59 protein-coding genes and 1 pseudogene are annotated in these 57,671 nt (G+C 28.9%); 38 read left to right on the top strand and 22 right to left on the bottom strand.

What is annotated here, in order from left to right; genetic code table 11:
- Positions 1-97: 97 nt before the first annotated feature.
- Complete coding sequence (gene dnaK / locus QM495_RS04760) at positions 98-2,011, bottom strand: molecular chaperone DnaK (protein WP_408670967.1); 1,914 nt, start codon at positions 2,009-2,011, stop codon at positions 98-100.
- A gap of 236 nt (positions 2,012-2,247) precedes the next feature.
- Here dnaK and QM495_RS04755 point away from each other — a divergent pair.
- The 3 genes and pseudogenes from QM495_RS04755 to QM495_RS04745 all read left to right on the top strand — a co-directional run bounded on the left by QM495_RS04755 (position 2,248) and on the right by QM495_RS04745 (position 3,124).
- Positions 2,248-2,435 (top strand): annotated as a pseudogene (locus tag QM495_RS04755) (serine dehydratase beta chain).
- A 49-nt stretch (positions 2,436-2,484) separates the two neighbouring features.
- Positions 2,485-2,709, top strand: coding sequence for a hypothetical protein (locus QM495_RS04750; protein WP_408670966.1), 225 nt, complete (start codon positions 2,485-2,487; stop codon positions 2,707-2,709).
- Between the two features lie 79 nt (positions 2,710-2,788).
- Positions 2,789-3,124, top strand: coding sequence for a DUF2853 family protein (locus QM495_RS04745; protein ID WP_408670965.1), 336 nt, complete (start codon positions 2,789-2,791; stop codon positions 3,122-3,124).
- Between the two features lie 81 nt (positions 3,125-3,205).
- Here QM495_RS04745 and yaaA read toward each other — a convergent pair whose 3' ends face one another.
- The 4 genes from yaaA to QM495_RS04725 all read right to left on the bottom strand — a co-directional run bounded on the left by yaaA (position 3,206) and on the right by QM495_RS04725 (position 6,302).
- Positions 3,206-3,964, bottom strand: a complete 759-nt coding sequence (gene yaaA / locus QM495_RS04740) for a peroxide stress protein YaaA (protein WP_408670964.1) — start codon at positions 3,962-3,964, stop codon at positions 3,206-3,208.
- A gap of 94 nt (positions 3,965-4,058) precedes the next feature.
- Positions 4,059-4,691, bottom strand: a complete 633-nt coding sequence (locus QM495_RS04735; protein WP_408670963.1) for a CatA-like O-acetyltransferase — start codon at positions 4,689-4,691, stop codon at positions 4,059-4,061.
- Between the two features lie 4 nt (positions 4,692-4,695).
- Positions 4,696-5,712: an RluA family pseudouridine synthase gene (locus QM495_RS04730; RefSeq protein ID WP_408670962.1), complete on the bottom strand. Its 1,017-nt coding sequence runs from the start codon at positions 5,710-5,712 to the stop codon at positions 4,696-4,698.
- Entirely contained in the window at positions 5,709-6,302 is a 594-nt protein-coding gene (locus tag QM495_RS04725; protein WP_408670961.1) for a PASTA domain-containing protein, read from the bottom strand. The genes QM495_RS04730 and QM495_RS04725 overlap by 4 nt, the downstream gene beginning before the upstream one ends.
- Before the next feature lie 163 nt (positions 6,303-6,465).
- On the opposite strand from QM495_RS04725, the gene QM495_RS04720 reads away from it, so the two are divergent.
- From QM495_RS04720 to QM495_RS04705, 4 genes are read left to right on the top strand one after another with little or no spacing between them, the layout of a single operon-like run.
- Complete coding sequence (locus QM495_RS04720) at positions 6,466-7,446, top strand: D-alanine--D-alanine ligase (RefSeq protein WP_408670960.1); 981 nt, start codon at positions 6,466-6,468, stop codon at positions 7,444-7,446.
- Entirely contained in the window at positions 7,446-7,901 is a 456-nt protein-coding gene (gene coaD / locus QM495_RS04715) for a pantetheine-phosphate adenylyltransferase (RefSeq protein WP_408670959.1), read from the top strand. Before QM495_RS04720 ends, coaD begins: the two co-directional genes overlap by 1 nt.
- 9 nt (positions 7,902-7,910) lie before the next feature.
- A complete protein-coding gene (locus QM495_RS04710) occupies positions 7,911-9,659 on the top strand; it encodes a M14 family metallopeptidase (RefSeq protein WP_408670958.1) in 1,749 nt (582 codons plus the stop codon).
- A 34-nt stretch (positions 9,660-9,693) separates the two neighbouring features.
- Complete coding sequence (locus QM495_RS04705) at positions 9,694-10,509, top strand: DUF1853 family protein (RefSeq protein ID WP_408670957.1); 816 nt, start codon at positions 9,694-9,696, stop codon at positions 10,507-10,509.
- 25 nt (positions 10,510-10,534) lie between these two features.
- Here QM495_RS04705 and QM495_RS04700 read toward each other — a convergent pair whose 3' ends face one another.
- A complete protein-coding gene (locus QM495_RS04700; protein WP_408670956.1) occupies positions 10,535-11,428 on the bottom strand; it encodes a LysR family transcriptional regulator in 894 nt (297 codons plus the stop codon).
- 82 nt (positions 11,429-11,510) lie between these two features.
- Here QM495_RS04700 and hutH point away from each other — a divergent pair, with 82 nt between their 5' ends.
- Complete coding sequence (hutH, locus tag QM495_RS04695) at positions 11,511-13,004, top strand: histidine ammonia-lyase (RefSeq protein ID WP_408670955.1); 1,494 nt, start codon at positions 11,511-11,513, stop codon at positions 13,002-13,004.
- A gap of 10 nt (positions 13,005-13,014) precedes the next feature.
- Positions 13,015-15,012 carry a urocanate hydratase gene (locus tag QM495_RS04690; RefSeq protein ID WP_408670954.1) on the top strand — a complete coding sequence of 666 codons (1,998 nt, stop codon included), beginning with the start codon at positions 13,015-13,017 and terminating at the stop codon, positions 15,010-15,012.
- A gap of 80 nt (positions 15,013-15,092) precedes the next feature.
- On the opposite strand, the gene QM495_RS04685 is transcribed toward QM495_RS04690, so the two are convergent.
- The 3 genes from QM495_RS04685 to lpxD all read right to left on the bottom strand — a co-directional run bounded on the left by QM495_RS04685 (position 15,093) and on the right by lpxD (position 17,024).
- Positions 15,093-15,440, bottom strand: coding sequence for a VOC family protein (locus QM495_RS04685; protein WP_408670953.1), 348 nt, complete (start codon positions 15,438-15,440; stop codon positions 15,093-15,095).
- Between the two features lie 18 nt (positions 15,441-15,458).
- Entirely contained in the window at positions 15,459-15,929 is a 471-nt protein-coding gene (locus tag QM495_RS04680) for a hypothetical protein (protein ID WP_408670952.1), read from the bottom strand.
- 102 nt (positions 15,930-16,031) lie between these two features.
- Positions 16,032-17,024 carry a UDP-3-O-(3-hydroxymyristoyl)glucosamine N-acyltransferase gene (gene lpxD, locus QM495_RS04675; RefSeq protein ID WP_408670951.1) on the bottom strand — a complete coding sequence of 331 codons (993 nt, stop codon included), beginning with the start codon at positions 17,022-17,024 and terminating at the stop codon, positions 16,032-16,034.
- Between the two features lie 246 nt (positions 17,025-17,270).
- Between lpxD and QM495_RS04670 the strand changes: the two genes are divergently transcribed.
- The 6 genes from QM495_RS04670 (at position 17,271) to QM495_RS04645 (ending at position 24,285) form a co-directional block, all read left to right on the top strand.
- Positions 17,271-19,571, top strand: coding sequence for a DNA topoisomerase 3 (locus QM495_RS04670; RefSeq protein ID WP_408670950.1), 2,301 nt, complete (start codon positions 17,271-17,273; stop codon positions 19,569-19,571).
- Positions 19,558-20,151, top strand: coding sequence for a pseudouridine synthase (locus QM495_RS04665; protein WP_408670949.1), 594 nt, complete (start codon positions 19,558-19,560; stop codon positions 20,149-20,151). The genes QM495_RS04670 and QM495_RS04665 overlap by 14 nt, the downstream gene beginning before the upstream one ends.
- 93 nt (positions 20,152-20,244) lie before the next feature.
- Complete coding sequence (locus QM495_RS04660) at positions 20,245-20,703, top strand: (2Fe-2S)-binding protein (RefSeq protein ID WP_408670948.1); 459 nt, start codon at positions 20,245-20,247, stop codon at positions 20,701-20,703.
- Between the two features lie 2 nt (positions 20,704-20,705).
- Positions 20,706-22,895: a molybdopterin cofactor-binding domain-containing protein gene (locus tag QM495_RS04655; RefSeq protein WP_408670947.1), complete on the top strand. Its 2,190-nt coding sequence runs from the start codon at positions 20,706-20,708 to the stop codon at positions 22,893-22,895.
- 6 nt (positions 22,896-22,901) lie between these two features.
- On the top strand, positions 22,902-23,663 hold the full coding sequence (gene xdhC / locus QM495_RS04650; RefSeq protein ID WP_408670946.1) for a xanthine dehydrogenase accessory protein XdhC: 762 nt from the start codon (positions 22,902-22,904) through the stop codon (positions 23,661-23,663).
- On the top strand, positions 23,653-24,285 hold the full coding sequence (locus QM495_RS04645) for an NTP transferase domain-containing protein (protein ID WP_408670945.1): 633 nt from the start codon (positions 23,653-23,655) through the stop codon (positions 24,283-24,285). The genes xdhC and QM495_RS04645 overlap by 11 nt, the downstream gene beginning before the upstream one ends.
- On the opposite strand, the gene QM495_RS04640 is transcribed toward QM495_RS04645, so the two are convergent.
- Together QM495_RS04640 and QM495_RS04635 are read right to left on the bottom strand one after the other, a co-directional pair.
- Positions 24,278-25,882, bottom strand: coding sequence for a SulP family inorganic anion transporter (locus QM495_RS04640; RefSeq protein WP_408670944.1), 1,605 nt, complete (start codon positions 25,880-25,882; stop codon positions 24,278-24,280). The two genes, QM495_RS04645 and QM495_RS04640, sit on opposite strands and share 8 nt — an antisense overlap.
- Positions 25,883-25,955: 73 nt before the next feature.
- A complete protein-coding gene (locus tag QM495_RS04635; RefSeq protein WP_408670943.1) occupies positions 25,956-26,537 on the bottom strand; it encodes an NUDIX hydrolase in 582 nt (193 codons plus the stop codon).
- A 7-nt stretch (positions 26,538-26,544) separates the two neighbouring features.
- On the opposite strand from QM495_RS04635, the gene pyrE reads away from it, so the two are divergent.
- Together pyrE and QM495_RS04625 are read left to right on the top strand one after the other, a co-directional pair.
- A complete protein-coding gene (pyrE, locus tag QM495_RS04630) occupies positions 26,545-27,189 on the top strand; it encodes an orotate phosphoribosyltransferase (RefSeq protein WP_408670942.1) in 645 nt (214 codons plus the stop codon).
- Between the two features lie 10 nt (positions 27,190-27,199).
- Positions 27,200-27,589, top strand: coding sequence for an SRPBCC family protein (locus QM495_RS04625; protein ID WP_408670941.1), 390 nt, complete (start codon positions 27,200-27,202; stop codon positions 27,587-27,589).
- Between the two features lie 9 nt (positions 27,590-27,598).
- Here the strand turns inward: QM495_RS04625 and QM495_RS04620 are convergent, their stop codons facing one another.
- Complete coding sequence (locus tag QM495_RS04620) at positions 27,599-28,342, bottom strand: biotin--[acetyl-CoA-carboxylase] ligase (protein ID WP_408670940.1); 744 nt, start codon at positions 28,340-28,342, stop codon at positions 27,599-27,601.
- 77 nt (positions 28,343-28,419) lie between these two features.
- Between QM495_RS04620 and rsfS the strand changes: the two genes are divergently transcribed.
- From rsfS to QM495_RS04585, 7 genes are read left to right on the top strand one after another with little or no spacing between them, the layout of a single operon-like run.
- On the top strand, positions 28,420-28,782 hold the full coding sequence (rsfS, locus tag QM495_RS04615; RefSeq protein ID WP_408670939.1) for a ribosome silencing factor: 363 nt from the start codon (positions 28,420-28,422) through the stop codon (positions 28,780-28,782).
- 42 nt (positions 28,783-28,824) lie between these two features.
- Positions 28,825-30,822 (top strand): ATP-dependent zinc metalloprotease FtsH, encoded by a 1,998-nt coding sequence (gene ftsH, locus QM495_RS04610; RefSeq protein WP_408670938.1) that lies wholly within the window; start codon positions 28,825-28,827, stop codon positions 30,820-30,822.
- A 43-nt stretch (positions 30,823-30,865) separates the two neighbouring features.
- Entirely contained in the window at positions 30,866-31,453 is a 588-nt protein-coding gene (locus QM495_RS04605; protein ID WP_408670937.1) for a hypothetical protein, read from the top strand.
- Positions 31,454-31,456: 3 nt separating this feature from the next.
- Positions 31,457-32,275: a phosphatidate cytidylyltransferase gene (locus QM495_RS04600; RefSeq protein WP_408670936.1), complete on the top strand. Its 819-nt coding sequence runs from the start codon at positions 31,457-31,459 to the stop codon at positions 32,273-32,275.
- A gap of 2 nt (positions 32,276-32,277) precedes the next feature.
- Complete coding sequence (locus tag QM495_RS04595) at positions 32,278-32,928, top strand: phosphatidylserine decarboxylase family protein (protein WP_408670935.1); 651 nt, start codon at positions 32,278-32,280, stop codon at positions 32,926-32,928.
- A 20-nt stretch (positions 32,929-32,948) separates the two neighbouring features.
- Complete coding sequence (locus tag QM495_RS04590) at positions 32,949-33,209, top strand: acyl-CoA-binding protein (protein WP_408670934.1); 261 nt, start codon at positions 32,949-32,951, stop codon at positions 33,207-33,209.
- 8 nt (positions 33,210-33,217) lie between these two features.
- Positions 33,218-33,832 (top strand): YceI family protein, encoded by a 615-nt coding sequence (locus QM495_RS04585; RefSeq protein ID WP_408670933.1) that lies wholly within the window; start codon positions 33,218-33,220, stop codon positions 33,830-33,832.
- Between the two features lie 30 nt (positions 33,833-33,862).
- Here the strand turns inward: QM495_RS04585 and QM495_RS04580 are convergent, their stop codons facing one another.
- From QM495_RS04580 to QM495_RS04560, 5 genes are all read right to left on the bottom strand, one after another.
- Complete coding sequence (locus QM495_RS04580) at positions 33,863-35,896, bottom strand: DUF349 domain-containing protein (protein ID WP_408670932.1); 2,034 nt, start codon at positions 35,894-35,896, stop codon at positions 33,863-33,865.
- A 123-nt stretch (positions 35,897-36,019) separates the two neighbouring features.
- On the bottom strand, positions 36,020-36,766 hold the full coding sequence (locus QM495_RS04575) for a shikimate dehydrogenase family protein (protein WP_408670931.1): 747 nt from the start codon (positions 36,764-36,766) through the stop codon (positions 36,020-36,022).
- Positions 36,759-37,781, bottom strand: a complete 1,023-nt coding sequence (locus QM495_RS04570; protein ID WP_408670930.1) for a DUF368 domain-containing protein — start codon at positions 37,779-37,781, stop codon at positions 36,759-36,761. The genes QM495_RS04575 and QM495_RS04570 overlap by 8 nt, the downstream gene beginning before the upstream one ends.
- Positions 37,782-37,791: 10 nt before the next feature.
- Complete coding sequence (locus tag QM495_RS04565) at positions 37,792-38,718, bottom strand: DUF368 domain-containing protein (RefSeq protein WP_408670929.1); 927 nt, start codon at positions 38,716-38,718, stop codon at positions 37,792-37,794.
- 40 nt (positions 38,719-38,758) lie between these two features.
- Positions 38,759-40,102, bottom strand: coding sequence for a tetratricopeptide repeat protein (locus QM495_RS04560; protein ID WP_408670928.1), 1,344 nt, complete (start codon positions 40,100-40,102; stop codon positions 38,759-38,761).
- Positions 40,103-40,289: 187 nt separating this feature from the next.
- Here QM495_RS04560 and pyrR point away from each other — a divergent pair, with 187 nt between their 5' ends.
- The 7 genes from pyrR (at position 40,290) to QM495_RS04525 (ending at position 45,037) form a co-directional block, all read left to right on the top strand.
- The gene (gene pyrR / locus QM495_RS04555) at positions 40,290-40,829 is read left to right on the top strand and encodes a bifunctional pyr operon transcriptional regulator/uracil phosphoribosyltransferase PyrR (RefSeq protein ID WP_408671046.1); all 540 of its coding nucleotides are present in this window, start codon (positions 40,290-40,292) and stop codon (positions 40,827-40,829) included.
- Between the two features lie 4 nt (positions 40,830-40,833).
- A complete protein-coding gene (locus tag QM495_RS04550; RefSeq protein WP_408670927.1) occupies positions 40,834-41,763 on the top strand; it encodes an aspartate carbamoyltransferase catalytic subunit in 930 nt (309 codons plus the stop codon).
- Positions 41,764-41,767: 4 nt separating this feature from the next.
- A complete protein-coding gene (locus tag QM495_RS04545; RefSeq protein WP_408670926.1) occupies positions 41,768-42,100 on the top strand; it encodes a hypothetical protein in 333 nt (110 codons plus the stop codon).
- A gap of 18 nt (positions 42,101-42,118) precedes the next feature.
- Positions 42,119-42,478 (top strand): T9SS type A sorting domain-containing protein, encoded by a 360-nt coding sequence (locus QM495_RS04540; protein WP_408670925.1) that lies wholly within the window; start codon positions 42,119-42,121, stop codon positions 42,476-42,478.
- Positions 42,475-43,392: a ribonuclease Z gene (locus tag QM495_RS04535; protein ID WP_408670924.1), complete on the top strand. Its 918-nt coding sequence runs from the start codon at positions 42,475-42,477 to the stop codon at positions 43,390-43,392. Before QM495_RS04540 ends, QM495_RS04535 begins: the two co-directional genes overlap by 4 nt.
- A 5-nt stretch (positions 43,393-43,397) precedes the next feature.
- A complete protein-coding gene (locus QM495_RS04530; protein WP_408670923.1) occupies positions 43,398-44,018 on the top strand; it encodes a class I SAM-dependent methyltransferase in 621 nt (206 codons plus the stop codon).
- Between the two features lie 62 nt (positions 44,019-44,080).
- The gene (locus QM495_RS04525; RefSeq protein WP_408670922.1) at positions 44,081-45,037 is read left to right on the top strand and encodes a tRNA-dihydrouridine synthase family protein; all 957 of its coding nucleotides are present in this window, start codon (positions 44,081-44,083) and stop codon (positions 45,035-45,037) included.
- Positions 45,038-45,262: 225 nt separating this feature from the next.
- Here the strand turns inward: QM495_RS04525 and QM495_RS04520 are convergent, their stop codons facing one another.
- The gene (locus tag QM495_RS04520) at positions 45,263-46,999 is read right to left on the bottom strand and encodes an ABC transporter ATP-binding protein (protein WP_408670921.1); all 1,737 of its coding nucleotides are present in this window, start codon (positions 46,997-46,999) and stop codon (positions 45,263-45,265) included.
- Positions 47,000-47,194: 195 nt separating this feature from the next.
- Between QM495_RS04520 and QM495_RS04515 the strand changes: the two genes are divergently transcribed.
- Together QM495_RS04515 and QM495_RS04510 are read left to right on the top strand one after the other, a co-directional pair.
- Positions 47,195-48,088 carry a DnaJ C-terminal domain-containing protein gene (locus QM495_RS04515; RefSeq protein ID WP_408670920.1) on the top strand — a complete coding sequence of 298 codons (894 nt, stop codon included), beginning with the start codon at positions 47,195-47,197 and terminating at the stop codon, positions 48,086-48,088.
- Entirely contained in the window at positions 48,085-48,366 is a 282-nt protein-coding gene (locus tag QM495_RS04510) for a chaperone modulator CbpM (RefSeq protein ID WP_408670919.1), read from the top strand. The genes QM495_RS04515 and QM495_RS04510 overlap by 4 nt, the downstream gene beginning before the upstream one ends.
- Positions 48,367-48,393: 27 nt before the next feature.
- On the opposite strand, the gene QM495_RS04505 is transcribed toward QM495_RS04510, so the two are convergent.
- Entirely contained in the window at positions 48,394-48,756 is a 363-nt protein-coding gene (locus QM495_RS04505; RefSeq protein WP_408670918.1) for a CoA-binding protein, read from the bottom strand.
- Positions 48,757-48,854: 98 nt separating this feature from the next.
- Between QM495_RS04505 and QM495_RS04500 the strand changes: the two genes are divergently transcribed.
- On the top strand, positions 48,855-48,983 hold the full coding sequence (locus QM495_RS04500) for a hypothetical protein (protein WP_408670917.1): 129 nt from the start codon (positions 48,855-48,857) through the stop codon (positions 48,981-48,983).
- 33 nt (positions 48,984-49,016) lie between these two features.
- Positions 49,017-51,398, top strand: a complete 2,382-nt coding sequence (locus QM495_RS04495; protein ID WP_408670916.1) for a TonB-dependent receptor domain-containing protein — start codon at positions 49,017-49,019, stop codon at positions 51,396-51,398.
- Positions 51,399-51,581: 183 nt separating this feature from the next.
- On the opposite strand, the gene QM495_RS04490 is transcribed toward QM495_RS04495, so the two are convergent.
- Complete coding sequence (locus QM495_RS04490; RefSeq protein WP_408670915.1) at positions 51,582-52,589, bottom strand: 3-oxoacyl-ACP synthase III family protein; 1,008 nt, start codon at positions 52,587-52,589, stop codon at positions 51,582-51,584.
- Between the two features lie 295 nt (positions 52,590-52,884).
- Positions 52,885-53,574 (bottom strand): nitroreductase family protein, encoded by a 690-nt coding sequence (locus QM495_RS04485; RefSeq protein WP_408670914.1) that lies wholly within the window; start codon positions 53,572-53,574, stop codon positions 52,885-52,887.
- A gap of 122 nt (positions 53,575-53,696) precedes the next feature.
- On the opposite strand from QM495_RS04485, the gene htpG reads away from it, so the two are divergent.
- The 3 genes from htpG to QM495_RS04470 all read left to right on the top strand — a co-directional run bounded on the left by htpG (position 53,697) and on the right by QM495_RS04470 (position 56,796).
- Entirely contained in the window at positions 53,697-55,580 is a 1,884-nt protein-coding gene (htpG, locus tag QM495_RS04480; RefSeq protein ID WP_408670913.1) for a molecular chaperone HtpG, read from the top strand.
- Positions 55,581-55,723: 143 nt separating this feature from the next.
- Positions 55,724-56,404, top strand: coding sequence for a hypothetical protein (locus tag QM495_RS04475; RefSeq protein ID WP_408670912.1), 681 nt, complete (start codon positions 55,724-55,726; stop codon positions 56,402-56,404).
- 8 nt (positions 56,405-56,412) lie between these two features.
- The gene (locus QM495_RS04470) at positions 56,413-56,796 is read left to right on the top strand and encodes an NUDIX hydrolase (RefSeq protein ID WP_408670911.1); all 384 of its coding nucleotides are present in this window, start codon (positions 56,413-56,415) and stop codon (positions 56,794-56,796) included.
- 214 nt (positions 56,797-57,010) lie between these two features.
- On the opposite strand, the gene QM495_RS04465 is transcribed toward QM495_RS04470, so the two are convergent.
- Positions 57,011-57,671: hypothetical protein (locus QM495_RS04465; RefSeq protein WP_408670910.1), on the bottom strand; the 661-nt coding region annotated here is incomplete at its 5' end.

Genomic DNA, 57,671 nt, shown 5'->3' with positions numbered 1-57,671 from the left:
TTCAAATATACTAAATATTATGCGTGCATAACAATTTGATTTTAACAAAAAAAACACTTCCATTAAGGAAGTGCTTTTTAAAATATTTCAACCAATATTATTTATCTTCTTTTACCTCTTCAAAGTCAACATCTTCAACATTATCATTTTCATCTTTAGGTTGTTCATTTCCAGCATCACCAGTTGGTGCACCTTGCCCTTCAGTCTCTTGTTGTGCTTTATACATTTCTTCACTTGCTACTTTCCAAGCTTCATTTATCTTTTCCATTGCGGCATCAATTTGTACAATATCTTTAGATTCGTGTGCTTTTTTTAATTCTGTAAGTGCAGCTTCAATTGGATCTTTTTTATCTGCTGATAATTTATCTCCAAACTCTTTTAATTGCTTTTCTGTTTGAAAAATCATAGAATCAGCTCCATTAATTTTTTCAGCAACTTCTTTTGCATTTTTATCAGCATCAGCATTTGCTTCAGCATCAGCTTTCATTTTTTGGATTTCTTCATCCGTTAAACCAGAAGAAGCTTCAATTCTAACATCTTGTGTTTTATTAGTAGCTTTATCTGTAGCTGCTACGTGAATAATACCGTTCGCATCAATATCAAAAGTTACTTCAATTTGTGGAGTTCCTCTTTGTGCTGGTGGGATACCTTCTAAATGAAAACGACCAATTGTTTTATTATCTGCTGCCATTGCACGTTCACCTTGCAGTACATGAATTTCCACAGATGGCTGATTATCCGCAGCTGTTGAAAATACTTGCGATTTTTTTGTTGGAATGGTTGTATTAGCATCAATTAATTTAGTCATTACATTTCCCATAGTTTCAATACCTAAAGAAAGTGGCGTAACATCTAATAATAATACATCTTTCACATCTCCTGTTAAAACCCCTCCTTGAATTGCTGCACCTACTGCAACAACCTCATCTGGATTTACACCTTTTGAAGGTGCTTTTCCGAAGAATTTTTCAACTGCTTCAACAACCGCAGGAATACGAGTTGAGCCACCAACTAAAATAATTTCATCTATATCACCTGTTGATAATCCTGCTGCATTTAACGCTGTTTTACAAGGTTTAATAGTTCTTTTTACTAAATCATCAATTAATTGTTCAAATTTAGCTTTTGTTAAACTACGTACCAAGTGTTTTGGGCCGCTTGCAGTTGCAGTAACATACGGTAAATTTATTTCAGTAGTTGCAGAAGATGATAATTCAATCTTTGCTTTTTCAGCGGCTTCTTTTAAACGCTGTAAAGCCATAGGATCTTTTCTTAGATCTATATTTTCTTCAGCTTTAAACTCTTCAGCTAACCAATCTATAATTTTTTGATCAACATCATCACCACCTAAATGTGTATCACCATCAGTAGCTAATACTTCAAAGACACCATCTCCTAATTCTAATATGGAAACATCATGTGTTCCTCCACCAAAATCAAATACTGCAATTTTTTTATCTTCATTTTTCTTGTCTAAACCATAAGCTAGTGCTGCAGCTGTAGGTTCATTAATAATACGACTTACTTTTAAACCTGCAATTTCACCTGCTTCTTTAGTTGCTTGGCGTTGCGCATCGTTAAAATATGCTGGTACTGTTACAATTGCTTCAACAACTTCAGTTCCTAAATAATCTTCTGCTGTTTTCTTCATTTTTTGAAGAATCATTGCAGAAATTTCTTGTGGTGTATACAATCTTCCATCAATATCAACACGTGGTGTGTCATTATCTCCTTTAACCACTTTATAAGGTACGCGTTCTGCTTCCATTTTAGATTCAGAATACTTATTACCCATAAAACGTTTAATTGAATAAATTGTTTTTAAAGGGTTTGTTACCGCTTGTCTTTTTGCAGGATCTCCTACTTTTCTTTCACCACCTTCAATAAATGCAACAATAGAAGGTGTTGTTCTTTTTCCTTCTGCATTTGGAATTACAACAGGCTCATTTCCTTCCATTACAGAAACGCAAGAGTTGGTAGTTCCTAAATCTATTCCTATAATTTTACTCATAACTATATATTTAATTTTTTGTTTTTAATTTTTTTTAAACTCACATCAACAAATAGTCAATGATTATGCCATTAGAAAAAATATGTCAAGTTGTCACAATTAATATAAAACATTTGTTTATTTGTCACTGAAATAGCGCAAAAGTAAAATAGCTTCTATTATTGACATTATATTTTACAAAAGCATATATTTAAGCACTAAAAATGGAGTGTATTTTAATATTTGATATGCTTTAAATAGGTGTTGAACCTTCAAGTTCACATACTTTAGGACCTTGGCGCGCAGCTGGAAGATGGATAAATCACTTAAAAAAATTAAAGTTGATTTATATGGTTCACTATCATTAACCAGTAAAGGTCACGCTACAGATTTAGCCATTCTTTTAGGCTTAGAATGTAAAGATCCAGAATATGTTTCTAGTTAATGTGCACTTCTTATTGATAATATTAAAAAGTTAAACTCTATTAATTTTGGTGGACATAATTATAATCGATTTTAATCCTTCAACCGATATTATTTTCAATAGAGAGTTTTTACCATTTCACTCAAATGGTATAAAATTTATAGGACTTAATAAAACTACTAAAATTTACAATACTTTTCCATTCCCAATTCAAAAGGTAAAAAATATGAACTCCAAATACAAAGAAATTTTAGAAGGAGATTTCGCAGTAAGTATAAATATAGCAGATTGTTAGCATAAAATTACTTCATGCAAATAATATTTTTTATATTTGATTATAAGAACTTTATTATTAATAAAAAAATTTGTTATTCATGAGTAAATTTGATGAAAAAATAGCACTTTATCAAGGTGCAATGAAAGATTTAGGGATTAGCTTTGATGCTGATTTATTTGCAAAAGTTACTAAAGGTTTAGGACCTTCAATCTACAAAAAAGATGCTGAAACTGTATCTGGGTCAGATGCTAAAGAACTTGCAACTGTAAAAAACAACTTTTTAATAAAAAAGTTAGGACTTTCAGATGATGCTAAATTAGATAATGCTATCGCCACTGTTATGGGGAAAATGGGGAAATCTAACCGTAATAAATATAGAGCAATTGTTTATTATTTATTAGTAAAAGAATTAGATCAAGAATCTAAATACTAAATATTACCATTCTTACTAAAATAAAAGCCCGCTAAAAGCGGGCTTTTATTTTATATTAATTGAATTAGAATTTTCATAAAATTATCGAGTAAATACTAATTCACTTTCAGAAGATAAATTGGCGTCGAAAGCATAACCTTCATAATTAAAACCTTTTAAATTTTCTGTATTTTCAATATTATTATTAATAATATAACGCACCATTAACCCTCTTGCCTTTTTTGCGAAAAAACTAATTATTTTAAGTTTCCCATCTTTATAATCTTTAAAAACAGGCGTAATTACAGGCACTTTTAAAAGATTCGGTTTAACTACTTTAAAATATTCGTTACTTGCTAAATTTACAAAAACTTCATTTTCTACTAATTCTTCATTGATAGCTTTGGTGACTGATTCTCCCCAAAACTGATACAAATTATTTTTTCTACTAACTTTTAGTTTTGTTCCCATTTCTAAACGATATGGTTGCATTAAATCTAATGGTTTCAATACTCCATATTGACCAGATAAAATTCTTAATTTATGTTGAAGTTGCTCTAGCTGATTTTCAGAAAGTGTGTACGCATCTAATCCAATATAAACGTCACCTTTAAAAGCAAAAACAGCTTGCTTTGCATTTTCTAAGGTAAATGGCAAATGCCAATCTTGATTTCGTTGCCAATTTAATTCTCCTAATTTTGGAGATATACTCATTAATTCTGATAATTTTTTAGGTGATTTCTTTTTTAAAACAGCATTTAATATTGAGGCTTCATTTAAAAAAAATCCTTGTGTGAATTTTGAAGTTGGAGTTTGAGTTTCAAAATCTAATGATTTGGCTGGTGAAATTACAATTTTCATTTTTTATGATTTACTTCTAGTGTAAAATTACCACTATTTTACTATTATAAATACAACTATTAATTCAATACAATTATTCTGAAATAAATAAAATTTATACTAGCCCATGAATATATTCTTGCATCTTCTTATAAAGAATTCCTACTTGAACCCCATCCATTAATGCGTGGTGAACTTCAACAGAAAAAGGTATTTTTTTTAGATTGTTTTCATCAAATAATTTTCCGAAAACAATTTTTGGAATTCCTTTTGTTCTTTCATCTCCATTTCTTGCATGTTTAAAACTTGTGAATGAAACCCAAGGCAAAGTTGTACAGTGTACTAAATTTAAACCTTCTCCTTTAGGTTCAAACTTTTCTACCTTTTTATGATGATTTTCAATAACTACTTTTCCCTTTTCTATAAATTCAATTAAATTAGGTTGATTTTCAAAATAACAAAACGAAAAGGTTTCATTATCATTTAATATAGTTGAGCCAATATCTAGTTCATCAAACAAATAAACTTCTCCATTTTTAAACCGTAATTTAAATTCCATAATTTCATTCATAGCCTTTAATGCTACGTACAAACAAGCCAATGAAAATGATAATTTATGCTTTTTACAATAAACATAAAGGTTGGTAACTTCTAAATTTGCAGTTAAATTAAAAAATGGATCCTCATACTCTTTAAAAAAATTAAATTGTGTTTTTCGGTTCCATTTATCAATATCAAACTTTTTCATTTTATTACTTTTGATTTAAGGTATATGCCCTCCATTTTTCTAAACATTGCTCAATGTCTTGAGGTATATCGCAATTAAACCTTAAAAATTCTTTAGTTATTGGATGCTCAAAACCTAATGTTTTGGCGTGCAAAGCTTGCCGAGGTAAAATCTTAAAACAATTTTCTACAAACTGCTTATATTTTGTAAATGTTGTTCCTTTTAAAACCGCATTACCTCCATAACGTTCGTCATTAAAAAGTGTGTGGCCAATATGCTTAAAATGTGCTCTAATTTGATGGGTTCTTCCAGTTTCTAATTTACATTGAACTAAGGTAACGTAACTAAAACGCTCCAAAACTTTATAATGTGTTACCGCATGTTTTCCAAAATCACCTTCTGGAAAAACATTCATTTGAAGTCTATTTTTTAAACTTCTACCAATATTTCCTTCAATTTTACCTTCGTCTTCTTCAATATTTCCCCAAACTAGTGCATAGTACAAACGCTCTGTAGTTCTGTTAAAAAATTGTTTTGATAAATGAGCCATTGCAAATTCAGTTTTTGCAATAACTAATAAACCACTGGTATCTTTATCAATTCTATGCACTAACCCAGGACGTTCATTTGAGTTTGTTGGTAAATTTTCTATATGATGAATTAAAGCATTTACCAAAGTACCACTATAATTCCCGTGACCTGGATGTACCACCATTCCAGCTGGTTTATTCACCACCATCACTTGGTCATCTTCAAATAAAATATCTAAAGGAATATCTTCTGCAACTAATAAATTTTCATGTGGTGGATGCGATAAAACAACACGAACCACATCATTTGGCTTTACCTTATAATTAGATTTTACAGGTATTTCGTTTACTAAAACATTGCCAGCTTTAGCTGCTTGTTGTATTTTATTCCGTGTAGAATTTTCAATAAAATTCATTAAAAATTTATCCACTCTCAAAGGTTCTTGACCTTCGTGAGCTACATACCTAAAATGCTCGTAAAACTCATCTTTTTCTAATTCTTCAACATTCATTCCTTTTCCTTTGCTTTACTTGGTTTATACTGTCCACGTCCTCTTCCATCACCTAATTTTAATGTAATCACAGAATTTTTAGGGATTTTATCACCAGCTTTTACATCTTTTCCCATAAACCTTAATCCTCGCACAACATCTTTAGCAATATCCGATACATGTAAATCTTTCGAGTTAACTCTAAATCCAATAGCTAATAACTGAGAATTTGCTTGTCTTTTTGTTTTACCATATAAATCCGGAACCTGAACATCTGCATAATTTGATGGATTTAACGTTAAATAAATTTTTCGCCCTTCTTTTACAAAATCACCAGCCTCAGGATCTTGAGAAATTACCGACTTATTTGGATAATTAGGGTTATAACTAGCAGAATCAATTACTATTAAATTTAAATCTAGCTCATTTAACGTCTCTTCAACCTTACTTAAACTCATTTTTTCCAAATTTGGAACTTCAATTTTTTGATTGTGATTTGTTGTAATATCTATCCATTTCATTACAGCAAAAATAAATAAAGTAAGCCCCACAACAGCAAATAGTAGTTGTTTTGCAAAGGTTTTAGATATCATAAATTGAAAAAGACTCATATTCTATTTTTAAATTTTGAGCAAAGATACTTTATAAATACCAACTTCCAAACTACCAAGTATTGTAGTTTTAGTATTGAATTATAGTTTTTTTCAAAAGTACTCAACAACTTTAAACATTAAATATGTAAGTTTGTAATTACGGTTTAACTATAAACATAAAATGAGAAAAAATATTGCCATAATAATGGGTGGTTATTCTTCGGAAGTTGATATCTCTTTAAAGAGTGGAACTATTGTTTATCAAAATATTTCAAAAGAATTATACAATACTTACAAAGTTCATATTCTTAGAAATAAATGGGTACTTGTTAACGAAAATGATGAAGAGTTTCCTATTAACAAACACGATTTTTCTACTGAAATAAATGGTATGAAAATAAATTTCGATGGTGTTTTTAACGCCATTCACGGACATCCTGGTGAAGATGGAACTATTTTAGCTTATTTCGATTTAATTGGTTTAAAACATACTTCAGCTCCATTTTACCAAATGGCTTTAACATTCAATAAACGTGATACATTAAGCATTGTAAAACAATCTGGTATAAAAACTGCAACTTCATATTACTTAGATAAAAATGAATTTATTAATGTTGAAAAAATTATTGAAAAAGTTGGGCTACCTTGTTTTGTAAAACCTAACAATGCGGGCTCTAGCTTTGGAATTTCAAAGGTTAAAACTTCTAAAGAAATAATTCCAGCAATTGAAAAGGCTTTTAAAGAAGATTCACAAATTTTAATTGAAGAATTTCTAGATGGTCCAGAAATTACAATTGGTGTTCTAAATTATAAAAATGAAGTAAAAGTATTACCAATGACTGAAATAGTTACTTACAATGATTTTTTTGATTATGAAGCAAAATATTTAGGAAAATCTGAAGAAATAACTCCTGCAAGAATTTCTGATAAAATTCATAAAAAATTAGAGAAAACAGCTAAAAAGGTATATAAAATTCTAAATTTAAGTGGTTTTTCAAGAGCTGAATATATTTTAGTAAATAATGAGCCTCACTTTTTAGAAATAAATATGGTACCCGGTTTAACAAATGAAAGTTTAATTCCACAACAAGCTGCTGAAGCAGGTATCAATTTACAAGAACTTTTTCATAACGCCATTGAAATGGCTTTAAATAAACAATAATGAAAAGAGCTATTTTTCCAGGGTCGTTTGATCCAATAACATTAGGACACGTTGATATTATTAATAGAGCATTACCGCTTTTTGATGAAATAATTATTGCAATTGGTATTAATACTGAAAAAAAATACATGTTTACGCTAGAAGAACGTGTGAAATTTATTAAGGAAAATTATAGCAATGAACCTAAAATAAAAGTTGAAACATACACAGGTTTAACTATTGATGTTTGCAATAAATTTAATGTCGATTTTATTTTAAGAGGTTTAAGAAATCCTGCCGATTTTGAATTTGAAAAAGCAATTGCTCAAACAAATAGAAAAATGTCAACAATAGAAACTGTTTTTCTATTAACCTCGGCAGATACGTCCTTTATAAGCTCAAGTATTGTGCGCGATATTCTTAGAAATGGTGGAAACGTTGAAGGTTTTGTACCTAAAAGTGTACTCCAAAAATAAACCTGTTTTATGAAAAAAATAAGCTGCCTAATTCTAGTTCTTCTATTTTCTTGTACCAATCAAACAAAAAATTCAACGTTTGATTTTACTACAAAATTTGAAAAATCCTCAAGAACTGAAACAGCAACTTATCAAGAAACAATTGAGTATTATAAAAATTTAGCTGCTATTTACCCTGAGATTTCCTTAATTAAAATGGGAGAAACAGACAGTGGTTTACCTTTACATTTAGTCGTTTTTAACAGCGCAAAAGAATTCGATTTTTCCAAAATAAAAAACAGTTCTAAAAATATTATTTTAATAAATAATGGAATTCACCCTGGAGAATCTGATGGGATAGATGCTACAATGATACTTTTACGTAATATTGTTCAAGATTCAAAAAAAATAAAACAGTTAGAAAATATAATTTTAGCCGTAATTCCAATTTACAATGTTGGGGGTTCTTTAAATAGAAATAGCACTACACGCACCAACCAAAGTGGGCCAAAAGAGTATGGTTTTAGAGGAAATACGAGGAATTTTGATTTAAATAGAGATTTTATTAAAGCTGACACTAAAAATGCACGTGCATTTGCTAAAATTTTTCATACTGTAAATCCCGATATTTTTGTAGATAATCACGTAAGTAACGGAGCTAATTATCAATATGCAATTACACACTTATTTACTCAACATAATAAATTAGGTAACGATTTAGGAGAATTTATTGAAACTAAAATGAGACCCGCTATTGAAGCGTCTTTACTAAAAAAGAATATCTCAATAACGCCTTATGTAAATGTTTGGGGTAAAACTCCCGAAGAAGGATTTAGCCAATTTTTTGATTCTCCACGTTATTCAAGCGGTTATACAACATTATTCAATACGTTAGGTTTAATGATTGAAACACATATGCTAAAACCTTACAAACAACGTGTTGAACAAACATATAGTTTTATGGAAAGTATCATAGCATTCACTATTAAAAATGGAACAAAAATAAAAGAACTTCGGAAAAATGCTATTTCAAAAATTTTGGAACATAAAACATATCCTATTGCTTATAAATTAGATAAAAATACGTTTACTACGTTACAATTTAAAGGTTACGAAAGTAGTTTTATTGATAGTAAAGTAACTAATGGAAAACGTTTATTTTACGATAAGTCTAAACCCTATATAAAACCTATAAAATATTACAATGAGTTTAAAGCTTCAAAAGAAATTAAGATTCCAAAAGCATATATTATAAAGCAAGGTTGGTGGAAAATTTTAGCCCGATTAAATGACAATAACATTGAGTATTCTATCCTTAAAAAGGATACTTCATTTATTGTTAATGAACAGCATATTAAAAATTACGAAACAAGTTCAAGACCGTATGAAGGTCATTATTTGCATTATAATACTGAAGTAAAGTCGACTCAAAAAATAGTAAATTTTCAAAGAGGTGATATTTACATCCCTGTAAATCAACAAGGTTTGCGATATATACTTGAAACTTTAGAAGCCGAAGCAACAGATTCATTTTTTAATTGGAATTTTTTCGATACAATTCTTCAGCAAAAAGAAGGTTATTCAGCGTATGTTTTTGAAGATATTGCGGAAGATTTTTTAATAAATAATGAAGCAATAAAAGATTCTTTAAACTCTAAAATGTTAATGGATTTAAATTTTGCAAAAAATCCTAGAGCACAATTAGATTTTGTTTATAAAAACTCTCCACATTATGAATTAGCACATTTAAAATTGCCTATTTATAAAGTTTATAATTAATTTCAACAGCTAATTCTAGATTAGTAAAATGTAAATGGATTTAAATTCTAAAGATATTCAACTACAGTATGAAGGGTTTCTTAACACTCAGCAATTATGGATTAGTGATGTTGTTTTTGGCTTAACTCAAATAGAAATTCCTATAGAAAAATATTCAAAATTTAATGCTACAATTTTAAAAAATCTTCGCTTAGGAAAACGTGTAGAACGCTTTGTTAAAAATGAACTTGAGAAAATTTCATCAATTAAAATAGTAGCAGAAAACGTTCAAATACAACATAATAAAATTACAGTTGGAGAAATTGATTTTATTATTCAACAACACAAAACACCAATTCATCTAGAAGTTGTTTATAAATTTTACTTGTACGATGAAACAGTTGGAAATACAGAATTAGAACATTGGATTGGACCAAATAGAAAAGATAGTTTGGTGAAAAAACTAACAAAGTTGAAAGAAAAACAATTACCATTAATTTTTCGTTCTCAAACAAAACCATATCTAGATAAACTTCAAATTGATACCAAAAAAATAGAACAGCAAGTTTATTTTAAAGCTCAATTATTTGTTCCTTACAACTTAAAAAAATCTTCTTTTAATTTGATAAATAATGAATGTATTAAAGGATTTTATATTTCTTTTGATAGACTTATAGAATTTAAAAATTGCAAATTTCACATTCCTACAAAAATAAATTGGTTACAGAAAGTTCAAGTACAAACAAGTTGGAAAACTTATAACCAAATTTCATCAAAAATTGAACTCTTAATTCAAAATCAAACTTCGCCATTATGCTGGTTAAAATATTCTAATGGAGAGGTTGATGCATTTTTTATTGTTTGGTGGTAACAAAATTTCAAATGCTATTGAATAATTAAATATTAATTCCGTTCATTAAACTTAAAATAGTAGTCAACATAGGATTTCTATTGTTTTTATCCCAAATAACAGATAAAACAGTACGCTGAGGAATCATATCTAATTCAATAAACTTAATATTTAAATTATTTTTTTGTTGTAAAGATTTTGGTACAATTGAAATTCCAAAATTATTCTCTACCAATTTATATATAGAACTTGCATGAATTGTATTATGCGACACCAATGGAACAAATCCACTATCATCAAAAATCTGCATTACTTTTTCGTAATAAGAAGCGCTATAGTTAGAATCGAATAAAATAAAAGACTCATCTTTTAATTGCTTTAAACTATTAAAATTATGGTTATTAATTACGTGATTTTTTGGCAACACTAAACAAAATGGTTCTTTTAAAACTGGGAGAATGTTTAAACTTCTAGGCACTCTTTCTAACCTAACAAAACCCATATCAATATCTTGTGCTAACAAACCTTCAATTTGTTTATCATTATCCATTTCAGTTAAACTAAACAACACCTCTGGATATTCATTTCTAAAATTCAGCAATAAACCTGGGATAATTTTCTGCATTGCCGAACCTACATAACCTAATTTTAAATTCCCAAACTTCCCTTTATCTAATAATTTTGCATGCTCAAAAATATAGTCTAATTTTTTTAAATGTATAGAAAGTTCATTTTTTAAATATTCTCCTGTTTTGGTTAATTTTACCTTTCTATTATTTCGTTCAAATAGTTTAATTCCCAAATCCTCTTCCATTTGTTTAATTTGCCTGCTTAGCCCGGGTTGTGAAATATACAAGCGTTCTGCTGCTTTTCTAAAATGTAAATCTTCAGCAACTGCTAGAAAATAATTTATATGCCTCAATGCTATTTGATTACTCATAGTTATCAATTATTAATAAAATTGGTATTATTAGTTATCAAAAATAAGAATAACTTTGTTACAAATCAATGATACTTTAAAAATGACATTTAAATACGGAATAGATCAACTTACGGTTGATAAAGTTTTAAGCATCTCTAAAGGAACCTTAAAAGCAGAAATAACTTCAGAAGCAATTGAAAAGGTAAATGAATGCAGAAGAAAGGTAGAAAAAATGGCTAATTCTAATAAAGCTGTTTATGGTATAAACACAGGTTTTGGGCCATTATGTGATGTTCAAATTTCACCTAAAGAAACAAGTAAACTGCAAGAAAATTTAATTATTACACATGCTGTTGGTGTTGGAAATCCGATTGAGAAGGAACTTTCAAAAATAATGATGATTTGTAAAGTGCACGCTTTATGTCAAGGATTTTCAGGTATTCGATTAAAAGTTATTGAACGTATTCTATTTTTTATTGAAAATAATTTACTCCCAGTAGTTCCTGAACAAGGATCAGTAGGAGCTTCAGGAGATTTAGCTCCATTATCACATTTGTTTTTACCATTATTAGGTGAAGGTGAATTTTGGGAAAAAGATACTATTGTTTCTGCAAAAAAAATATTAGCTAAAAACAAACTTCAATATTTACAATTAGAAGCAAAAGAAGGTTTGGCCTTAATAAATGGTACACAATTTATTTTAGCTCACACCATTATAGGATTAAAAAAAATGGAATATTTATTGGATTTAGCTGATGTTGCAGGCGCTATGAGTTTAGAAGGCTACCAAGGAAGTGCTTCTCCATTCAAAGAAGCTTTGCACAAAATTCGCCCATTTAAAGGTAATTTAAAAGTAGCAGAACGTATGAGAATGTTACTGAAGGAATCTGAAAATATAAGATCACATGAAACTTGCGTACGTGTGCAAGATCCATATTCAATGCGTTGTATTCCACAAGTTCATGGTGCTTCAAGAAATGCCTTTTATCATTTAAATGAACTAGCAAAAATTGAAATGAATTCTGTAACAGATAACCCAATTGTATTAAGTGAAACCGAAGCTATTTCTGGTGGTAATTTTCACGGGCAACCATTAGCAATGGCACTTGATTATGGAGCTCTTGCTTCATCAGAGCTAGGAAATATTTCTGATAGAAGAAGCTATTTATTAATTGAAGGTAAATATGGTTTACCTCGTTTGTTAACAGAAGCCGGTGGACTAAATTCAGGTTTTATGATTCCTCAATACACAACAGCAGCTTTGGTTAGTGAAAACAAATCTCTATGTTTCCCTGCTTCTTCAGATAGTATTCCAACATCTCTTGGGCAAGAAGACCATGTTTCTATGGGTAGTATATCTAGTCGGAAATTCAATCAAATATTAGGTAATTTAGAAAAAATATTAGCTATAGAATTGATGTATGCTGCACAAGCAATGGAATTTAGAAGACCTAATAAATTTTCAAAAATTATTGAAGAAAATTTCAAAATAATTAGAAATAAGGTTAGTAAATTAGAAGAAGACAGAGTTTTAAAAGATGATATAAATAATATGGTTAAATTGGTGGAACATCAATCTTTTAAAGTAAGATAAAAAATTAGATATGACATTTCAAGAACAAATAAAACAAGGAATACCGGCAGAATTACCAGCTAAAAGAAAGCTTGCAAAAGATGTAAATAGAGCTCCAAAAAGGAAAGATATTTTATCTAATGATGAAAAAGAATTAGCTATTAGAAACGCACTTCGTTATTTCCCTAAAAAATGGCATGAAACTTTAGCTGTAGAATTTGCACAAGAACTGAAAGATTTTGGTCGTATTTATATGTACAGATTTAAACCAGATTACAAAATATTTGCCAGACCAATTAGTGATTATCCTGCAAAGTGTACACAAGCAGCAGCTATTATGTTAATGATACAAAATAATTTAAATCCTGCTGTAGCACAACATCCTGAAGAACTTATTACTTATGGTGGAAATGGTGCTGTATTCCAAAATTGGGCACAATATTTAATTACAATGCAATACTTGTCCATAATGACAGAAGAGCAAACTTTGAATATGTACTCCGGACATCCAATGGGGTTATTTCCCTCTTCTAAAGAAGCTCCAAGAGTAATTATTACTAATGGAATGATGATTCCTAACTATTCTAAGCCTGATGATTGGGAAAAATTTAATGCATTAGGAGTCACACAATATGGACAAATGACAGCTGGCTCTTTTATGTATATTGGCCCTCAGGGAATTGTACATGGAACAACAATTACCCTAATGAATGCTTTCAGAAAAATATTATCAAAAGAGGAATCTCCTGCTGGAAAAGTATTTTTAACTTCTGGCTTAGGTGGAATGAGTGGAGCACAACCAAAAGCTGGAAACATAGCTGGTTGTATTTCAATTTGTGCTGAAGTAAATCCAAAAGCTGCCACAAAGCGTTTTGAACAAGGCTGGGTTGATGTATTAATTGATTCAATTGATGAATTAGTGATACGTGTAAAAAAAGCACAAGAATTAAAAGAAGTAGTTTCAATTGCATTTATTGGAAATGTTGTAGATGTTTGGGAACGATTTGATAAAGACGAAATATATGTTCATGTAGGTTCTGATCAAACATCATTACATATTCCTTGGACTGGTGGATATTATCCTGTTGATGTTTCTTACGAAGAATCAAATCGTTTAATTAGAGAAGAACCGAAACTATTCAAAGAGAAAGTACAAGCTTCATTGCGTCGTCAAGCAGCTTCTATAAACAATCATACTGCCAAAGGAACCTATTTTTTCGATTATGGAAATGCCTTTCTTTTGGAAGCATCTAGAGCTGGTGCAGATATTATGGCTGAAAATAACATAGATTTTAAATATTCATCTTATGTGCAAGATATATTAGGCCCCATGTGTTTTGATTATGGATTTGGACCATTCCGTTGGGTTTGTACTTCAGGAAACCCCGAAGATTTAGATAAAACCGATGAAATTGCAATGCGAGTGCTACAAGAAATTATGGAAAATTCTCCTAAAGAAATACAATTGCAAATGCAGGATAATATTACTTGGATAAAGGATGCAAAAAAAAATAAAATGGTGGTTGGTTCACAAGCACGTATTTTATATGCTGATGCTGAAGGACGTTCTAAAATTGCCGAAGCATTTAACAAAGCAATTGCTGAAGAAAAAATAGGACCTATTGTTATTGGTAGAGATCATCATGATGTAAGTGGTACAGATTCTCCATATAGAGAAACGTCAAATATTTATGATGGAAGTAAATTTACTGCAGATATGGCTATTCAAAATGTAATTGGAGATAGTTTTAGAGGTGCAACCTGGGTCTCAATTCACAATGGTGGTGGCGTAGGCTGGGGAGAAGTTATTAATGGAGGTTTTGGAATGGTATTAGATGGTACACCAGAAGCTGATTCTCGTTTAAAAAGCATGCTTTTTTACGATGTTAATAATGGTATTGCCAGACGTAGCTGGGCTAGAAATAATGAAGCCTTATTTGCTATTAAACGTGAAATGAAGCGTACACCTAGTTTAAAAGTTACGATACCAAATTTGGTTGATGACAGTCTTTTAAAAGATTTGTTTTAATAAAATAATTTGTTTCTTTAAATTAAGCCCATTAGTCAATAAAATTATTGAACTAATTGGCTTTTTATTAATTTACAATTCTAATTATCAGACCAAACTGCTAATTCATTTCCAGAAGGGTCGGTAAAGTGAAATCTATGACCTCCTGGAAAAAAGAAAATATCTTTTGAAATTTCACCACCAAATTTTACAATGCTATCTTTTATTTCTTCTAGGTTTTTATAATACAAAACAATTAAAGCTCCATTTACAATTTTATCGTTTGTTAGTTCAAACCCTCCTTTAAGTCCACTTTCAGAAAAAGAAACATACGTAGATCCATAATCAGTAAATTTCCAATGGAATGCATTGCTAAAAAAATCTTTCGTTTTTTCAATATCTTTTGACTTCAATTCAATATAATTAATATGGTTATCCTTCATATCCATTGTCTTAAATTTTAAAAATTATTCTGGCCAATTAATAGTATCATCATCAATAAATAAAGGCGACCATTGAATTTCATCCAACACTCCATCTATAAACCAAAAATTAATTGATTTTTCATCAATTTCAATTACTTTATGATTTTCACCATCACGTTCTGAAACATCTTCTAAAGATGAATCCTCAATATTTAAAGAAGTTAAAATATCTTTTTCAGATTTTCCAATCAACGATTTCCCTTCAAACTCATAAAAATCAGAATTTACAGACATCATAATTAGTTTCCAAGATTCTTCTTCATCAAAACTAAGTGATAATTTTAAATCATCATATTCCCAAGATTCCGTTAAATCATTATTACTATCAGAATGAGAATATTTATCTTTAAAAGACGGTTCTCCTAAAATTAATTTAACTTCAGTTCTTATCATTCCAAATTTTAAAACTCCTAAACCAACACCTGGTTTTATTTCTTTTAAAGCTTTTTTCATAATTGATTAAATCGTATTTACACTTACAACTATAATTACTTAAATCTAAACTATTTTTTAGAAACATCGTTTATTTGCTATTCCAAACACTAAAGTTTAAAATTAACTTTTTGCTAATTTTCTCAATGCAACCCATTGTCTAAACATATCTCTAGAATCTGTCGCAGGATATCCTACTACTGTTTTACCTGCAGCAACATCATTCATAACACCAGAACCACCACCAACAACAGCACCTGAATGAATGGTAAGGTGGTCTTTTATTGAAGAGCTTCCTCCAATAATAACGCCATCTCCTAAAGTAACAGAACCTGCTAAACCACTACTTCCCGCCATAATACATGAACGTCCTAAAATGCAATTATGTGCAATTTGAACCAAATTATCTATTTTACAACCATCACCAATTATTGTGGAACTAAATTTCGCACGGTCTACTGTAGAATTTGCGCCAATTTCAACATAATTTCCAATTACAACATTTCCTATTTGAGGAATTTTAACCAGTCCTCTCCCATCATCACTTGGTCTGTATCCAAAACCATCAGCGCCAATACTAACATTGGTATGAAAAATACAATAACTTCCAATTTCACATCTTTCACGAATTACAGTGCCAGACCAAATAATAGTATTATTTCCTATTATTGTTTCATCAAAAATGGTAACATTTGGATATAAAACTGCACCATCACCTATTACAACATCTTTCCCAATATAGCAATTAGCACCAATTTTAGAATCTTTACCAATTATAGCCGATTTATGTATAACAGCCGTAGAATGAATATCAACTTCAAATTTTGGTGAACTAGGGTTAAATAATTCTAATATTTTTGCCATTGCTAAATCGGCATTGTTAACCTTTATTAAAGCGCGATTTTCTTCGGGCTCAATATTTAAATTTTCATTCACTATAGCTGCACAAGCATTAGATGTTTTCCATAAATGAATATATTTTTGGTTCCCTATAAAACTAATTTGATTTGAGGTTGCTTTTTGTAATTCTTCAGGGCCTTTTATCTTTTGATTGGTATTCCCTAATAATTCCCCTTTTAAAATTGCATTAATTTCTTGAATTGTAAATGACTTCATTAATTATAAGTTGTTTTTTGAATCAAAAATAAATTTCGTTTACAAATATTTTCGTTAAATATATACTAAATATATTGCCCAAAGCTTCTAGTTATAATTATTTAAACAATTTCCTGCTAAACAATAAATCTTAACAATAACTTCAACTACATTATTTTCATTTATTAAGACTATTATAAATAAAAGTACTTTCCTAATATTTAAGTCAAATTTCCGTATTTTGCAGACTTCAAAATTAATAATATTATGAAAGTATGTATTGCCGAAAAACCAAGTGTTGCTCGTGAAATTGCTACTGTATTGGGAGCAAACACAAAACGTGATGGTTACTATGAAGGCAATGGTTACGCAGTTACCTATACTTTTGGGCATTTATGCACTTTATTTGAGCCTAATGATTATAAACCTCATTGGAAAAGCTGGGATTTGAATAATTTACCTATGCTTCCTGAAAAATTTCAAACCAAAGTTGTTTCTAATGATGGGATTCAAAAACAATTTAATATTGTTAAAAGTTTATTTGATAAAGCCGATATTATTATAAATTGTGGTGATGCAGGGCAAGAAGGAGAATTAATTCAGCGCTGGGTTATTAATCAAGCTGAATATAAAGGTGAAGTACAGCGACTGTGGATCTCTTCATTAACTACGGAAGCTATAAAAGAAGGATTTCAAAATTTAAAACCTTCTGAAGATTACGATAATTTATACTACGCAGGGTTTTCAAGAGCAATTGGAGATTGGTTATTGGGAATGAATGCCACAAGATTATACACTGTAAAACACGGTGGTTTTAAACAATTATTATCGGTTGGAAGAGTGCAAACTCCAACATTGGCAATGTTGGTAAACAGGTTTAAAGAAATTGCAAATTTTAAACCTCAACCTTATTGGGAGTTACAAACATTGTACAGAGAAACTCTTTTTAATTGTGAAGAAGGTCGTTTTTTAAAAAAAGAAGAAGGTGAGATTTTTGCAAAAAAAGTAAAAGAAAGTGATTTTGAAATTGTTTCTGTAACCAAAAAAGCAGGTAAAGATTATGCTCCAAAATTATTCGATTTAACTGGTTTACAAGTATATTGCAATAACAAATTTGGGTTTTCAGCAGATGAAACATTGAAAATAGTTCAGAAATTATACGAACAAAAAGCAGTTACCTATCCTAGAGTTGATACTACTTTTTTACCTAACGATGTATATCCAAAAGTAGCAGGAATATTAAAAAACTTAACAAATTACAGTAAGTTAACTCAACCTTTACTCACTAAAAAAATAAAAAAATCAAGCAAAGTTTTTAACGATAAAAAAGTAACCGATCACCACGCAATTATTCCAACGGGTGTACAAATTAACTTACAGTACAATCAACAACAAGTGTATAATATCATTACAAAACGTTTTATTGCTGTTTTTTATGATGATTGTAAAGTTTCAAACACTTCGGTAATTGGAAAAGCTAACGATGTGACTTTTAAAACTACAGGCAAAGAAATTTTAGAAAAAGGCTGGCGAATTATTTTCGAATCTTCTAAATCTGAAGAAAAAACAGCAATAGGCATTTTACCAACTTTTATAAAAGGTGAAAAAGGTGCACATATTCCATCTTTTTTAGAAAAAGAAACCAAGCCACCAAACCAATTTTCAGAAGCAACACTTTTACGTGCAATGGAAACTGCCGGAAAGCAAGTGGATGATGATGAAATGAGGGAATTAATGAAAGAAAACGGTATTGGGCGGCCTTCTACACGTGCTAATATTATTGAAACACTTTTTAAACGTAAATATATAGAGCGTAAAAAAAAGCAACTTTTACCAACTCAAACTGGTATTCAATTAATTGACATCATTCAAAATAAATTATTGAAATCGGCTGAATTAACGGGTCTTTGGGAAAAACAATTAAAAGAAATTGAAAAAGGAAATTATAATGCAGGAACGTTCATAAAAAACATGAAAAAAATGGTAGATGATTTGGTGTATGAAGTTCGTTCTGAAACTGTGAGAGCCAATATTTCAGCAGTAACAAATACAAATCAAACAAAATCTTCATTGGTAAAAACAGCAACTAAAAAAGCTAATATTTTCTCAGAAAAATGTCCAAAATGTAATAAAGGAACCATTATAAAAGGAAAAACAGCTTTTGGTTGTAGCAACTATAAAAATGGTTGTACTTTTAGATTGCCTTTTAGCTTTTTAGATAAAAAAATATCAGAAAATCAATACATACGTTTGTTGCAAAAAGGATGTACCGTAAATTTAAAAGGCTTTAAATCTGAAAATGGTAAAGTTGAGGGTTTGGTTCGATTTGATGAAGATTTCAACTTAAAATTAGAAGAAAAGAATACTTCAGAAAAAACAATACCTGATACATTAATGTGTCCTAAATGTAAAAAAGGAACTATTTTAAAAGGAAAAACAGCTTATGGTTGTAGTGATTATAAAAATGGCTGCGATTTTATTTTCAGTTTTGATGAAATACGAAAAAGAGCAGTAGGAAAAACACTTACCAAAGAATTAGTTTATGCTATTTTAAATGGAAAATACTAATCATCAAAAACAACATCAGCATTTTATTATTTTTAAACCACATGGTTATTTAAGTCAGTTTGTAAATAATCAAACAAAACGGAAAAACAAGAAAATGTTGGGTGAGTTATTCAATTTTCCTAAAAATACGATGGCAATTGGACGTTTAGATGAAACTTCAGAAGGATTATTATTATTGACTACAAACGGAAAAACTAGTGAATTTATTAGAAGTACTAAAATTGAAAAGGAATATTACGCTCAGGTTGATGGGAAAATTACTTCAGAAGCTATTAAAAACTTAAAAAATGGTGTAGAAATTAGTACTGAAACTGGAAAATATTTTACAAAAAATTGCATCGTAAAAAAGTTAAGTGGAATACCTAAATTACCTGAAAGAGCAAAAAAAATAAGAGATGAACGACACGGTCCAACAAGTTGGATATCAATTACATTAAGAGAAGGCAAATTTAGACAAGTACGTAAAATGACTGCCGTTGTTGGTTTTCCAACACTTAGATTAGTACGCATTAGAATTGGAAATATTCAACTTTCAACTATGCAGCCTGGAGATGTAATTGAAACAACAAGTTTAATTTAAGATTTGTTAATTTACAATTAAACAAAATCCTCTAAAATGATTTATAAAATAATTCTTAAATTGTTCATCTAAACTAACAACTACTAAAAATTTATGATTACACTTCGTATAAATGGAGAAAAACATACTATTAATGTTGCTCCAGACATGCCTTTACTTTGGGCAATTAGAGACATTATTGGACTCACTGGTACAAAATACGGATGTGGAATTGGTGTATGCGGTTCATGTAAAGTACTTATGGATAACTCACCTGTACAATCGTGCATGATTCCTGTTTCAGCTGCTGAAGGAAAAGATATTTTAACTATTGAAGGAGAATTTGAAAACTTACAATTGCTACAAAAATCTTGGGTTGAATTAAATGTGGCACAATGTGGATTTTGTCAGCCAGGTCAATTAATTGCGGCGGCGGCTTTGCTAAATAAAAATGATAACCCTACTGAAAAAGATATTGATGAAGCTATGATTGGTAATATTTGCAGATGTGGTACTTACCAACGCATTAAAAAAGCGATACATAGAACTGTTGAACTTAAAAACCAAAACTAATTATGAATCTTATAAAAAATATAAGTCGTAGAACTTTTGTTAGAAGTATTGGTTTAGCTTCAGGTGGTTTAATTTTAGCTTGTAATACTTCCATCTTTTCAGACAAAGAAAAGGGAGAACTAAAAAATTTAGGAGGTTTTAATCCAAATCTTTTTGTACAATTAAATTCTGACGGAAGTTTAATTTTAATTGCTTCACGCTCTGAGATGGGAAATGGCGTTAGAACTTCATTAACATCGGTAATTGCTGATGAAATGGATGCAGATTGGAATAAAGTAATTGTAAAACAGGCAACTGGAGACGCAAAATATGGCGATCAAAATACGGATGGTTCTCGTAGTGTTCGTTATCTATATGAAACAATGCGCCAAATGGGCGCTAAGGCTAGAGCGATATTAATTGCTGCCGCTGCTCAAAAATGGCAAGTACCAGCATCTGAATGCACTGCTGAAAATCATTTTGTAATCCATTCAAGCAGTAAAAAAATAGCTTTTGGCGATTTAGTTGAAATAGCAAAAACATTAGAAATTCCTACTGATGTACAACTAAAAAATCCGAAAGATTTTAAATACATTGGAAAACATTTACGTAGTGTTGATGCTGAAGAATATTCGAACGGAAGTGCAGTTTATGGGTTAGATAAACGAATTCCCAACATGAAATTTGTTGCAATTGCACGTTGTCCTGTTACTTTTGGAACGGTAAAATCATTTGATAAAACGGAAGCCTTAAAAATAGCTGGAGTTGAAGATGTAATAGAAATTCCTAGAATTGAAAGACCTTTCGGAGCACTGGGTGGTGTTGCTGTTATTGCTTCAAACACTTGGGCTGCTTTTAAAGGAAAAGAAGCTTTAAAAATTGAATGGAATTATGGTGATAATGAAAGTTATGATTCAGAAAAATACATGATTCAAATTACTAAAAACGTTCACAAACAGGGAAAAGTTGGAAAAGATACCGGAAATGTAAATAAAGCTTTTAAAAATGCCGATAAAATTGTAGAAAGCACTTTTCAATTACCTCATTTATCTCACGCTCCAATGGAAGTTCCAAATGCTGTTGCTTGGGTACAAGGAGATAGTTGTGAAGTGTGGGCTCCAACACAAGCTCCTCAAACAGCTCGAAAAGAAGTGGTTGATTATTTAAAAACTTCAGAAGAAAAAGTAACTATAAACGTAACTTTGTTAGGTGGTGGATTTGGCCGAAAATCAAAACCAGATTATATTGTGGAAGCTGTAATTGTTTCAAAAGCAATCAATGCTCCTGTGCAAGTAGTATGGACTCGTGAAGATGATATTAAACATGGATATTACCATACTATAAGTGCCCAATATTTAAAAGCTTCATTAGATAAAAATGGAAATGTTACAGGTTGGTTACATCGATTTGCCTTGCCTTCAATTACCTCTACGTTTATGCCTGGAGTAGATTATGCTGCTGGTTTTGAAATTTCAAGTGCAACAAACATTCCTTTTGATATAAAAAATATAAAAGTTGAAGTTGGGAAAGCACCTGCTCATGTTAGAATTGGTTGGTTGCGATCTGTTATTAATATCCCTCACGGATTTTCAGAAAACGTATTTGCTGATGAATTGGCCTTTGCTGCTGGAAAAGATCCTTTAGAATTTCGATTAAATTTAATTGGAAAAGATAGAATTGAAGATACTCCAGATGAAATTAAATACAATACAGCTCGACTTAAAAATGTATTGAAAATTGCAGCTAAAAACGCCGAATGGGGAAAAAAACTTCCTAAAGGTCATGCGTATGGTTTAGCTGTTCATTACAGTTTTTACTCTTATGTAGCTTCTGTTATAGAAGTTTCTATTGAAAATAACAAAGTTAAAGTTCATACTATATTTACAGCGATAGATTGTGGAACAGTAGTAAATAGAAATACTGTCAAATCTCAGCTAGAAGGTGCTGCAATTTTTGGAATGTCATTAGCTTTTTATGGAAAAATCTCTACAAAAAATGGTACAATTGAACAAAGTAATTATAATAATTATCCTATGGTTCGAATAAATGAAACACCTAATATTCATGTTGAAATAATTGAAAGTACTGAAAGACCTACTGGTGTTGGCGAACCTGGCGTTCCTGTAATTGCTCCAGCAATTGTAAATGCAATTCATAAATTAACAGGAAAAAGATATTATAATTTACCTTTATCTGATTATAATTTAGCATAGAATTTTATGAATAATTGGATTGAATTATTACACGATTTTAAATCTAAAAAACAGCCTATTGCATTAGTGACTATTACAAAAGTTTTAGGTTCTGCACCTTGTAAATTAGCTTCAAAAATGATTGTTACCAAACAAAAGGAAATTTTTGGAACTATTGGCGGTGGAAAATTAGAATTTCAAGTAATTGATGAAGCTGTAATTGCAATTAACGAAAATAGTATAAAAGAATTCTCATACACTTTAGGCCCCGCATTTGAACAATGTTGTGGAGGTAAAGTAGAATTAATTATTGAACCTATGAATCAAACTCCTGAATTATTTTTGTTTGGCGCCGGACATATTGGCGTAGAAATTTGTCATATTTTAAAAGACACTCCATTTAATATCACCCTACTTGATACTCGTAAAAACTGGAAAAATCAAATTGATATTGATAAAAGCACCACCTTTTCTAATATTAACTTTGAGTTGTACAAACAACATGTTAATTGGGGTGAAAATTGTTATGTGGTAATTATGACGCATGACCATAAATTAGATTTTGAAATAACTGCTTTAGCTTTGTATTCTAAAACAAAGTATATTGGCTTAATTGGAAGTAAAACCAAAAAAAATAAATTTAATAATATGCTTAAAAATGAATTAAATTTTGAAGCTGGTATTTCTCCTGTTCATTGTCCGGTTGGTTTAAATATTGGTGGTCATACTCCAAAAGAAATTGCCATAAGTATTGCTGCTGAATTGTTGAAAGTGTATTATGAAAAATAATACCGTTTTTGTATTGTTAGCTGGTGGAAAATCTAAAAGAATGGGTGTTGATAAAGGTTTATTGAAATACCATCAAACATTTTGGATTTTAGAACAACTTAACAATATTTCAAAAACCCCAGTTTCAGAAGTTTATATTGGTTTAGGTTATAATTATAAAAATTATTTTAATGCAATTCCGTGGTTTGAAGATGCTCTTACAAATTTTATTGATTTTCAGGAATTAAAAATTAAAGTTATCATTAATAAAAATCCTGAATTAGGCTCATTTTCAACCCTTCAAACTATTTTAAAAAAAATTGATACTTCAAAAAACATAATACTAAATCACATAGATGTTCCGCTATTAAATTCTGAAGAATTTCAAAAAATAATGGAAATAAAAAATATAGTTGTAATTCCTAATTATGAAGGTAAAAATGGTCATCCTATAAAAATGAAATCTAAGTTTTGGAAACAATTAATTCACTTAAATCCTAGTAATGAAGAAGCTAGGCTTGATTTCCAAATAATGAAATTACAATCTATTGAAATTACAACAATTAGTGTAAATGATGCTGCTGTAATAAAAAATTTAAACACAACATCTGATTGGATTTCTTTCTTGAAAAATACTAATTAAATTTTTCTGGATTTTCAGCAATATGATATCTTGGATCATCAATATCATTAATAATTACCTCATGAAATCTTGTGTTCGATTTAAATAAAAGCACTTTACATTCCTCGCTTAAATGCTTTAAATGAATTGTTTTACCAGCTGTTTCATATTTTTCAACAATATTAAAAATTGCTTCCAATGCTGAATGATCGCTAATCCTAGATTCCATAAAATCTATTTCTACATTTTCCGGATCATTTTTAACATCAAACTTATCATTAAAAGTTATAATTGAACCAAAGAATAAAGGTCCCCAAATTTCATACACTTTAGTTCCATTTTCCTTTACAGATTTTCGTGCTCTAATTCGAGTGGCATTTTCCCAGGAGAATACTAGCGCACTAACAATAACACCAGAAACTACAGCTATTGCTAAATCAAAAATTACTGTTAAAGCTGAAACTAAAACTAGAACAAATAAATCGGTTTTAGGTATTTTATTCAGAATTCTAAAACTACTCCATGCAAACGTTCCTATAACTACCATAAACATGACTCCTACCAGCGCTGCAATTGGAACTTGTTCTATATAACTTGAACCAAATAAAATGAATATTAAAAGTAACACAGCTGCTACAATTCCTGAGAGTCTTCCTCTTGCTCCTCCTTTAATATTAATAATTGATTGACCAATCATGGCGCATCCTCCCATTCCACCAAACAAACCTGTAACAATATTAGCACTTCCTTGCGCTACACATTCTCTATTTCCATTTCCACGAGTTTCAGTTAAATCGTCAATTAAATTCAAGGTCATTAACGATTCTATTAACCCAATTGCAGCTAATATTAATGCGTACGGCAAAATAAATATTATAGAACCTAATGTAAATGGTACTTTTGAAAAAGTTTCTAAATTTAATGTTGGCAAACTACCTTTTAAACCTTCACCGCCACCATCTTTAATAAATGAACCAACTGTTGCTACATCAAATTTTAATAAAATAGCTAACATACTTACCACTAAAATAGCAATTAAGGCTTCTGGTAATTTTTGTAGTTGTTTAATTTTTGGTAAACCCCACATTATTAGCATCGTTAAAGCAACCAACCCAACCATTAAATACAATTGATTTCCTTGTAACCATACTTTTTTATCACCCATAGTTTTTTTAAACATTCCTAATTGTGAAAGAAAAATAACAATCGCTAAACCATTTACAAACCCCATCATGACAGAATGTGGAATTAAACGAACAAATTTTCCGAGTTTTAATAAACCTGCTAATACTTGAATAATACCCATTAAAATTACAGTAGCAAATAAATAGTATAACCCTAAATTTTCATCAGGGTTTCCCATTTCATTTCCTTTAGCTACCAAAGTAACCATTACAACTGCTAAAGCTCCAGTTGCTCCTGAAATCATTCCTGGTCTTCCTCCAAAAATTGAAGTGATTAAGCCAACCATAAACGCAGCATATAAACCAACTAATGGATCAACACCCGCGACAAATGCGAAAGCTACAGCTTCAGGCACCAAAGCTAAAGCTACAGTTACTCCAGAAAATATTTCATTTCTTATATTTGAAACGCGCTTTTCAATAAATTCAGTCATAGGTAGTTATTTGTAAAAAGCGGCAAATATAGTGTAAATATTTGAAAATAAAATTTATGATTATTTGGAATTCTTAAAATAGCAACTTAATATTTTCGTATGTATTTTGTAGTGCTTCTTTTACTCCAATATTATTTTTAAAAACGGCTATTTCTATATCTTCTTCTGTTTGAGGAATTAGTTTTCCTGTGAAACCTGACTTCATTAAAAACCAGTAAGTAATTTTTAAAATAGTTTTACCATTTCTTTCAAATATATGATACGTAGTTTCTAGTTGTTTTTCAATATGTAAATTAGATATTCCACATTCTTCTTCCACTTCTCTAATAGCACAATTTTTTAAAGATTCTCCTTTTTCTAATTTACCTTTTGGTAAATCCCATTTTCCTAAACGATAAATAAAAAGTACTTCTTTTTTAGAGTTTAAAACCTTCCCTCCAGCAGCTTTTTGAATTTTAAATTTACTCATAAACTGTTGCCAACATACTTCTAAGTTAGTACAATACAAACAAACACCTTTCAATTCTCCTTTAAAAATAGACTCTACAATTTGTGATATAGTATTCCTCTCAAATTTTTTAATTTCAAGTTCTGTTGAAATCTTCTTGGTATCTGTCAAAATAATTGAACAGTCATTCACAAAAACTTTATACATTTGCATTATGGTTATGAACAAAGATACTGCAAAAAAAACGGCTGAATTATTATTGCAAATAAAAGCAATTAAATTACGACCTAATGACCCTTTTACTTGGGCTTCAGGTTGGAAATCACCAATTTATTGTGATAATAGAATTACACTTTCTTTTCCTGAAATAAGAAATTATTTAAGTGAAAATTTAGCTAAAATTATTGAACAAGAATATGGTAAGCCCGATGTAATTGCCGGTGTAGCAACAGGTGCTATTGCTATTGGTGTGTTAGTAGCTCAAAAATTAAATATCCCCTTTATTTATGTAAGACCTGAGCCTAAAAAACATGGAAGAAAAAACCAAGTGGAAGGTTTACTTGAAAAAAATAAGAACATTGTTGTTGTTGAAGATTTAATTAGCACCGGTAAAAGTAGTTTAAATGCCATAAAAGCATTGAAAGATATTGAAGGAGCGAATGTAAAAGGAATGGTTGCCATATTTTCTTATGGCTTTAATGTTGCTTCAAAAAACTTTGAAGATGCAAATGTTAAGTTAAATACATTAAGCGATTATAATCATTTATTAGAGCAGTCTCTTGATAGTAATTATATTTCAGAAAATGAATTAAAAACACTTAAACAATGGAGAGAAAATCCAAGTGAGTGGAAACAATAAATTACAAATTATGAACCTAGAAAGTAAAAAAACAATTATAAATAAATCTCAAAAAGATTTTTTTGAATTTTTGAGTAATCTTCAAAATTTCAAGCAATTAATGCCTGAGAATACTGAAAAATTTGAGGTTGAAGGTGATTCTTTTATTTTTAGTTTAAAAGGAATGCCTGAAATAAGATTGGTTGTAAAAGAAAAACAAGAATTTGATAAAATTATTTTAGGTGCTGCAAGTAGTAAATTAAAATTCACCTTAACTGCAGTCATAAACACTGTTTCAGAACATAGTTGTGAAACACAATTATTATTTAACGGTGATTTTAACCCAATGATGGCAATGATGGTAAAAAAACCTCTTCAAAAATTTATAGACACTTTAACTGAGAAAGCTGAAAAATTATAAGAATTCAACTTATTTTATACGACTCGCAAATTTAATTTCTTTCAAACTAAATTTGCGAGTTTTTTCATTTTCTAATTCAATTATTAATTTTCCTTCTTCTGAAATATCAATAATTTTCCCTAAAAAAATAGCGTGTTCATAGTCTTCAAACATAACTGGTTTATTGTATTTATAAAGTGAAGCTATATATAATTGTTTAATTTTTTTAAATTCTGCTCTTTCAATATCATCAATATAAAATTGAATATTAGTTATGATATTTTTTAATAACTCATCTATATTAAAATTAGTATCAGAAATATTGTTCAATGAAGTAACATTTCCAATGCTCTTTGGAAATTTTTTTTGATTTACATTTAACCCAACTCCAATTATAGAATACTTAATGGCTTCACCTCTCAAAACATTTTCAATTAAAATACCCGCAACTTTGTCTTTACCTGCCAAAATGTCGTTTGGCCATTTAACAAAACACTGTATTTTAATAGCATTATTAACAGCGTCTAAAACACCTAAAGAAACTGCCATACTTAAATAAAATTGATGCTCAATTTTAAAGTTATTAAAATTAACTAACACGCTAAATGTTAGGTTTTTACCACCATCAGAAACCCATTTTGATCCAAGTTGACCTCTACCTTCTGTTTGATGTTTTGCTACAACAACAGTATAACTATCAATTGTAGTTTTATTGGCAAGTCTCTTTAAGTAAGAATTTGTAGAATCAATGGCATTAAGTTTGATTATATTCATGTAGAAAATGATAATTTTAATAAAATTCAAATTATTATAAAAAAATAATAACTTTGTAACAAATTAAAAAAAAATTAATGACAAAAAAAAATATAAGCGCAGACGACTCTATAGCTGCAATTTTAAAGGCTATAGATGAGGTTAAAGGTGTAGATATTCAAATTTTAGATTTGAGAGAAATTGAAAATACTGTCTGTGATTATTTTATAATTTGTACAGGAACCTCAAATACCCATGTAAATGCTATTTCTGGTTTTGTACAAAAACAGGTAAGTAAAGTAATTAAAGAAAAACCTTGGCATGTTGAAGGTGAAGGCAATGCAGAATGGATATTATTAGACTATGTAAATATTGTAGTTCATATATTTCAAAAACATGTACGTGAGTATTATGATATTGAAAGCCTTTGGGGTGATGCAAAAATCACAACTATATCATAAGCAAATTAAATTTTTACTCAATTATTGAAATCAAAAAAATAGATGAATCAAGATAAAAAAAATACACCAAAGAAAAACAATATAAAAACACCTAAGTTCAATTTTTACTGGATTTATGGTGCAATTTTTGTTTTATTTATTGGATATCAGTTTTTAAACAGTGGAAATTTAGGCTCAAAAAGCTTAAGTCAAAATGAGTTTAAATCTATTCTTTCCGAAAATGATATAGCTAAAATAATTATTGAAAATAGAAGTATTGCACATATTTATATTAAGAGTGAAGCATCAGAAAAAGAAAAACATAAAAAAAATAAAGGATCGCTTTATTCTGCTAATTCACCAATGTATACTTATTCGTTTGGAGATTTACAAAACTTCGAAAAAGAATTAAGTGCGGATAAGAAAACTTACGAACTAGATTTTGATGTTAAAAATGAAGAAAGAACAAATATTATAGACCAAATATTTATGTATTTACCTTTTATCTTCTTAATTGGTTTATGGATATATTTCATGAAAAGAATGTCTGGTGGTGGTTCTGGTGGTGGTGGACAAATATTTAGTATTGGAAAATCAAAAGCCAAATTATTTGATCAAGATCAAAAGGTTAAAACTTCATTTAAAGACGTTGCTGGATTAGAAGGAGCTAAAGAAGAGATTCAAGAAATTGTAGATTTTCTAAAAAGCCCAGACAAATACACATCACTAGGAGGAAAAATTCCAAAAGGGGCACTATTAGTAGGCCCTCCAGGTACTGGAAAAACATTATTAGCAAAAGCGGTTGCTGGTGAAGCAAACGTGCCGTTTTTCTCTCTTTCTGGATCAGATTTTGTTGAAATGTTTGTAGGTGTTGGAGCTTCACGTGTACGTGATTTATTTAAACAAGCACAACAAAAAGCACCATCAATTATTTTTATTGATGAAATTGATGCCGTTGGTAGATCTAGAGGTAAAAATAATATTACAGGAGGAAATGATGAACGTGAAAATACTTTAAACCAGTTATTAACAGAAATGGATGGTTTTGGGACTGACACTAATGTAATTGTTATTGCTGCAACCAACCGTGCCGATGTATTGGATAAAGCATTATTACGTGCGGGTCGTTTTGACCGTCAAATTTATGTAGATCTTCCTAATTTAACAGAAAGAGCTGAAATCTTTAAAGTACACCTTAAACCATTAAAGCTCAATAAAGATGTTGATGTTGAATTTCTATCACAACAAACTCCTGGTTTTTCTGGTGCTGACATTGCAAACTTGTGTAATGAAGCCGCATTAATTGCTGCAAGAAAAAGTAAAAAATCGGTACATCATCAAGATTTTTTAGATGCTGTTGACAGAATTGTAGGGGGACTTGAAAAGAAGAATAAGATAATTTCTCCTAAAGAAAAGAAAACAATTGCTTTCCACGAAGCTGGTCATGCAACTGCAAGTTGGATGCTAGAACATGCAGCTCCTCTTGTAAAGGTTACTATTGTTCCTAGAGGGCAATCATTAGGTGCTGCTTGGTATTTACCAGAAGAACGCCAAATTGTACAGGCTGAGCAAATGTTAGATGAAATGTGTGCAACTTTAGCAGGTAGAGCCGCTGAAAAACTAATATTTGATAAAATATCTACAGGTGCCCTTAATGACCTAGAAAAAGTAACCAGACAAGCAAAAGCCATGGTTACTGTATACGGTTTAAATGATAAAATAGGTAACATTACCTATTATGACTCTTCAGGGCAATCTGAATACAACTTCACTAAACCTTATAGTGAAGAAACTGCACAAGTAATTGATAAAGAAATTTCAAAAATTATTGAAGAACAATATAAAAGAGCTATTCAAATTTTGGCAGATAACAAAGATAAACTTACAACTTTAGCTGAATTATTGCTTGAAAAAGAAGTAATCTTTAAAAAAGATTTAGAAACAATTTTTGGGAAAAACCCTTTTGATGATGCTAAAGTGCCTATAAAAAAAGATTCAAAAGAGGAAGAAAACACTGATAAAGATCCAGACAAAGAAAATTCATTAGAAACACAAGAATAAATTCATATCTTTTTTATAATTTTGAATTTATTCTAAATAACTAATGAGTTTATTTAAAAAGTTTTTTAATACTCCAAAGAAAAAAGAATCTAAAGAATTATCTTTAGAATTAGAAAATTTACCCCTTGATCAAATTTTTGTACAAAATTTTATTAAGAATAGTGGTAAATTTCTCTATTGCACAACTTTAGAGGAGGTAATTTCAAATTTAAAAAATATAATTCAAGAAAATTCTTGGGATCATATAATTTGTATTGATACTGATTTGGCAAAACTCGCAAAAACCATTCAAATAAATACCACCGAAAATTATAGCAAAAAATTACCTTTATTTACTAGTTGCGAACATTTAATTGCACAAAATGGAAGTATTCTATTTTCATCTAATCAATTAAAAGAACATAAGATTTCAGCATTATCAGAAAATTTTATAGTATATGCAACTACTAGCCAACTAGTTAAAAACAATGGAGAAAGTTTAACTGGAATTAAATCGCGTTACCAAGGTAATATACCTAGTAATATTAGTGCTATAAAAAATTACAACCCAAATTCTAAAGAAATTGATTTTATGAATTATGGTAATACAAATGCAAAAAACTTATATTTGCTACTATTTGAAGATTTATAATTTATGAATAATTTTTTTAAACGTGCACTTTCAGGAATTGTATTTGTTAGTGTTTTAATATTCTCAATCCTATACAGTAAAATTTTTTTTATTGTGCTTTTTTTTATTTTAATGATGTTTTGCTTATATGAATTTAAAAAAATGATTCAACTAAAAAGTATATTTCCATATCTAATAGGAACTTTACTTTTTATTTTTGGAAATATATTAGGTGTTGAAGATATCCCCAGAAAAATGATATTTGATTATGTTGGCCTATCACTCTTTCTTACAATTTTCATCACATTTGCATCAATTTTATTTGCAAAAAAAGAAGAGGTTATAAGCCATTTGGGGAAAATATTTTTATCAATTATTTATATTGTAGTACCGTTTACACTAATTGTAAAAATACCTTTTCTAAATGCCGATTTTAACTATGTGAATACCACTATTTTAGGTGTTTTTCTTTTGATTTGGACCAATGATAGTTTTGCTTATTTGGTAGGTAAAAACTTTGGTAAACATAAGCTTCTACCACGTATTTCCCCAAATAAAACTGTAGAAGGATTTATTGGGGGAATGATTTTCACCTTTATTCTTAGCATTATTTTAGCACAACAATTTACGACAACACTTTCATTAATTCAATGGATTGTAATTGCAGGAATTGTTAGTGTATTTGGTGTACTAGGCGATTTAATTGAATCTATGTTTAAAAGACAAGCGGGGGTTAAAGATAGCAGCAATTTTATTCCTGGCCATGGTGGTTTTTTAGATAGGTTTGATAGTGTTATATTTGCTGCACCATTTATATTTATATACTTACAATTTGTACAATAACTATGTTTCATAAAGAAGGCTTTAAAATAATTTTAATTGCTACATTTATATTAAGTGCAGGAATTATTATAATTGAAAATTTTATTTCAACTAATTGGTTAAATAAATTATTAGCATTAATTTTATTAGTATTCTACATTTTAATTTTGCAATTTTTTAGAAATCCTCAAAGAAAAACAATTTTAAATGTCAATAATATTATTGCTCCTGTTGATGGAAAAGTAGTAGTTATTGAGGAAGTATTTGAAAAAGAATACTTTAAAGATAAACGCTTACAAGTTTCTATATTTATGTCTCCTATAAATGTACACGTAACTAGATACCCAATTAGTGGAAAAATATTATTTAGCAAATATCATCCAGGAAAATATTTGGTTGCTTGGCATCCTAAATCTTCCGAAGAAAATGAGCGTACAACTATTGTAATAAAAAATGAAACTGCTGGTGAAATACTTTACCGACAAATTGCAGGTGCATTAGCTAAAAGAATTGTTAACTACGCTAAAATTAATGAAACAGCTGTGCAAGGAAATGATGCTGGTTTTATTAAATTTGGATCTCGTGTCGATTTGTTTTTACCTTTAAATGCTAAAATTAATGTAAAACTAAATGATAAAGTTAAAGGCGGTGAACAAATAATTGCTACTCTATAACTTCTTTTAAAATAAAATTAATGAATGACAAATTAAATATTGAATTTAAAGAGGCTTATACATTTGCGTGTAATACAACAATTAAATTAGCACCTGATGTTATGCTTGCTTTTTATGCATATTATAAACAAGCAACAAAAGGAAATAATTATAAACAACCTTCAGGAGATATTCAATTAAGAAATTCATTTAAATTAAATGCATGGTTTCAATTAAGCCATTTATCTGAAAAAGAAGCAAAACAAGAATACATAAACCTTGTAAATAAACATTTAAAATAGAAATAATCATGAAAAAAGTACTTACTATTAGCTTGTTATTATTAACAATAATAACAATTTCATCTTGTAAAAACAAAGAAAAAAAAGAAAATACACCTATTAAAAAAGGATATACTGTTGAGGCAAAAACAACTACTATAAATTGGATTGCTTATAAAACAACAAATAAAGTTCCTGTTAAAGGCCAATTTACTGAAGTAACCATTGAAAATTCAAAAAAATCATCAACAGTACAAGAAGCATTAAATGGTCTAAAATTTGATATTTCCGTAAATAGTATCTTTACAAAAGATACTATTAGAGATGCGAAATTAAAAAAATTCTTTTTTGGCACTATGAAAGATACCAATTCTATTTCAGGTATCATTTCTATGAATAACGAAACGTCTGGTACTGTTGAATTAACTATGAATGGAATTTCTAAAGTTTTACCAGTAACTTATGTAATTAGCGATAATATGGTAACTATTGAAGCTGTTATGAATTTAGATAACTGGCAAGCGCAACTAGCAATTGAAACTTTAAACACTGCCTGCAAAGACTTACATTCAGGTGATGATGGTATTTCAAAAACTTGGAGCGAAGTTAAAATTGAAGTTACCACTTCTTTAAAATATGAATAAAAAAAAGCCTGCTTAAAGCAGGCTTTTTTTTTAATAATCTAACTTTTTTAAATATTCTAATTTGATTTTCCAAACTTCCAATTTATCTTTATAAACTGAAATATTACCCATCACATTCTTAAGTAATGGATTATCTGGAGACGCATTAGAAATAAATCCAATATTATTTTCTAATTGTTGAATTTCTCTAACCGTTTCATCAATCTTTTTTCTAACAAAAAGTTGTTCACCATTTAATTTGTGGTAATTTTTTTGTTCTAAATAGCTATTTATTAAATTTTCAAATTTAATCATTTCCACCTCTTTGGCATCAATTGAATTTGATTCAACTATTTTATCTATTAGTTTATTAAATTTAACTTCAATGTGCTTCATTTCATAAGGAACTCTACCTAAAGCTCTCCAATTATCCACATAAACTTTAAGATTTTCTAAAGTAATTTCTTCTTTAGAATCTACTGTTTTTTTAATCTCAGCTAAAAGCTCTTTCTTTTTAAGAAACACTTCTAATTCTACCTTATTCCCCGCATCTTGTTCAGAGTGTAGTCTATCAAAATAATGGTTACAAGCATCTTTAAACTCTTTCCACAATTTATCAGAATATTTACGAGGTACGTGACCAATATTTTTCCAATCGGCTTGTATTTTCTTCATTATACCAGTAGCAACATCCCAATCTTCACTATCTTTTAAAGCTATTGCACGTTCAATAAGTAATTTCTTAGCATTTAAATTATCTAATTGTTCTTTTTTTACTTCTTTAAAAAACTTATTTTTTTCTATATTGAATTTTTTAGTAGCATCTTTAAATTTCGCCCAAATTTCGTTACTTTTTCCTCTTGGAACTTGTCCAATACTAAAAAATTTATTTCTTAATTCTTCTATTTCTTTAATACTTTTTTGCCAATCAGATCGGCTTTTATTTTTTGAAGTATCTAAAGAATCAATCTTAGAAATAACTGCTAACTTTTCATCTACATTTTCATCAAATTTAGATCTTAAATCTTTAAAATAATCATGGCGTTTGTCATGTACTTTTTTTGTAGCTGCACTAAAGCGTTCCCAAACTTCTTCTCTATTATCTCTTCCAACAGGACCAATATCTTCTTTCCAAAGTTTATGTAATATTTGAAGTTCATTAAACGCTAAATTAATATCTTCTAATTCGGCTAACTCTTCTGCTTTAACAACTAGCGCTAATTTTTCTTCATAATTATGTTTAAAATCTAAATCACGCAAATCATTACTTAAATGTAATAAATCATAAAAGCGTTCAACATGGTGCTCATAAGTCCTCCAGGTATCATTATATTTTGCTCTTGGAATAGGGCCTATTTCTCTCCATCTATCTTGAATTCCTTTAAACATCTTATACATTGTTTCGCCTTCCGCATTATCAATTAAATGTTTTAAATCTTCAATTAGAGCTAGCTTATTATGAAGATTATCATTTAACTGACTATCTTGTTTCTTATAAAACTCATTCTTTTTAACCTTATAATCATAAAGAATGCTATTGTAATTAGATTTTACTGGATTACTATATTGAAAATCTATCACTTCACCTCCACCTTCAATAAATGTTGCTTTTTCTTTTTTTAATAATTCTCCAAACTTAATGTTAAACGTATTTTTAATAATATTTACATTATTATGAATACTTTGAACCGGATGTTCCTTTACTAATTTGCTTAGTTCCTTAACTAACTCTTCTATATTAAGTTTTTCATAATCAATCATTTCAATCACTTCATGTTCTGTTTTTTCTGAACTTTCTGCAATTTTACTTTCAATTTCATCAATAGCTTTATTTACTGAAGGAGTTTCATCTTCATTTACAACTTCAACTTCCTCATTCTCACCACTTTTTTCAGTAGCTGGTTCTAAAATATTTTCTTCTTTAACTTCGGAAGTTACTTTTTTAACTTCTTCAATTACTTTATTTGATGAAGAAACATCATCTTTAGTTACATTAGTTATTTGGTTTTCTTCTGAGGTTTCAGAATTTTGAGGAGTTAAATTGCTTTCTTCTTCGTTTGGTACTTTTTTACTTTCGTCTAACATATAAAAATGTTTAAGGTTCAATTAATTATTTTCATTAATAATTTATAAACAGTAATCAAATTACTGTCTCAATATAAGATGTATAATCTTATTATAAGTTGCGTAAATTTAAGAATTTCTTTTTTAGGAATTCCATATTTCCCAAGACTTTTCTGCTTGTAATTCAAGCATTTCAAGTCCATTTTTTATGATAGCTCCTCTTTTTTTACCTTCCTTTAAAAATTTAGTTTCGGAAGGATTATAAATTAGGTCAAATAATAAATGTTTATTAGTAATAAACTCATAAGGAATGTTTGGGGTTTCTCCAACGTTTGGAAAGGTTCCTAAAGGTGTACAATTTATTATTATTGTGTATTCCTCCATAATTTGTTGGTTTAAAATAGAGTATAAATACGTGTTTTCTGCGACACTTCTCGAAACAAATTCATATTTTATACCTAATTTAGACAATGCAAAAGCAACTGCTTTTGAAGCGCCTCCAGTACCCAAAATAAGTGCTTTTTTATGATGCTTTAGCAAAAGGGGTTCTAATGATTTTTGAAATCCATAAACATCTGTATTATAACCAATTATTTTATTTTCTTTTGTTATTTTTATGGTGTTGACAGCTCCTATTTTTTGAGCATCTGCATCTATATCATCTAAATATTTAATAATAGATTGCTTATATGGAATTGTAACATTAAATCCTTTAAATTCATCTTCTCGTTGATATATTACAAAAGGAAATTCTTCTATTTCTGGAAGATCATAATTAGTATATCTATAAGAATTTAAACTTAAATTTTTAAACTTCTCAGTAAAATATTTTTTCGAAAAGGAATAGGAAATATTTTTCCCTATCAAACCAAATTTACAACGATTATCCATCAATATATTCTTTACGTTCTGTTCCGTATTTATCTAATAATAATATTATTCCTAAACCAATTAGTATATAAAAAAGAGCAAACCAAGTTTCTTGCTGTGAAAAATCAGGGAAATATCTTTGAAAATTTTCTATCACTTTGTTTCCATTTGCATCAATAAGTGCTTTCCCATTTTCAAATTTATAAACTCCTTCTTTCCAGGGCCATACAATACCTAAAGAACCTGTTATAAATCCAATTATTACTGCTGTAACAATTTGATGCCAGCGCTTTAATACATATCCTAATATATGAGATGTAAATACTAAACCAAATGCTGACCCCCCTGTAAATGATGCTATAATTTTTAAATATCTTATCCGTTCTTGGTTATCAATAAAACTAAAATCTCCTATAAAAATTTCTTCAAAAGTTTTATATAGCATGGTTACAGAATCTACCAATAACAAAACATAATTACCCAATAAAATGAGTATAAATGAACCTGAAAGGCCTGGTAATGTCATTCCTGAGACTCCAATGATTCCACAAGCAAATACAAACCATAAATTGTCATTTTCTTTTGCTGGATCCATAAAGCTTATAGCAATTCCGAGTCCAACCCCAATAGCCATTGAAACAATATTACTCGTACGCCAATCATTAAAGTCTTTTGAAATGTAATAAATGGATCCTAAAATCATTCCGAAAAAAGAACTCCAAACATAAAGTTCATAATGTTGTAATAAATAATCTAGCACAAGTGAAACGCTAAAATAACTAAACATACTCCCTCCAAAAACAAGTAATAAAAATGTAGCATTGGTATAAGCATAAAAACTTTTAAACCTACCGTTAATAAGTAGTAAAAATGCTTTATAATTTATTTTCCGAAAAGAATATATCATTTCTTCATAAAAGCCTAATACAAATGAAACTGTTCCACCAGATACACCGGGAACTTTATTTGCAGCACCCATAGATAATCCTTTTATAAAAAGGAAAAATTTATCTAATATACCACGTTCTCTTGCCATAAATTAAGCTTTAATTATTGCTACTAGCTAATTTTTCTAATAAAATAATAACTGCAAAACCAATTACTGATAAAAGGATTGCATAAAATATTTGAGAATCACCATCAAATGAAAAAGGAGAAATACTTTGTTGGTTAAATGGGACTTCTATTCCGTGAGAATTAGTACGCCAAGTTAACGTTTTTTTCCATGGCCAAATTTTATTGAGTGACCCCAAAATAAAGCCTGTTAATACAGCTAATGTGTAATTTTTGTGATTCTTAAATAACCATTTTAATACTTTTGAAAAAGACAATAAACCTACAATTGCACCCAAAGCCAAAATTGCAATTAACTTAAAATCTTTGTTATGAATTGCTTCTAAAACCGGTTTATAAGCTCCCAGCAAAACCAATATAAAAGCACCTGAAATTCCAGGTAAAATCATAGCACAAATAGCAATTGCACCTGCTAAAAATAAAAATAGAGGTGATGAATTTACTGAAATTAAAGGTTCTAAAGTTGTAATATAGTATGCAATTCCAACCCCAGCTAATAACACAATAATGGTTATTATATTCCACTTTGAAATTTGCTTTCCTATATATAAAATACTTGCTAATACTAATCCAAAAAAGAACGCCCAAACCAAAATTGGTTTATGCTCTAACAACCAAGAAATTATTTTAGCTAATGATATTATACTTATAAAAATACCTATAAGTAATGCTACTAAAAAATTACCATTAATGGCTTTCCAGGCTGCTTTTACACCATTCGTTTTTAGCAATTTTAAAGTTCTAAAATTTACTGAACTAATTGAAGTTAACAATTCTTCATAAATACCTGAAATAAAAGCTATTGTACCTCCAGAAACTCCTGGAACAACATCAGCCGCACCCATGGCCATTCCTTTTAAAGAAATTATAAAATAGTGTTTAAATTTTCGTTGCTGCATTTGTCTTTTAAAAGTTAGATTGACAAATGTAATATTTTTATTATGAAGTTTTTTTGAAATTAGTTATAATGTCTTTCACTTCTTGCATTTTATAAACATCAGGAAATAATTCTTTTAAAGTATATTGATATTCAAAATCTATTTTCAATGCAGCCTTCAAATGCACTGTTCCTTTTTTTAAGTTTTTAAATTTAAAACATAAACCACTTAATCTATATTCAATTTCTGCAAAATCCTTAAAATAAGCCTTTGCTTTCAATAAATTAGATAAAGCATCCTCATATTCTCCAATAAAACACAAAGTATCACATAAACCTAGCCAAATTGTTATATCAAAATCTTGCAACAATATGCATTGTTGAAATGCATGTACAGCTTCTTCAAAAAAATCTAAGTTTAAATTAATTTCAGCATATTTACGCCAGTAAATACTATTTTGCTCATCTATTTCTAAAGCTTTATTAATATAAAAAAGAGCTTTTCTATATTTTTTTTCTTTTAAATATAATTTTGTAATTGCAATCCATCCCTTATCCAATAATGGATCTTCATGAACAGCCTTTTTAAAATACTGAATTGCAAGTGTAGTTTTATCTAATTTTTCGTAGCACTCACCTATTCTTAAAAATACAAATGACGTTGCATCATCTAACTCAAGGGTTATTTTATAATTTTCTATTGCTGCTTTATAATTATTTAACTGTTCTAATGTCTTCGCTTTTTCCAGATAACCTCCAACAAAATACTCATCAATTAAAACGGCATAATCAAACGCCTTTAACGCTTCTTTAAAATTCTCTATAATAAAATATTGCCTTCCTAATTGATGCCAAGCAACTTCACTATAGGGATCTTTATTAATATAATTATTTAAATACTCTATTGCTTCGGTATGTTTATTTTCCATATCAAAGCAGTAAATTACATTATACAGTGATGAGTAATCTTCAAAATCTACTTCTAAACATTTTGCGAAATTTAAACGTGCATTATCAAAATTGTCTAAAAATAAGTATTCCATACCAATCATTGATAAAATATCTGCTTCATCATCAGTATAAGCTAATGCTATTTTTAACAGGTTTATAGCTCCATTATGATCGTTTCTTTTTGAACAAATATTTGCTTGTTGTACGTAAATTTCTTCATTTGTTGGCTCTATCGCCTGTAACTCTTTTAACAAAACAGTAGCTTTATCAATTTCACCATCAAAAATCAAAATTTCAGCCCAAAGTAATTTTAACAGAACAGATTTTGGATGTTGCGCTAAACCTAATTTGATTGCTTTTTTTGCAAGTGAATTTTTACCTAAATCCAAATAATAATGTATAATCTCTTCAAATTCAGCAGAATCAAAAAAGTATACGCTATCAGTTTTGAGCATAGATTCAAATTTTGATAACGAAAGATTATTCTCTTTAGGAGTTAAAGACATACGAAAAAATCTATTTTTATTATAAAATAAAAGTACAAGAACTTTTCAAAGCATTTAAATTTAACTTCTAATGTTTTTAACAAATTAATTAACAAAATGCTGTATATTTGTATTCCAAACAATGTTTGGTATTACCATGAGTAAAAAAACACTACTTAACTCTAAAGAAATTGATATTATTTTACATCGATTAGCTTGTCAGTTAATTGAGAATCATCACCATTTTGAAAACACTGTTCTTATTGGAATTCAACCAAGAGGTATTTTTTTAGCGGAACGTTTAGTTGCTATTTTACAAACAGAATATTCGGTTTCTAATGTGAGGTTAGGACATTTAGATATTACTTTTTATAGAGATGATTTTAGACGGAGAGAAGCTCCATTAGAAGCAAATAAAACTCAAATAGATTTTATAGTTGAAGATAAAAAAGTTGTTTTTATTGATGATGTTCTGTATTCCGGAAGAAGTATTAGAGCAGCTTTAACAGCCATTCAATCTTTTGGCAGACCTTCAAATATTGAACTTTTAGTGTTAATAGATAGAAGATTTAGCCGTCATTTACCAATTCAACCCGATTATACAGGAAGACAAGTAGATGTTATAAATGAAGAAAAAGTAATCGTGAATTGGAGAGAAAAAGACACTAAAGATTCGGTATATATTATAAATAATTAATTATATGAGCCAGTTAAGCGTACAACACCTTTTAGGTATAAAACATTTAAATAAAGCTGATATTAATTTAATTTTTAAAACAGCCGACCATTTTAAAGAAGTAATTAACAGACCTATTAAAAAAGTACCATCTCTTAGAGATATTACTATTGCTAATTTGTTTTTTGAAAACAGTACACGGACTAAACTTTCATTTGAATTAGCTGAAAAAAGACTTTCAGCTGACATTATTAATTTTTCAGCAAGTCAATCTTCGGTAAAAAAAGGGGAAACTTTAATTGATACTGCAAACAATATTTTATCAATGAAAGTTGACATTATTGTGATGAGACATCCCAATGTAGGTGCTTGTGATTTTTTATCAAAACATGTAAATGCTAAAATTGTAAATGCAGGTGATGGCACTCATGAACATCCAACCCAAGCCTTATTAGATTCCTACTCTATTCGAGAAAAGCTAGAAAACGTTGAAGATAAAAAAATAGTAATTATTGGTGATATTTTACATTCTAGGGTAGCACTTTCAAACATTTACGCATTAAAATTACAGGGGGCTGAAGTTAAAGTTTGTGGCCCCAAAACTTTAATTCCTAAATATATTGAAAGTTTAGGTGTTGGCATTGAATACAATATTAAAAAAGCGTTAGATTGGTGCGATGTTGCCAATGTTTTAAGAGTGCAAAACGAACGTATGGATATTAATTATTTTCCATCAACTAGAGAATATTCTCAACTATTTGGAATTAATAAAAAACTATTAAAATCGCTGCATAAAAAAATTATAATTATGCATCCAGGCCCTATTAATAGAGGTGTAGAAATATCAAGTGATGTTGCAGATTCTGATCAATCTATCATTTTAAATCAAGTTGAAAATGGAGTTGCCATTCGTATGGCTGTAATTTATTTATTAGCACAACAAATAAAACAGTAGAAGCATGTTAATTTCAAAAACAAAAAATTACACCCAAATAAAATTAAATGAAGAATCAGTAACTGAATTTTTTAATAAATTTAAAAAACGTTATTCAGAATTTATAGGTGAACATATAATTATTGATTTTTCAGAAATATTTAACACTAAAATTGAAGAATTAATCTTATTTTTGAATTTTAGTGTACAACATAAAGAAAATGGCACAAGTTTTGTGCTTATTTCTGAAGGAATTAATATAGATAAAATACCTGATGAAATTAACGTAGTACCAACATTAACAGAAGCTATAGACATTCTTGAAATGGATGCTATTGAAAGAGATTTAGGATTTTAAAACAACGTTTGCATATTGATGAAAAAACTACTTTTAATTACTTTTTTATTGTTTTACTCATTTTCTTTTGCGCAGCAAAATGAAAAAGAGTTTACAATTATTAAAAAAAGTAAATTACAAAGTACGTTATCATCTGTTTCTGCGTATCCAAACCCATTTAATGTAGCCACAAAAATTAAATTTCAATCTACAAAAGCTCAAAAAATAGAATTTACTGTAAAAAATCTATTAGGAAAAACTGTATATTTTGAGCAATTTAATGCTAAAACCGGCAACAACACAATCCCATTCAATCGTTACAATTTAATTAAAGGAATGTACATTTATACACTTCAAGCTGAAAATGACATCATTTCAAAAAGGCTTGTCATTAGATGAGTTTAAAGCTTACAATTTTAGGCTGTCATTCTGCTTCACCAAGAGTAAACGCTCATCCAACTTCTCAATTTTTAGAAATTAAAAATCATAATTTTTTAATTGATTGTGGAGAAGGAACTCAAGTACAATTAAGAAGATACAGCATAAAATTTTCTAAAATAAAACATATTTTTATTTCACATTTACACGGTGACCATATATTTGGTTTGGTTGGATTAATTTCTACATTTAGGCTATTAAACAGAGAATCTGAATTACATATTTACGCTCCTAAAGGGTTAAAAGAAATAATTACATTACAATTGAAACTTTCGAACTCTTGGACAAATTACCCTTTATTATTTCATGAACTCACTTCAAAAAAAAGTGAGCTTATTTTTGAAGATGAGAAAGTTGAAGTATACACAATTCCTCTAAACCATAGAATTTACACAAACGGATTTTTATTTAAAGAAAAAATAGGAGAACGAAAATTAAAAATGGAAAACATACATAAATATGATGAAATTAAAATTTGTGACTACCAAAATCTTAAAAATGGTAGAGATTTTATGTTAGAAGATGGAACAGTTCTTGAAAATAAAAATTTAACTACAGATCCTTCAAAACCAAAAAGCTATGCATTTTGTAGTGATACTTCCTATTTCCCTGAAATAGTACCCATTATAAAAAATACAACTTGTTTATACCACGAAACAACCTTTTTAAATGACCGTGAAAAGTTAGCACTAAAAACAAAACATTCAACGGCCTTACAGGCTGCAAATATTGCAAAGCAAGCAAATATAAAACAGCTAATTATTGGGCATTATAGTGGGAGATATAAAAATATAAATGATTTTGAAACTGAAGCTAAACAAGTTTTTAAAAATACTCTTTTGGGTGAAGCTGGGAAAGTTTTTGAAATAAAATAACATCTATGAAACACTTTGATAAACAAGCTATAAATTGGGATAAAAGCCCAACGAAAGTAGAACGTGCTGAAATTTTCGCAAAAGAGATTATTAAATTCATCAAACCAAAATCAACTGATACTGCTTTAGAATTTGGTTGTGGAACTGGTTTACTAAGCTATCAATTAAAAGATGCTTTTAAAACAATTACACTTGCTGATAATTCAGAAGGAATGATAGAAGTTTTAAAAGAAAAAGTTAAAAATAAATCTCTTAACAATTTTAAACCGCTACTTGTAGATTTACTCAAAGAAGATTTAGATATTGGTACATTTAATGTGATTTATTCATTAATGACAGTACACCACATACTTGATTTAAACAAAGTTGCCAACATATTTCATTCTTTATTAAAAACTGATGGCTACTTATGTATTGCAGATTTAGTTCAAGAAGATGGTTCTTTCCATACAAATCATCCTAATTTTGATGGTCATAATGGTTTTGACAAAGAAAAATTAAGTCATCTTTTAATAAACAATGGTTTTAGTATTGAATATTACACTATTAGCTATGTGATAGAAAAAGAGTTAGAAGATAACATTAGAAAATATCCTTTATTTTTAATGATTTGCAAAAAAATATAAGTCGATAAACAAAATAGAGTTATCATTTTAAAGTATACTATATTTACATAATTGCAAAATATATGAAGTACACATTACTCTCGTCACCGCTACAAGGATTTACCGATTTTAGGTTTAGAAATGCTTTTAATAACTTATTTGGTGGTATTGACACTTTTTATTCCCCTTATATAAGATTGAACGGAAAACGCACAATTAAACCTGCTTACCAACGTGATATTTTACCTGAAAATAATGTTGATTTAGACGTAATTCCTCAAATAATAACTAATAATGCCGATGAATTTTTATTTGTAGCCAATTATGTTCAACAATTGGGTTATAAGGAATTAAATTGGAATTTAGGTTGTCCGTATCCAATGGTTACAAAATGTGGTATGGGATCTGGACTAATAAATGACCGTGCAAAAATTAACGAAATTCTTACCAAAGTTCATTTAAAGTCAGATATTATAGTATCTATGAAAATGCGCTTGGGGTATGAAAACAGTGAAGAAATTTTAAAGGTTTTACCAGTTCTTGATACTTTTCCGCTTAAAAATATTGCCATACACGCCCGTATTGGGAAACAACTGTACAAAGGTGGTGTAGATTTAAATGCTTTTCAACAATGTATTGAAACTACAAAACATAAATTATATTACAATGGCGATATTACTTCGGTAGCTAAATTTCATAAAATGCAAGAACTTTTCCCTACTATAGATCATTGGATGATTGGTAGAGGTTTAATTTCAGATCCCTTTTTACCAAGTATGATAAAAAATAATACCACTAAATATCCTGAAAACAAACTTGAGCTTTTTAGTGAATTTCATAACACACTTTATCAACAATATGGAGAATCTCTCTTTGGAACAAATCATCTTCTATTAAAAATGTATCATTTATGGGAATATTTTTCAATACAATTTTCAAATCCACGTAAAACATTAAAAAAGATTAAAAAAGCGAAAAACATAAGAGCCTATGAAGCTGCTGTAAAGGAAATTTTAAATTCTGAAATGCAATCTCAATGAAAAAAAAGAGCATCAAAATGTAAAGAGTTTGATACTTTAATAGAGGTATTAGATAATTTACATCTTTCAGGAGCTTTATTAGATATTTTTAAAGAAGAGCCACTGCCTACCATCATTTTGAAAGCATTCTAACATTCAAATTACACTGCATGTAGCGAATTTAACAAATGTAAAATGTGCTATAAATCAAATATTAAAAAATAGAGTTTCACTAAAAAAAGGGTATTAAATTCTACTTTGATACGTATATAAATCGTAATATCTTCCTTTTTTTGCTATTAGTTCATTGTGCTTGCCACGTTCTACAATATTTCCTTCTTCAATCACCAAAATTTGATCAGCTTTTTGAATAGTGCTTAATCTGTGAGCAATTACAAATGTAGTTCTGTCTTTCATTAATTCTTGTAAACTTTTTTGAATAAAAGATTCACTTTCTGTATCTAAATTTGAAGTAGCCTCATCTAAAATTATAATTTTTGGGTTTGCCAACAATGCTCTAGCAATTGATATTCGCTGGCGTTGCCCTCCAGATAATTTTACACCACGTTCACCAATTACGGTATTTAAACCTTCATCAAATCTATCTGTAAATTCATTAACATACGCACCTTTTACAGCTTTCAGTAATTCATCTTCTGAAGCATTTGGGCGTGGGAATAAAATATTTTCTCGGATAGTTCCTTCATATAAAAAATCATCTTGCAACACAACACCTAACTGACTTCTAAAACTACTTAAATTTACTGAGCTTAAATCAATACCATCAATACTAATCATTCCTTTTGAAGGGTTTAAAAACGTTGCTGCTAAACCTGCAATAGTAGATTTCCCTGAACCAGATGAACCCACCAAAGCAATAACACTTCCCGAAGGAGCTTCAAATGAAATATTATGCAGCACTTCTTTACTCTCTTCATAAGAAAAAGAAACATTTTTAAATAATATATCTCCTTTAATAGCTTCTAAATGAACAGTTCTAACATCAGGATTATCTTCTTCGGTCATATTCATTAATTCTTGAGTACGGTCTAAACCTGCCATCGCTTCCGTTAACTGACTTCCAATATTACTCATTTGAACAATTGGCGCAATCATAAACCCTAAAAACAAGGTAAATGAAATAAACTCACCATACGTCATAGTATGTTGCATAATAAAGTAACCGCCAATTCCCATAATTCCTGCAGAAGCTAGCCCTAATAAAAATGTTGAAGAACTAGTAATTAAAGCTGTAGCTGTTAAACTCTTTTTAACATTTAAAAACAACTTTTCAACACCATTTTCAAAAGTTTTATTCTCTTGTTGTTCAGCATTAAAACCTTTAATTACTCTTACACCATTTAATGTCTCAGTTAATCTTCCTGTTACTTCAGCATTAATTTTTCCACGCGCTCTAAAAATAGGACGAATATATCCAAAAGCTTTCAATGCTATAATTGCAAAAATTGATACAGGAACTAATACAAAAAATGTCATTAAAGCATTTATTTTTATTAAAATAATTAATGAAATAATCGCTGTAAACGAACCACCAACCAATTGTACCAAACCAGTACCCACCAAATTACGCACACCTTCAACATCAGTCATTACACGAGAAACCAATGCGCCTGATTTATTGTTATCGAAAAAACTAATAGGTAAAGTGAGTAATTTTTTTTGAACTTTCGCTCTTAAAAGCGATATTAAATGTTGTGCTTCTACACTTAACAACCGTGTTAATGAAAAGGAACTTACTGCTTGTAAAAAAATGGCTACACAAACAATTATTAATAATGTTGTTAACGCCTTAATATCTTGTGCTGGAATTACATCATCAATTAAATTTTTACTAGCATACGGTAAAACCAACCCTGCTAAACTTCTAATAATTATTAGAATAATCCCAATTAAGACTATTTTTTTTCTTGGCCAAATAAATTCTTTAAATGCCCAATAAAACGAAACTTTATTTTTTTTCATAAGTAAATATAGTCGAATTTCAAGCCAAAAAACTTTAAATGACAATTCGGCAGAAAATAACTTGATGAAGTTTACCTAATTTATTCTTTTAAAATTAAATTTATAAATATCAAAACAAATATGAATATAAACACCTTAATTAATAATATTTAATCCGTAACTTTAAATTCGGTTGTATATTCAAAAAATAATAAAATGGCTTTTATAGACTATTATAAAATATTAGGTATTGAAAAAAATGCTACAGAGAACGAAATAAAAAAGGCATATCGAAAATTAGCAAGAAAGTACCATCCAGATTTAAATCCAAATGATAAAAATACTGAAAAAAAATTTAAAGAAATTAATGAAGCAAATGAAGTATTAAGTCATAAAGAAAATCGTAAAAAATACGATAAGTATGGAAAAGATTGGGAACATGCTGAACATTTTGAGAAAGCAGAAAAACAACAACAATACCAACGGAATACTCAACAAAGTAATTATTATAATTTTTCAGGTGGTGATTATTCTGATTTTTTTGAATCTATGTTTGGAGGAAGAGCTTCAAGACAAAAAAGTGGCAGTGTAAAATTTAGAGGACACGATTACAATGCCGAATTAAATTTAAACTTGGATGATGTTTATAAAACACACAAACGCACTTTAACAGTTAACAGCAAAAACATCCGGCTTACCATTCCTGCTGGAGTAAAAAACGGGCAAATTATAAAAATTAAAGGTCACGGTGGTGAAGGAATAAATGGAGGTCCAAAAGGTGATTTAATTATTAAATTTTCCATTAACAATAATACGAAGTTTAAATTAGATAAAAATAATTTATATACAACTGTAGATTTAGATTTGTACAAAGCGCTATTAGGTGGCGATCTTACAATAGATACTTTTGATGGGAAAGTAAAATTAAAAATAAAACCTGAAACTCAAAACGGAACAAAAATTAAATTAAAAGGAAAAGGCTTTCCTATTTATAAAAAAGAAGGCTCCTTTGGTGATTTATACATTACGTATCAAATAGTTATACCTACAAAACTTACCCAAAAAGAAAAAAAACTATTTACAGAACTTTCTAAATTAAGAATGTTATGAGCAAAAAAAACTTTATACTTGTAAACAACTTATGTAAACACTATAATGTTGAAATGTCATTTTTTAATAGTTTAAATGAATTTGGGTTAATTGAAATTATTTCAGTTGAAGGATCTCAATATATTCATTATGATAAAATTATTGATGTTGAAAAAATAATCCGAATACATCAGGAATTAAACGTTAATTTAGAGGGAATAGATGTTGTGTTTAATTTACTAAATAAAATAGAAGAATTACAAAATGAGTTAATCATTACTAAAAATAGATTATTGTGAAATAAACAATTTAATGCATTCTATTTATTAATACTCCCCAATACTTAACAACACCAAAGTACAAGCCCGTTCAAAAGTAATATTATTCTTGGTTAATAATTGCTCAAAGAATGGGTTTTCAGTTCCTGGATTAAACAACACTCTTTTAGGGTTTAATTCAATAATATACTTGTAATATTCCTCTTGATTTTTAGCATTTAAATAGATTGAAATTGTATCAATATTTTTAAACAAAATTTTCTCTTTATAAATTTTCACTCCTTCCACTTCTCCCTCTTTTCTTCCTATAGCACTAACAATATGCTTACTATCTACTAGCCTTTGTATAGCTAAATATGAATATCTATTTGGATTTGTTGATGCTCCTAAAACTATCGTTTTTCTAATCATTTGTTAAAATTAGTTAAAGTATGTTAAACAGCGTAACATATTTTCTTATACATAGTCTTTTAAGCATAACAAATATTACAACTTTAAAATAACTAATTATGAAATCAATAATAACACAAAACAGCAAAACAACAAATTCAACCTTTGAATTAATGTCAAATAATAAACGTACTAATTGGAATAACCGAAGACGATATTCAAACCTTATTCAATTTAAATTTATTTAATATTTCAATCAATAATTAACTCTAAATAAACTAATGAAAAATTTAATTTTAATTTTTAGCATCTTATTTTCAATAACCATTTCAGCACAACTTCCTTCAAACAACAATTTAAAAACTGGAGTAGTTTTTGGGAAAGTAATTGATGCTACTTCAAATGAGGCTTTACCATATGTAAGTATCATTATTAAAGATGCAACCAATAAAATTAGTACAGGAGGAATTACAGATAATCATGGAAATTTTAATATAAAAAATATACCGGAAGGTAAAAATAGTATTGAAATTCAATTTATAGGTTATAAAACAGAGCAACAACTAATTACAATTACAAGAGGAAATTCTAGAATTGATTTAGGTACAATTCTTTTAAAAGAAGAAACCTCAAAATTAGATGAGGTTGTTATTATTGCGGAAACATCAACAGTAACACAAAAAATTGACAGAAAAGTAATAAATGTTGGAAAAGATTTAACTTCGGCTGGTACAACTGCTTCTGAATTATTAAACAATGTACAATCTGTATCTGTTGATAGTCAAACTGGAAATATAAGTTTACGAGGAAATGAAAATGTACGTGTACTTGTTGATGGAAAGCCAACAAACATTGATGCTTCACAGCTATTAAAACAAATACCATCTACTTCAATAAAAAGTATTGAATTAATTACAAATCCTTCAGCAAAATACAACCCTGAAGGTATGAGTGGGATTATAAACATTGTATTACATAAAAATGCAAATTTAGGATTCAATGGTTCTGTAAACACTGGGCTTACTATGGGTGAAAATAATAGATTTAATGGTTCTTTAGATATGAATTTAAGAACAGGAAAAATAAATTTTTTTGCTAATTATGGCTTAAATGATGGGAAAAGTGAAAACTATGGAAAGGTTACCAGAACTGATAATAACAATATTCAAGATTTTTTATTTTTAGAAGACAGAACTTCTCACCTTCTAAAAATTGGTACTGACGTATATCTAAACGATAAAAATACATTCTCATTTTATACTATCCAAAATAAATCAAATAAAACCTTTAATGGAAACACAAAAGTATCATACGGAACTACTTTAGATACAAATAGTCCAATGCTTGTTGAAGGTGAAACTAATTCTGAAACTTATAATTTTAATTACACTTTAGATTTTGAAAAGAAAGGTCACAATTTAGAATTAGAAGCTAATTTTTCAAATTCAGATGCTCCAGAAAATGCTTTTTACAATGAAACTTTAAACCCTTCAAATCTTTATTTAAATTATAATGATGTTATTATAAATGATAGAAGCAATACTTTATTAAATATAGATTACACAAATCCTATTTCAGAAAATTCAAAATTAGAATTAGGTGCTGAATTTAGAGTAAACGATACAAAAAACAATAGAGTTACTACACAATTTGATATCGATAATTCTTCATTTAGTTATGACAGAAATATTTATTCTGGTTATGTAAACTTCAATCAAAAAATTGATAAATTATCTATGCAGTTAGGAGCTCGGTTTGAACAATATGAAGTTGAAGGTACTTTTACAAAAGGATTAGAAACAGCTAATTATTCTGATGAAATATTTTCTGTATATCCTTCAGCATTTTTTACATATAATCCTTCTGAAAAAAATCAGTACCAATTAAGTTATAGCCGAAGAGTTGATAGACCTTCAATTAGCCAAGTAAACCCAATTAGAGAGTGGAGTACACCTCAAATAACATCTGTGGGTAATCCTAATTTAAAACCTCAGTTTACAAATTCATTTGAGTTAAACTACACGAGACAATACAAAAAAGGTACTTTTACTTTTGGAACTTTTTACAGAAGAGTAAATGATAATATTACACGCGTTTTAAATAAAGATCCATTTGATGAAAACAATGTTGAAATATCATACTCAAATACAGAAAGCAATAACCGTTATGGTGTTGAATTATCTAGCAATCATAAGTTTGCAAACTGGTGGAGAGTGAATGCAAGCTTTGATTTATATACTCAAAAAGAAAGTGGCATTGCAAATGGAGAACAACTTGAAATTACAAATAATTCACTAAATTTTAGAGTAAGCAATAACTTTAAAGCAACTAAAAACTTACGTTTTCAATTATTTGCAATGTATAGAGGTGGTGGAGAATCTATACAATTTAAAGTAGATCCAATGTGGATGATAAATACTGGCGCAAGTTTAAATGTCTTAAAAGGAAAAGGAACGGTAAGCTTTAGAGTTAATGATATTTTTGAAGGTATGAAATTTAAATTCGAATCTGAAAATCCATATCCATTTAATGGACAATTTAACTGGGAAAGTAGAACTGCTTATGTTGGTTTTATGTACCGTTTTGGTGGGGGGGAAAACAAAGCCAAAAGACGTAAATCAAGAGATAATAATGAAGCTCAAGGAAGTGGTGGATTTATCTAAAATTATTTAATTAACTAATTTTTAACATAATACGTGTAACAAAACTATAAAAATCTCGTCTATACAATAAAGAAATCATTAAGGGTTCTCATTATTAAATTTTATAAATTTAAAAAAAGCCTTTAAAAAAGCCTCAAAACTTGCATTTTTGGGGCTTTTATATTTTAATATAAATAAAGTTATTTACCAACGAATAATTATGCTTCCCCAAGTAAATCCACTACCAAAAGCTGCTAACACAACTAGATCATTATCTTTAACTTTCCCTTTCTCCCAAGCTTCTGTTAATGCAATTACAATAGAAGCAGCAGTTGTGTTACCATACTTCATTATGTTATTGTAAATCTGATCATCCGTTAATTTAAATTTCCTTTGTACAAATTGAGAAATACGTAAATTAGCTTGATGTGGAATTAGCATATCAATATCTGAAGCATCTAAATTATTAGTTTTTAACCCTTCTATAATTGCTTCAGAAAAACGAACCACCGCATGCTTAAATACAAATGTACCATTCATATAAGGGTAATACGATTCATCATTTTCATCATTTTCAGCAATTAATGCAGGTACCCAATGTTTAATACTAGGAGATTCTACTATTAATTCTTTTGCATGTTTTCCTTCAGAATGTAAATGAGTAGATAAAATACCTTTTGTATTATCTTCTGTTCTTGACAGTACTGCTGCTCCTGCTCCATCTCCAAAAATTACTGAAACACCTCTACCTCGTGTAGTTTTATCTAAACCTCCAGAGTGAAATTCAGCACCAACAACCAATACATTTTTATACATCCCTGTTTTAATAAACTGATCGGCTACAGACATTGCGTAAATAAATCCAGAACATTGGTTTCTAACATCTAATGCACCAACAGTTCTTAAATCTAACATTTCTTGTAATTGTACTCCGCATCCCGGAAAATAATAATCAGGGCTTAGTGTTGCAAACACAATAAAATCAATATCATCTTTTGTTAATCCAGCTCTTTCAATAGCAATTCGAGATGCTTTAGCTCCCATAACAGCGGAGGTATCCTCACTCCCATCTTTTATCCACCTTCTCTCCTTTATCCCAGTTCTTTCCTGAATCCATTCATCATTTGTAGCCATCATTTTTGACAAATCATCATTTGTTACAACAGTATCAGGAACATAAAAACCAAGTCCAGTTATCTTCGAATTATACATATATTATTATTATTATTTTATTATTTGTTTCAAACATACTAAAATTAGAATGTATTTACAACTATAATAGTTACAGCAATCCTTTTGAATTACTATTAGTTCTAATTGTTTTTATAAATTTAGTAAAATTTAAATTAATTCATTTTATATTTTATTAGAAAACTAAACTTCGATATTTTGGTATATTTATGGAAGCATTTATTAAATTAACTCAACCAATACTATTAAAGAATCTGTATTACATTTGCTTTGTGAGCAATATTAATGGTTAGAAACAGCTTTAAGCTACTTTTTTTTAATAAATATTCATTATTTTATCAATAGATTTTCGTTGAATATCTGGTACATAAGCTTTTTCAGCTTCATAGCCTACTGGCAACAACAAAAATGCTCTTTCGTTAGTTGGCCTATCTAATATTTTTTCTAAAAATCGCATTGGGCTAGGTGTATGTGTTAATGTTACTAACCCTGCATTATGAATTGCCGAAATTAAAAAACCACAAGCTAAACCAACCGACTCATTGACATAATAATTTTGATGCTTTGTCCCATCACTATTAATTTCATAAGGTCGTTTAAATACTATAATTAAATAGGGTGCAATTTCTAAAAATGGTTTATCAGCATCAGTACCTAAATGTTTTAAATCATCCAACCATTCATCACTCATTCTATTATTATAACTTTTACGTTCTTCTTCTTCCGCTGCAGTTCTAATTTGTTGCTTTATTTTTAAACTTTCAACAATACAAAATGTCCAAGGTTGTTTGTTTGCACCCGAAGGTGCAGTTGAAGCCGATTTTATAATATTTTCAATTATTTCTTTCGGAACTGGTTTATTTGAAAAATGCCTCACAGATCTACGTTTATTCATAAATTTAAAATAACTGTTAGACCTTTTTATCATTTCATTCTCAGGATAACTTTCTTGAATATGTCTAATATGTTTAAAACCATCAACTAAAATAAAATCGTCTTTTTTCATCAGTATAAATTAAGATTTTAAAAATAATCAATTAAAAATTTATGTCATAATGGCACAAAAATAAGTTTGGTATTTTTTTTGACTATTAAAAACCATAAAATTAAATTAAAAAAATTAGATATATGGCAACTGGAAATATAAATGTAACAGCTGAAAATATTTTTCCCATTATAAAAAAATTCTTGTATTCTGACCACGAAATATTTTTACGTGAATTAATTTCAAATGCAACTGATGCAACTTTAAAATTAAAACACTTATCCACTTTAGGAGAAGTTAAAGGCGATATAGGAAACCCTATTATTGAAGTTATTGTTGATAAGGAGAAAAAAGAAATTCGAATTATTGACCAAGGTGTTGGTATGACAGGTGAAGAGGTTGAAAAATACATTAATCAAGTGGCTTTTTCTGGCGCTGAAGAATTTGTTGAAAAATATAAAGATACTGAGACTGGAATTATTGGCCATTTTGGCTTAGGTTTCTATTCTTCATTTATGGTAGCTGGTAAAGTTGAAATTTTTACAAAATCTTTTGCTAAAGATTCAAAAGCTGTTCGTTGGGAATGTGATGGAAGTCCACAATATACTTTAGAAGAAACTGATAGAACTAAAAGAGGGACTGAAATAGTATTGCATATTGATGACGATTCTACCGAATTTTTAGAAGACGCTAAAATCACCGAACTTTTAAATAAATACAACAAGTTTATGCCAATTCCAATTAAATTTGGAACACGCACAGAAACATTACCTTTAGCTGATGACGCACCTAAAGATGCTAAAGCTGAAGAAATTACGGTTGATAATATTGTAAACAACCCTAATCCAGCTTGGACAAAAAGTCCAACCGATTTAAAAGATGGAGATTACAAAGCTTTTTATCGTGAATTGTACCCAATGCAATTTGAAGAGCCTTTATTCAACATCCATTTAAATGTTGATTATCCGTTTAATTTAACCGGTATTTTATATTTTCCTGTATTAAAGAATAATATAGATCCTCAAAAAGATAGAATTCAACTATATCAAAACCAGGTATTTGTGACCGATAATGTTGAAGGAATTGTACCTGATTTTTTACAAATGTTACGCGGTGTAATTGATTCTCCAGATATTCCTTTAAACGTTTCTCGTTCTTATTTACAAGCTGATGGTGCTGTTAAAAAAATAGCAAGTTACATTACACGTAAAGTAGCTGATAAACTAATTAGTCTTTTCAAAAATGACCGTAAAGCATTTGAAGAAAAATGGGACGATATTAAAATTATTATTGAGTACGGAATGCTTTCTGAAGAAAAATTCTTCGAAAAATCTGACAAATTTGCACTATACCCAACAGTTGACAAGCAATATTTTACTTTTTCTGAATTAGAAGAAAAAATTAAACCAATTCAAACAGATAAAGATGATAAATTAGTAATCCTTTACGCTTCTGATGAAAAAGCACAACATAGCTATATTGATGCTGCCAAAGAAAAAGGATATGAAGTATTATTATTAGATTCTCCTATTGTTTCTCATTTCATTCAAAAATTAGAAGGAAGTAAAGAAAACATTCAATTTGTTAGAGTTGATTCAGATCATATTGATAATTTGATAAAAAAGGATGAAGATAAAATCAGTAAACTTTCTGATAAAGAAAAAGAAACTTTAAAACCAATAATTGAAAAAGTAATTCCTAAAGAAACTTATACAGTTCAATTAGAAGCTATGGATTCTAAAGCTAATCCATTTATTATAACACAACCTGAGTTTATGCGTAGAATGAAAGAAATGCAAGCTACAGGTGGTGGTGGAATGATGGGAATGGGTAATTTCCCTGAAATGTACAACTTGGTAATTAATACAAATAATGATTTAGTTGGTGAGATTTTAAATACCAAAACTAAAAAGAAACAAGACCGTTTAATTCAACAAGCTTTTGATTTAGCAAAACTATCTCAAGGATTATTACAAGGTGAAGAATTAACAAACTTTATAAAACGAAGTTTTCAAATGGTAAAATAAAATTAGTTCAAAAAATAGTTTAACAAACAATTAATAAAAAGCCTCAATTAGTATTGAGGCTTTTTTTGTTATTTTTACCATATAAAAAAACTACTTTTTAAGAGTTGGCATTTTTTTTGAGGATATAGAATTTAAATATTACAATGAATACATCGTTAAAATCACTTTTTATAATTTTACTAATTAGTTTTAGTTCAGCAACTTCATTTTCTCAAAGTGATACAACTAAAACTATTATAAAGGAAAAGAGCATAATTAGTGAAATTTCAACTACAGGTAATTACAAACTTAAAGCTACAACTAAAGTAACACCTAACTCAAACTTCAAACTTCAAATTGATAAAAAGCTAAATACTGCCGCTATTGATAAAAATTTAGAGCAAAATAAATCTAAAAACCATAATTTTTTATTAGAAGAACTGCCTGAAGACCAGGATATTATTGGTAAAAAATATTGGAAAGGTAAAGATGTAACTCATAAAAGATTAGAGAGTAATTTAAGCTTAGGAACTGTTAATAGTAGTACTGAAACTGTGAGAATTGAATGCCGAGATCATAGTTATGTTGATGGTGATAGAATTAGATTGTATTTAAATGAAAAAATTATAAGTGATAATATTGGCTTAAAAAGTAATTATTATGTGTACTATATTAACTTAGAAAAAGGTTATAATAGAATTGATTTTCAAGCTTTAAACCAAGGATTTTCAGGGCCAAATACTGCAGAATTAAGAGTATATGATGATAAAGGAAATTTAATTTCAGCAAAAGAATGGAACCTTCCAACTGGTGCTACTGCAACATTAGGTATTATTAAAAATTAAAATTCTTTATGATTTTAGCTGCATCGGGAATTATTTTACAAAATAAAAAAATACTGTTACTTCAACGTTCTCATTACACAAAAAACTATCCTGAATTTTGGGGTTGCCCTGGTGGAAGAGCCGAACCAAATGAAACTGCCGAGCAAAATGTAATCAGAGAAGTAAAAGAAGAATGTAATTTAAATTTTACACCATCAGCAATTTTAAAAACTGGTGTTTGGCAAAACAGAAATTACTATCGCTTTTTAGGAGAATGGAACGGCGAAATTAAAATACAAGAACTCGAAGTTTTAGCTTATAATTGGTTCTCTTATCATGAAGCTATAAAACTAAAATTATCCTTTGATTATAAAGAAGTTATAGAATTACTTTATAAAAATAAATTATTATAATCTGTTACGCATTACTATAAAATTACATCAGGTTACGTGAAATTCTGAAAGAATTTAGTATCGAAATCCAGTAATTTCCGTATATAAAAACAGAGTTTTAAGCCAATTTTAATTAATTATTCTATACTTACGTTGGTTAAAATAAAGCAGTTAAATACCAAACTTAAAATTTGACACTTAACTGCTGTTTTCTTGATTAGCCCGAATTCCTTATTTAATTTACAGGAACCAATTCAGTTCCTCCTCCAGTTGTACTTGGAAGTACATCAAACAATCTATATTTCCAATCGCTACAACCACATTCATTAATTGCTTTAACTCCAATGTTTAATTGCCCACTTTGATATGGTTTAACATCTTTATAAGCAGAATCACTGTAATTTCTAACTTGACTATTAGGTATTAGCCATTCAAAAGTAAAATTAAAAGGTTCATTAACATCATATACTACTACAGAATAATTAGCCTTTAATTTTGTCCATTGTCCTATATATAAATTATAAGAGCCTATTTTTTGAATGGTTAATCCATTTGTATGGCTAGGCAAACCTACCAAAATACCTTTGGTAGGTTCAAAACTTGAATTAGGAATACTAACACTAATAAGCCCAGCATTTTCTAAATTTGTTGTGCTTGGAGCAATTGTAATGGTATTGTAGTTTTGTGAAATTATTTGTAAGTTAGAAGAAACACTCCAATTAATTGTTCCAATACAAGGGTGAGAGGGTATATTTACACTATATGTTTTTGTTTGATTACCACAAATTACTGAGTCTCCTGTTATATAAACATTTGCAAAAGAAGGTGCACCAATATTAATATTTTTTGTAAACGGTGCAGTTTGTCCACAAGAATTTTGCACAGTTGCAGTTATA

Origin of the sequence: Lutibacter sp. (assembly GCF_046055765.1) — a bacterium.
Classification (GTDB): Bacteria; Bacteroidota; Bacteroidia; order Flavobacteriales; family Flavobacteriaceae; genus Lutibacter.
Note: the sequence above shows the minus strand (reverse complement) of the source record. Positions and strands in the feature narration are given on the sequence as shown.

What these genes read in the sequence shown, in the direction of transcription:
- dnaK (WP_408670967.1), bottom strand. Translation starts at nt 2,011, where the DNA reads ATGAGTAAAATTATAGGAATAGATTTAGGAACTACCAACTCTTGCGTT.
- QM495_RS04745 (WP_408670965.1), top strand. Translation starts at nt 2,789, where the DNA reads ATGAGTAAATTTGATGAAAAAATAGCACTTTATCAAGGTGCAATGAAA.
- yaaA (WP_408670964.1), bottom strand. Translation starts at nt 3,964, where the DNA reads ATGAAAATTGTAATTTCACCAGCCAAATCATTAGATTTTGAAACTCAA.
- QM495_RS04735 (WP_408670963.1), bottom strand. Translation starts at nt 4,691, where the DNA reads ATGAAAAAGTTTGATATTGATAAATGGAACCGAAAAACACAATTTAAT.
- QM495_RS04730 (WP_408670962.1), bottom strand. Translation starts at nt 5,712, where the DNA reads ATGAATGTTGAAGAATTAGAAAAAGATGAGTTTTACGAGCATTTTAGG.
- QM495_RS04725 (WP_408670961.1), bottom strand. Translation starts at nt 6,302, where the DNA reads ATGAGTCTTTTTCAATTTATGATATCTAAAACCTTTGCAAAACAACTA.
- QM495_RS04720 (WP_408670960.1), top strand. Translation starts at nt 6,466, where the DNA reads ATGAGAAAAAATATTGCCATAATAATGGGTGGTTATTCTTCGGAAGTT.
- coaD (WP_408670959.1), top strand. Translation starts at nt 7,446, where the DNA reads ATGAAAAGAGCTATTTTTCCAGGGTCGTTTGATCCAATAACATTAGGA.
- QM495_RS04710 (WP_408670958.1), top strand. Translation starts at nt 7,911, where the DNA reads ATGAAAAAAATAAGCTGCCTAATTCTAGTTCTTCTATTTTCTTGTACC.
- QM495_RS04705 (WP_408670957.1), top strand. Translation starts at nt 9,694, where the DNA reads ATGGATTTAAATTCTAAAGATATTCAACTACAGTATGAAGGGTTTCTT.
- QM495_RS04700 (WP_408670956.1), bottom strand. Translation starts at nt 11,428, where the DNA reads ATGAGTAATCAAATAGCATTGAGGCATATAAATTATTTTCTAGCAGTT.
- hutH (WP_408670955.1), top strand. Translation starts at nt 11,511, where the DNA reads ATGACATTTAAATACGGAATAGATCAACTTACGGTTGATAAAGTTTTA.
- QM495_RS04690 (WP_408670954.1), top strand. Translation starts at nt 13,015, where the DNA reads ATGACATTTCAAGAACAAATAAAACAAGGAATACCGGCAGAATTACCA.
- QM495_RS04685 (WP_408670953.1), bottom strand. Translation starts at nt 15,440, where the DNA reads ATGGATATGAAGGATAACCATATTAATTATATTGAATTGAAGTCAAAA.
- QM495_RS04680 (WP_408670952.1), bottom strand. Translation starts at nt 15,929, where the DNA reads ATGAAAAAAGCTTTAAAAGAAATAAAACCAGGTGTTGGTTTAGGAGTT.
- lpxD (WP_408670951.1), bottom strand. Translation starts at nt 17,024, where the DNA reads ATGAAGTCATTTACAATTCAAGAAATTAATGCAATTTTAAAAGGGGAA.
- QM495_RS04670 (WP_408670950.1), top strand. Translation starts at nt 17,271, where the DNA reads ATGAAAGTATGTATTGCCGAAAAACCAAGTGTTGCTCGTGAAATTGCT.
- QM495_RS04665 (WP_408670949.1), top strand. Translation starts at nt 19,558, where the DNA reads ATGGAAAATACTAATCATCAAAAACAACATCAGCATTTTATTATTTTT.
- QM495_RS04660 (WP_408670948.1), top strand. Translation starts at nt 20,245, where the DNA reads ATGATTACACTTCGTATAAATGGAGAAAAACATACTATTAATGTTGCT.
- QM495_RS04655 (WP_408670947.1), top strand. Translation starts at nt 20,706, where the DNA reads ATGAATCTTATAAAAAATATAAGTCGTAGAACTTTTGTTAGAAGTATT.
- xdhC (WP_408670946.1), top strand. Translation starts at nt 22,902, where the DNA reads ATGAATAATTGGATTGAATTATTACACGATTTTAAATCTAAAAAACAG.
- QM495_RS04645 (WP_408670945.1), top strand. Translation starts at nt 23,653, where the DNA reads ATGAAAAATAATACCGTTTTTGTATTGTTAGCTGGTGGAAAATCTAAA.
- QM495_RS04640 (WP_408670944.1), bottom strand. Translation starts at nt 25,882, where the DNA reads ATGACTGAATTTATTGAAAAGCGCGTTTCAAATATAAGAAATGAAATA.
- QM495_RS04635 (WP_408670943.1), bottom strand. Translation starts at nt 26,537, where the DNA reads ATGTATAAAGTTTTTGTGAATGACTGTTCAATTATTTTGACAGATACC.
- pyrE (WP_408670942.1), top strand. Translation starts at nt 26,545, where the DNA reads ATGGTTATGAACAAAGATACTGCAAAAAAAACGGCTGAATTATTATTG.
- QM495_RS04625 (WP_408670941.1), top strand. Translation starts at nt 27,200, where the DNA reads ATGAACCTAGAAAGTAAAAAAACAATTATAAATAAATCTCAAAAAGAT.
- QM495_RS04620 (WP_408670940.1), bottom strand. Translation starts at nt 28,342, where the DNA reads ATGAATATAATCAAACTTAATGCCATTGATTCTACAAATTCTTACTTA.
- rsfS (WP_408670939.1), top strand. Translation starts at nt 28,420, where the DNA reads ATGACAAAAAAAAATATAAGCGCAGACGACTCTATAGCTGCAATTTTA.
- ftsH (WP_408670938.1), top strand. Translation starts at nt 28,825, where the DNA reads ATGAATCAAGATAAAAAAAATACACCAAAGAAAAACAATATAAAAACA.
- QM495_RS04605 (WP_408670937.1), top strand. Translation starts at nt 30,866, where the DNA reads ATGAGTTTATTTAAAAAGTTTTTTAATACTCCAAAGAAAAAAGAATCT.
- QM495_RS04600 (WP_408670936.1), top strand. Translation starts at nt 31,457, where the DNA reads ATGAATAATTTTTTTAAACGTGCACTTTCAGGAATTGTATTTGTTAGT.
- QM495_RS04595 (WP_408670935.1), top strand. Translation starts at nt 32,278, where the DNA reads ATGTTTCATAAAGAAGGCTTTAAAATAATTTTAATTGCTACATTTATA.
- QM495_RS04590 (WP_408670934.1), top strand. Translation starts at nt 32,949, where the DNA reads ATGAATGACAAATTAAATATTGAATTTAAAGAGGCTTATACATTTGCG.
- QM495_RS04585 (WP_408670933.1), top strand. Translation starts at nt 33,218, where the DNA reads ATGAAAAAAGTACTTACTATTAGCTTGTTATTATTAACAATAATAACA.
- QM495_RS04580 (WP_408670932.1), bottom strand. Translation starts at nt 35,896, where the DNA reads ATGTTAGACGAAAGTAAAAAAGTACCAAACGAAGAAGAAAGCAATTTA.
- QM495_RS04575 (WP_408670931.1), bottom strand. Translation starts at nt 36,766, where the DNA reads ATGGATAATCGTTGTAAATTTGGTTTGATAGGGAAAAATATTTCCTAT.
- QM495_RS04570 (WP_408670930.1), bottom strand. Translation starts at nt 37,781, where the DNA reads ATGGCAAGAGAACGTGGTATATTAGATAAATTTTTCCTTTTTATAAAA.
- QM495_RS04565 (WP_408670929.1), bottom strand. Translation starts at nt 38,718, where the DNA reads ATGCAGCAACGAAAATTTAAACACTATTTTATAATTTCTTTAAAAGGA.
- QM495_RS04560 (WP_408670928.1), bottom strand. Translation starts at nt 40,102, where the DNA reads ATGCTCAAAACTGATAGCGTATACTTTTTTGATTCTGCTGAATTTGAA.
- pyrR (WP_408671046.1), top strand. Translation starts at nt 40,290, where the DNA reads ATGAGTAAAAAAACACTACTTAACTCTAAAGAAATTGATATTATTTTA.
- QM495_RS04550 (WP_408670927.1), top strand. Translation starts at nt 40,834, where the DNA reads ATGAGCCAGTTAAGCGTACAACACCTTTTAGGTATAAAACATTTAAAT.
- QM495_RS04545 (WP_408670926.1), top strand. Translation starts at nt 41,768, where the DNA reads ATGTTAATTTCAAAAACAAAAAATTACACCCAAATAAAATTAAATGAA.
- QM495_RS04540 (WP_408670925.1), top strand. Translation starts at nt 42,119, where the DNA reads ATGAAAAAACTACTTTTAATTACTTTTTTATTGTTTTACTCATTTTCT.
- QM495_RS04535 (WP_408670924.1), top strand. Translation starts at nt 42,475, where the DNA reads ATGAGTTTAAAGCTTACAATTTTAGGCTGTCATTCTGCTTCACCAAGA.
- QM495_RS04530 (WP_408670923.1), top strand. Translation starts at nt 43,398, where the DNA reads ATGAAACACTTTGATAAACAAGCTATAAATTGGGATAAAAGCCCAACG.
- QM495_RS04525 (WP_408670922.1), top strand. Translation starts at nt 44,081, where the DNA reads ATGAAGTACACATTACTCTCGTCACCGCTACAAGGATTTACCGATTTT.
- QM495_RS04520 (WP_408670921.1), bottom strand. Translation starts at nt 46,999, where the DNA reads ATGAAAAAAAATAAAGTTTCGTTTTATTGGGCATTTAAAGAATTTATT.
- QM495_RS04515 (WP_408670920.1), top strand. Translation starts at nt 47,195, where the DNA reads ATGGCTTTTATAGACTATTATAAAATATTAGGTATTGAAAAAAATGCT.
- QM495_RS04510 (WP_408670919.1), top strand. Translation starts at nt 48,085, where the DNA reads ATGAGCAAAAAAAACTTTATACTTGTAAACAACTTATGTAAACACTAT.
- QM495_RS04505 (WP_408670918.1), bottom strand. Translation starts at nt 48,756, where the DNA reads ATGATTAGAAAAACGATAGTTTTAGGAGCATCAACAAATCCAAATAGA.
- QM495_RS04500 (WP_408670917.1), top strand. Translation starts at nt 48,855, where the DNA reads ATGAAATCAATAATAACACAAAACAGCAAAACAACAAATTCAACCTTT.
- QM495_RS04495 (WP_408670916.1), top strand. Translation starts at nt 49,017, where the DNA reads ATGAAAAATTTAATTTTAATTTTTAGCATCTTATTTTCAATAACCATT.
- QM495_RS04490 (WP_408670915.1), bottom strand. Translation starts at nt 52,589, where the DNA reads ATGTATAATTCGAAGATAACTGGACTTGGTTTTTATGTTCCTGATACT.
- QM495_RS04485 (WP_408670914.1), bottom strand. Translation starts at nt 53,574, where the DNA reads ATGAAAAAAGACGATTTTATTTTAGTTGATGGTTTTAAACATATTAGA.
- htpG (WP_408670913.1), top strand. Translation starts at nt 53,697, where the DNA reads ATGGCAACTGGAAATATAAATGTAACAGCTGAAAATATTTTTCCCATT.
- QM495_RS04475 (WP_408670912.1), top strand. Translation starts at nt 55,724, where the DNA reads ATGAATACATCGTTAAAATCACTTTTTATAATTTTACTAATTAGTTTT.
- QM495_RS04470 (WP_408670911.1), top strand. Translation starts at nt 56,413, where the DNA reads ATGATTTTAGCTGCATCGGGAATTATTTTACAAAATAAAAAAATACTG.